The following is a 57671-nucleotide window of genomic DNA, read 5'->3' on the forward strand; positions in this document are numbered from 1 at the left end:
TCGAAGATATAGGTGTGCCGCTGACAGAAGTCCGTCAGGTGTTTGGGAAGATCAATCCGCCCATAGCGGGACAGATCGTCGACAAGATCGACACCGCAGAATGCCTGGTAGGGACAGTGGACGCAGTCAGGATGAAAATTGTTCAGCGCTTCGGAATTCAGCATGTCGATCTTGTCGCGGTCTATTCCGCTGAATACGTCACCCATTGAAAGATCGAACTGGCCGACGCGGCTTACCATACGGGCTTCGTCAGTCGGGTAAAACTTGCCATCATGATCGATCACCACATAGCTGTAACCGATGATGTTCGGGTTGCGCAGGTCGGCATGATGATTGTGGCCCGAGCGCAGGACACGCCGCAGACAGTGCGTAAAATAATACTCCTCGAGAGGTGCATCTGCGTCCCAGTTGAAGTCGATCAGGGCGTCGATAAACGAGGAATGATATCGGTTCCAGGAAGAAGCACTCGATCGGGCATCGAACCGCTTGCGTGCGAATCCCTGGTGGTTCACCGGGCGCAAGTAGATCGACCTGATCCCGTAGCCGACGAAGGTGTCGATCACCGCGGTGGCAGGAGGCGGATTGGTAGGATTGATTGTGGGGAGTGCTGAGATTTTGTTCGGGCCTAACCGGTTCACGGCCGCATCAAAGTTATCGAAGAATGATGATGTCTTCTGTGCGTTCTTGGTCCGTTGGGCCTGGTGGGTAGCCCGGTCGGCATCGAGTGATGTGCTGGTGAACACATGGGGTTCTTCCAGAACCGCCCATGCTTCGGGGCTGACCTCCTGCAGGTTTGTGCAGATCACGAATTCGCAATGGTCGAACTTCGATCGGCAGAAAGCCTGTACATGCCTGATGACATCAAGTCGAAGCAGTGGTTCTCCGCCCTGGAACTCGATCTTGATCCTCTTCGTCGACAAGCCACCCAGAAATCGCAGGACCGCCTGCAGCGTCTCGCCGTTCCAGTCAAATCCAGGGGTGGTTTCGTTGACGCGGGAGACCTGGCAATAGCCGCATGAGAGATTGCATCTCAGCGTCGGGACAAGGATCACATAGTCCAGCTCCGCGGGAGAGTAGAGCCGGCTCGCAAATCGGTACTCGAAACCGGAATAGGCGAGGTCACCGACACCGTCGAAAGCGTGTCCGTTGACGTCTAGGAAGCGGTGGTCGGACTGGGTGAGGCTGTCGTCCACGTACCGTTCCAGGAAATCTTGGTCGGCCTTGAAATACCCGCCGGCATCGTCCGCGAACAGCAGGGCCCCGTCATCGGTCGGGCGGAATTTAAGGGGTACGATCTGCAAAACCCGTGACGCCTTCAATCAGCATTTTCCGCAAGGGCAGCGTTTCGGCGAATATCTTCTGACGGTAGATGCAAAACAGAAAATCTCTCGTAACGCCAGGATCGTCGGCTGCTTCACCCCGGAAGCTGACGGTGTTTCCGTCTATGTGCAGCGCGATCTGGGGATATAGGTATCGAAAGCGGAGAGCGGCGTCGGATAGCCAAGGCCGAAGGTGCTCATCGATTGATATCGGGGTACGAGGGTCTGTTACTTCCATTTTAAGGTACTCTGCCGGCTGCCACGTCGTGCAACGGAAACATAGATATCGCTGATCAACGAACGGCACAACGAAAAGAAGTCATCGGTACCTTCTTGCTATCTCAGATTTTCAGCAAGAGAGGCCAGGCAGCGATCTGACGATCCGATGTCGCGCCTTAAGAGTTCAACCCATTCGCCGTCATCGAAGCTGAAAAACTCAACAAAGCACTTGCCGGTTTCCGCCTCGGACCACTGGGCGGTCATCAGCCGGCTGGAAAGCTCGTATTTAAGAGTGAGGTTCAGATTGTCCTTGCCGCCTTTCGGCAGCTTGAACACTTCGCCGGTGCGTACATTGCCGACAAAAGCATTCGAGCAACTTGATCCGCAACCGATCTGAATAACTGCAAACTCGCCGGCGAAGGATGGCCCGGACGCCATTCCGTCAGCGATCTTGGCCTGGTGGGTCCTGAACGATGAGCTTTGACCGGTGAGGTCGGGAAGGTTGTTCGGGCCAGAATAGACACGAGGAACCGGCAATTGCGATGGCTTAATCCGCGCGAGCGAGATTTCCCGCTTTGCATCCATCGTCAGCGCGGCCGCTGGTTCCCAGGCAATCGAGCGGTATCCAACATCGAAAATAGATGTCGTCCCGCGAAGGCTCTTGAAATAAGCAGCGTCTGAAATCACCACTGACTGAAGGGTGGCAACTTTTGCGACATGCGCATAGGTCTCAGCTCCATATCGGCGCTGGAGATCGACAAGTGCGTCACGGCTGACTTTCGTGATGAAAGATGCGATGATCTGGGAGTTGGCAACTTCATAGAAGCTTGAGATTTCGACGCCACCGTCCGAGCTGCTGAGGACGGGTGCGCCACTGCCCGGAAGCGCGCCCGAACTGCCGAGCCGTTGCCTGATGGTGGCCAGATCAGTCAGTCCAAATTTGAAGTCCGAGAAATATGCCGGCTGCGGCTTACCTCGGCCGCTCCAACTGGCTTCCAGGCGGACGACCTTACCCGTCGATTTTTCGACAGCGCTCGATATGCTGATAGCAGGGCCGACATTGAACGTGGCGCTTGTATACTCGCCGTAGTCGTATTGCCACTCGGCGTTGCCGAGTTCATTTAGTTTCAGATGGTTTTCACCGATAGCGTAGCCCGCAATTGTCTGAGCCGAAACATTGACAGCGGCGCCAATCGCGAGCAAGGCAGCCAGCGGCACCAGTCGGGCCAAGTGCCAAATAAAATTTGGGCGCTCAGAAAGCATCACACATAGCCAATCCCGAAGCGTACTAATGCCCACTTCATTGAACGTCTGTAAATCTTTGGAGCCATACTAACAGATCTTCTTGTTCGAAAATGAGCGAATATTGCTATGAGGGCTCGTCTTGAGCACCTCGACTTTGGTCGGCGGCGCTAAGGGGATTCCTGGAACAAGAATTCCCATTCAGCGGCTTAAAATCTTTCGAGCATAGCCGGGTTAAAGCCTTGCCTATCAACTTGGCAGCTCGCCCTCTGGATCATGGAGGTCGTCATGGTCGGGAAAGAGCTTCTCTTGCTTCAGCTTTTCGGCGACCGCTTCCCTCGTTTGCAGGCTCTCAAGATGAGCGAGCCGATCCTTCGCCCATAAAAGCATTCGGTCATATTCGGTATTGGTACCAGGCGCCGCCGTTTGGGAGATAGTCATCCTCAGATCCGAGGCTTCACGCTGAAACTCGGCTAACTGCTTCAGAAACGAAACTCGCTTCGCTTCTCGCTCTACTCTGCCTTTCTGGAGTTTCCTGCGATGCTGGTGGTGTTCCCATTCTCGGTGGCGCCGCTCTCTCTCAAGTCGCTCCTCCCGCTCGTATGCGATCCGTGCCAAGATCCCGACTTTGATGCTGTCAAACACCCGTTCCAACGTTTGGTGTTTGCCATCTGACCATTTCCCGCGAAGATTCCCGCCCCAGCCGCTTATTTCCAGCGTCAGCTTACCCGAATGTTCGTAGTCATAATCGGGGATGGATGGCCATTGGCCCCACTCACGTGACCGCCTGGCATTCTCGAGCGCGCGAAGCTCGGCCGCTGTAGGCTCGTGTTTAGTTCGCGTTCTTTGCTCCTTGCAATAGATCCTCGTACTATCCGGGCCATCGAAGAATACCAACCGCTGGTCTTCTCGGCGGAGATCGATGCCCTCGTTTTGAAGGTCGGTGGCCAGATAGTGAAGAAATATTGCTAGCCTTTGCCGACTGCGGGGGTGAATTGCAGTTTCGCCGAGATTAAGCTCACCTGCGTGGTTCAGGGAGCTGCTTCGAAGGTCTCGATCGAACTCCTTGATTACTGGATGCATCTTCGCGACTGGCGCTAGAAAACGCTCGGGAGGCGGACTTGGCTCGGTCTTTGATACCTCGTGTTTCGCAGGGGCTGGACTGGGAGGCTTTCGGGGGAGTGGAGGGCCATTTCCATTTGACGCCGCCGCTGCTGTTGCAATGATTTTTGCTGCGTAAGCGCTTCTATTGGTTTGAGGACCGTCCAGATTGACTACCTGTAGCTCCTCGTTGTCAACAGGCAGTAAAGGCGTTACCTTCGGCGGCTTCCCCTCAGCCACTCCTGACCAATACCTCGGGGACGGAAAAGGGATGAGATGGTGTTGGCAAAGCCGGCTGAGGGCTTTCGAGCTAAGTCCCAGTTTTTCCGCGAGTTCATCGCCGGGGGCAGACCACACAAGCTCGTGAAACTCGCTGCGGATGTATAACCGCTTCATCTGAAATCACCTGAATATAGCCCGGAGAGATCGGGCATGACCGACGTAATCACTGAAACGGACCTAAGCGCCCCCACGGGCGGTGACCGTATTCGTCACCTTGCTGAGGGTTTCAGATCTATATGATTCGCATTCGCGACATGTGCAGCCATTCATCAGTCGGAAGTGACAGCCGACGTGATAACTCGGCATCCTCGAACCACGTGCGCAGTTCGAGAAGATCGTTCCTCACAAGGGCCCTAAAAATGATCTGCATCGGAACGGTCCCAGGATTTCTGCACCGGCATTGCTGTTTCGACCAAACGTGTCCAGTAGCCGACACCGTAGGGAATCGCCGCATCGTTGAAATCATAACCAGGGTCATGCAGCCCCGCCGTGCTGCCGTTTCCAAGGAGCGCAATATTTCCTGGCCGTTGTTCGAGCATGAAAGCGAAATCCTCAGAGCCCATGAGCTGCGAGTGGTCGGGATCGACGGAATCCTCTCCCATGACGGTACGGGCAACCTCCACAGCCAACGCTGTTTCTGCCGGATGATTGACGACTGCGGGATACAGGTTTCTGAATGTCACTGTCGCAGTCGCCCGGTAGGACGCTGCAATTCCCTCCGAAATATCGATGATACGTCGATGCATGGTGTCTCGCACCTCCGGCTCAAACCAGCGGGCCAAGCCACGCAGCTCGCTCGACCCGACAAACGTTCCTCCAGGCTTTCCGCCCTGCAACGATCCGAAGGAGATCACGCCGCTTTTGAGCGGGTGAACGTTGCGCGCAATGATGGTTTGCAGGGCAATGAGGATGTTGGCGGCGGGAAGCAGCGCGTCAATGCCGGCCTGAGGGCTGGCAGCATGGGCGCTCTTGCCATCGACCGTTATCTTGAAGCTCGCCACGGCAGCCCCAAACGGGCCGGTGCGGGTGGCAAAACGACCAACGTCCAGGCCCGGTTCGTTGTGAAGGGCGAATACCCTCTCGATCCCCCAGCGCGTCATCAAGCCATCGTCGCACATTGCTTTCGCGCCCGCCTGTCCTTCCTCCGCTGGCTGGAAGATCAGAACGGCGGTGCCATCGAAGTTGCGTGCTTCTGCCAGCGCCTTTGCAGCACCCAGCAACATCGCCGTGTGCCCGTCGTGCCCGCAAGCATGCATCCGGCCTTCCGTCGTGGACGCGTAGGAAAGTCCTGTCGTTTCGTGAATAGGAAGCGCATCCATGTCGGCGCGGAGGCCGATTACCCTGCCAGATGACGTGCTCTGGCCATGGACAACGCCGACAACGCCGCTTCTGCCAATACCCTCGGCTACTTCGTCACAGCCAAACGCACGGAGTTTTTCGGCCACGAAGGACGCCGTGCGGGGAAGCTCGTAACCCAATTCCGGGTGGGCGTGCAGATCGCGACGCCAAGCTATGATTTCGTTGTCATGTTGACCTGCGTTCACATCATTTGACATCGAACACCTCCGGCCTCAACTGCCCGACCTTCATAAGGTGTTGCAGCGTATATGAAACAGAAAGCGCATCATCGAGCGCGTCATGGCCCTGCAAAGGCGGATGCTGGACACTGTAGTAGTCTGCGAGCTTGTTGCTCGGCGTCTTCGCCAGATCCTCAACTGGCATCCCGGCCGCGAGCAGTAGCTTGACAGCATTGTCGAAACGATGGGCCGGGATTGGGGTCTGAATGCCGGCCACATAACAACTGATCGCCACCATGTTCAGCTCGTCCTTGCCCCATGACCAGAACTGCGCTCCGCCCGAAAAGCTATCTACCTGCGTTAGCGCATCCGGCAGTGCCACACCTTCGGCCTCGATATTCTCTTCGGTGATGCCTGTCAGCTTTGTGAAGAAGGGATCTAGCGCGTACCTATTGCCATATCGATCAGTCGGCTGGACATAGGCCTTGAAGGTATCGACAATTGGAAAATCGGCTTCGAGCCCAAGCTTTACAGCACCGATCTGAGCGATAACGGGATCAGGGTCATGGGCTGCACACCAGAACCTGCGTTGCGAGCCCTCAAGGCAAAGAAACTCGCAGTCAAATACGATCGCAGTTTTCATAAGCTCCTTCCTTCTCAGGCTTCAACGTTAGCCGCAACAGCTCGATCACCGCGCTGACCGAAGGCCCCCGGATTGCCGGCGGCTCCGCACGTTCACAAAACTCTCGCCAGACAGAAAAGGTCAGTTCAGCGCCATCTGTCGGCGTTTCTCCTGCTCCCTCTGCGAAGGTTTCAAGCAAACGATATCGCTCGTCCTTCCAGAACAGGGCCTCAACCCAATCATAGATTGGGATCACATGAAAATGAATTGGATAGCCGGGAGAGTGTCCATAGCGGCCGATATAGACCCGTTCGGCATGCAATTTCTGCTTCAACGCCTTCTGAGCTGCCGCCAGCAATGGTCCGAGTTCGCCAAGTGCCCTTTCCGACAGCTCCGACAGATCATTCGTGTCCGTCTTCGAGCTGATCATCAGATAGCCGGGAAGGGCAGAGTTCATCCTGTGGCTCACCAGCCATCCACCGGTTTCGGTGATATGAAAACGCTCTGGGATATCCAAGGTCCGCCTTCTCCGTCGCTTTCGCGATAGTGCCAAGTTTACTTCCGGTTTTGCGTTTGACTTCTTCGATGTCGCAGAAATCTGATTTTAGCAACACGTTAGCGAACTGTAGCTCGATGGCCAACGCTAAAGGCCCGTAGCTTTGGTCAGATGGTCCGGCCGCGGTCCGCCTCCGTTGCCGAAGCGAGTCCGGTACATAACGAGCCGCTCGAGAGCTCTAAGGCGCACCCGATTTCGCTCATCGCATGCTTGCATTCCAAAATACTCGGCACCAATGCAGACGGCGAGCGGAAATAGGAGTTGATTTTTAACAAAGGTTTATCGGGCGGCCAGCAGCATCGAGCAGACATGAGGACCACCGTACATCTGTCCCGAAGAACCACTGGCCTGCTTAGATCCGATCGGCTGGCACGTCTGCGTGCAGCCCGGAATTGACGTTGCTGGTCGTGCAACGCCGATCCGATGAATGATGCCTATGGCCGGCACAGCAAGTAAAAATACCATATCACCGCAAGATCAAAATATAGCGATGAAAGGCACAAGTAAAAAAGATCTGACATTTAGGCTTATACCATCGATAAGGGGTATTTATCGATGGCCAGCGGTGCGCTGGTGCAATCTATCCAGTGGCGAACCCGAACTCCGACATAGATTTCCTTTAGCAAATCATTTACCATAATTTCAATGGCTTACGATCTCGCGAAAATCAGCATGAGTGACTTGATGCGACCGGCTTTCGACGCCGCTACCGCACTCACGCGCCTCGACGAGCGCATCGCCCGCGCGCCGGTCGGGCAGGGCTTCCTCGAGCGGCAAAATTTTGCCGACGCCTGTGCCTCGCTTTGGATCGACGGCGAACTCGTGCATCTCGAGGATCTCGTCCTCCACGATGCCACCCGCGACATCCGCACGCCGACCCACGAACTCACCATCGCTTCCGATGAAGCCAACGATGTCGGAGAGCTGTTCCGGTGACGGCAGTCCTGTCGCAAGATTGAACGCGAGACCACCAGTACGCTTAGCAACCTTCAGCCAGTCTATACGCTTCAGTATATTCCGAACCTGTTCGGTGGCCTTGGTGGCGAGCGAACGGTTCTCGATCAAGTCGTGCACAATGCCCTCGATCAGTGCGATCTTGGCATCCTCGAATCCCTGAAACTGCCACCCGTTGTACCGGATCACCAACGTGTCTTTCCCCTGATCGGGGAACCGGGCGGCGATCATTTCCAGGACTGAGGATTTGCCAGCGCCCCAGTAGCCGTGGACACCGATTGTGATCGGGCGATCATCACTGCGGGTGATGAGATTTTTTATTACAGTCTTTGCGATCGCCTCATTGCGGAGTAGGTCGACTTTCGTTTCATGATCAGGAATGTATCCCAGATGTCTTTCATGCGCTGCTTCGCTCATGCAACCTTAGTCCACCACTTGGTTAAGTGCCGATCGTATAGGTTGATGATGTCATCAGTTCTTGAGCGGAACAAGATCCTAAGCGGTTTTGGTCAAAGTTATGCTATTCTTTAATCGTTGCCAGAGTTTAAGCTGCTGAGGTTATTTAAGATAGCCGTCAAATTTCGGGACAGATATGCGGGTCGTAAGTTCACATCCTTTCAAGAGCGCGATGCCAACTCGCCAAGATCGGCAAGACCGCGATGTAGGGACATGGCAGTGTCCAATTCCTGCCTGGTGTCATGTCCCTCGCGATACAGGTTTATGATGATCGCAGCGGCAAGCTCAGCCTCTGCGCTGTTCTTGGTCACATGGTGAGTTTCCAGCCAGTCTTTGAATGATTGGTCGATAACCGACAATTCGTTCGGACCGAATGACGTTTCTAAAAAAGCGCGCATACCCGTTCCCTTCTCGCGGCGCACATATGGGAAATCAGCCAGAAAGGGTCAAGTCTGCTGCTTTGGTGAGCTGAAATCGGTAGCGGTCTGTCGGATTAGAAGCTGATTTCATTGCGAAAAGACCTTGCTGCGACCATCTCACGCTATACATTGAGCACTGGGACGAACGTTTGCGACGTCGCAACGATTTAGAGTGGGCGCCGATGCAGAACGAAACGGGGACAACTTTCTCAGGGCAGGACGAAATTTCTCGAATGCTTGAGCGGGGGCTCTGGGACCAGTCCATGCTTGGCCCGCCTTCGGTTTGGCCTCCGTGCCTGAGATCCACTGTCGACATTATGCTGCCTTCCATGGCGCAGATCGTTTTGTTCTGGGGGCCGGACTTCGTCGCCCTGTACAACGCACCCTATGCACCGTCGATCGGACAACGGCACCCGAAGGCTTTCGGTCGCCCGGCACGAGAAAACTGGAGCGAGCTATGGGACGACCTCGAACCGCTCCTGCGTCAAGTCCTGGACAAAGGCGAGACGGTCGCCGCCAAGGACCGCCCATTTTATATCGAGCGGCACGGCTACCCGGAAACTGTCTATTTTGACATTTCTTATTCCCCGGTCCGCGATGAAAACGGGACGGTTTGCGGCGTCTTCTGCATTGTCAACGAGACCACGGATCGCGTCCGCGGCGATCGGGCGCTCCAGGCAAGCGAAGAACGGCTGCGGGCGGTAATATCGCAGTCGGCGGCCGGGATTGGCCAAGGGAGCCTCAATGGTGACATCCTGCACGTCAACAAGCGATTTTGCGAGATTGTTGGCTACGACGAACAGGAGCTGCTCGGCAAGAACATCCGCGACATCACCTATGCCGACGATATGCCCGAGCAAACCCGATTGTATCAGCGGCTTGCACAGACCGGCGAGAGCTTCGATCTCGAAAAGCGCTACGTCCGAAAAGATGGCAGTCTCGTCTGGGTGAACAACACCGTCTCACCGCTTCGAGACGATAGCGGTAGGATTCGCCAGGTTGCGGTCGTCTCGATCGATATAAGCGAACGCAAAAAAGGGCAGGAGGTCGAGCGCCAGCTGGCGTCCATCATTGCATCTTCCAATGATGCCATCCTAGGCATCGATCTCGATATGACTATCACGTCCTGGAACGCCTCGGCGGAGAGGCTCTACGGTTACAAGGCGGACGAGATCATCGGTCAGTCTGTACTGATCCTTGTGCCTGCTGATCGGATCGACGAGGAGCCGACGCTGTTGAACTGTGTCAGGGTCGGATCGACGGTGGAGCCCTACGAAACCAGACGCCGTCACAAAGATGGCCATCTCGTCGATGTTCTCCTCAGCGTGTCGCCAATCTACGACAGCGCCGGCAGGATTATCGGCGCATCCAAGATCGCTCACGATATTTCTGCGAAAAAGGAAGCGGATCGGCTTCAGGCAGTGCTAATTGGCGAGTTGCACCACCGGGTGAAGAATGTCTTTGCGACGGTCATGGCGATTGCCCGTCAGACCCTGGCAAAAGATGCTGAGGCCAGCGGTGCGGTTACCGCTTTCGAGGCGCGCCTTTCGGCCATGGCACATGCCCACGACCTTCTTGCAGAGGGGCATTGGCAGAGTGCCGATCTCAAGGCTGTGGTAGAGCAGGCTATCGCTCCATATCCTTCGGAGCGGTTTGATGTTTCTGGTGATCCCGTCTTGCTGCCGCAAAAGGTCGTTGCGTCACTCTCGCTTGCTCTCCATGAACTCGGCACAAATGCTGCCAAATATGGTGCACTCTCCAATGCGACAGGCAGAATTGCCATCAGCTGGAGCTACGCTGAAGAAACCGGAGATCTTCGCCTCGTTTGGAGGGAGATGGACGGACCGGAGGTTCTCCCTCCGACCCGCAAGGGCTTCGGGTCCCGCCTCGTCGAACGCTTGTTGGCCGCGGAGCTGAACGGCAAATCGACAATCGCCTATGATCCGTCCGGTGTGATTTGCGAGATCGAGGCGACGATAACGTCTTTGCCCTGACAAAAACCGGAACCAATTCCCCAACCGCGGCATTTGTTGCGGACATTACGATTAGGACCGCCATGCAAGAAAAGGATCAATATCGGACCGATGCCCGCAACGCTGGCGACCGTCTCGTCGCCGGACATGTAAGCGAGGATCCATTTGCGGCCGCGTTCAAGGCGACCCGGATGCCAATGATCGTCACCGATCCGAACCAGTCCGACAATCCGATCATCTTCTGCAACGAAGCCTTCCGAAGGCTCACGGGCTACAGAGATGACGAGATAATCGGGCGCAATTGCCGTTTTCTGCAGGGTCCAGAGACTGACAAAGCAACGATCGCGAGGATTCGGGAGGGCATCGCGGCCGGCCACGATGTTGCTGTCGATATTCTTAATTACCGAAAAGACGGCACTACGTTTTGGAATGCGGTATTCATCAGCCCCGTCCGGGACGAGGCAGGGACAATCATCTATTTCTTTGCGTCCCAGCTCGATTTCACAACGGTCAAAAGCCGGGAAGCAGACCTGGCGGCTGCGCGCCATGAGGCGGAGGCGGAGGTGGCAAAAAACACCGCCACCCTTAAGGCGGCACTGGAGGCGCGCACGCTGCTGGTCCACGAGGTGGACCATCGGGTGAAAAATAACCTGCTGACTATGGCTTCCATCGTAAAAATGCAGGCACGCATCACCACCGATTATCGGCAAAGGCAGACACTCATGTCGGTCCTCAACCGAATAGAGGCCCTCAGTACAGTTCAGCGAAAGCTGTTCACGCTTGACGACGTGTCGAAGTTCGATATCTCAGAGTTCACAAAGGAATTGGTGACAGATCTTGTCGATGCCACTGGCCGCAACGACATCCGTCTGTCTTTGGATCTTTCGCCGCTGCTCGTGCCCGCTGTCAAAGCCACGCCTTTGTCGCTGATCGTCAATGAGTTGGTCGGCGATGCAGTTCGACGCGGCCTCATGGACGGCGGCGGCGACATCCATGTGGTGGTCAAACGCCTCAACGGTCACTTTCTGATCCGTGTCGAGGACACATCCGAACCAGTTGAGCCTGATATTGAAAGCACCGAGCTCGGACGCATGTTGATCGAGGCGTCTGCTTTGCAGCTCGGCGCCGAAATCGAACGGAAACAGGATGGCCGCAAGACGGTTGTCGACGTGGTGCTACTTGTCGGCGACAAACAGGAGAATACGCATTGAAAGTGATGATCGTCGAAGACGAAATGCTGCTCGCCATGGAGCTTGAAAGTGAGGTGGAGATGGCGGGCCATCAGGTCACAGGACTTGCCATGAGCAGCAGCCAGGCGCGTGAGCAGATCTGCACTTCGAAGCCGGATTTCGCATTCGTCGATATCCACCTCATGGATGGCCCGACCGGGATCGACGTGGGTCGCGAACTAGCAGCTGCGGGCATCCCCTATGTCTTCGTGAGCGGCAATATCAAGAAGATCCCGGAAGGGTTTGCCGGCGCACTCGGTGCAATCGAAAAGCCCTACACGATGAACGGAATGAAAAATGCCCTGACTTACATTTCCGCAATCGTCGGAGGCGACGAGAGTGGGTCGCCGCCCGCAAGTCTGGTTCTGGCGGATGACGCGAATGCAGGGCGGTTTGGCTAAGACCCAAGGAGGAGCGTCGGCCAACACGGAGCGAAAATGGGAGGAATTGATGAGTGACAACCAGAACATTTTGAAAGAGGTCAAACCGAGTCTGCACGCGTTGATCGATGAGCTCGTCGCTAAAGGTGCCGAGAGATCCGCGGTGATCTACATGATCGAGAAGGAATCTGCCCAGCTTCGTGATACGATGAAAGAGATCCCAGATCACCAGATCGCCGAGCCCTCAAACGATTGGCCGTCGGCGATCAAAGCCCAGTAAGTCTTGTCTTGCTTGCCTTCAAGGTAATGATCGCATCGGGCATCATGGTGGGCGGTTGCGATTGCAGAGTTGCTAGCATCGGCATCCTCGGCTTGACGGTCTCGCTCAGCGTAGGACGTCATCGTGTTAGATCATTTCGCGTATCGCGTGAATCACGCGTGACGGATCATAGGGCTTAGTGAAAAAGCGGCCGACGAACGGAAGGGTATCATCGCTCATGTGGCGATGACCCGATGACCCGATGATCTTGACTGGTGGCCATCGATCTCGAACCGCGGCCGCAAGTTTCAAGCCATCCATGCTGCCAGGCATATCGATATCGGTGAACATCAGACGAACCTCCGGATGTGCGTCGAGCAGGCTGATGGCGTCGTCAGCGTTCGATGCTTCCAGCACCTGAAAACCTTCGTCCTCTAGCAATAGCGCAATATCCATCCGAACGAGAGCCTCGTCCTCCACGACAAGGACCGTTATACCGTTGCCGCCCATCCCCAACGCTCCATCATGATTTACAGGCAGATAAATTGGTCCAAGAGCATGATAACGTCTCTCGTACGAATATGATCCGCCAGGTTCGGGAATGTCTTCAGTAAGTGTTTAAACCTTCCGATAACGGATACCGTATCAAACAGCTTCCGCCGACTGCCGCACAAGTCTTGCTAGCGGACCCGCGGCGTGGCATCGAAACCCATTGCGATCGAACGTGATCGTCGGCGCTGCCCCCAAGAGCGAGGCGAGAGCCGAGCGAACATATTTTGTGCCGTAGCCCTGCCGCGTCGGTTGAACGACTTTGGGGCCGCCCGATTCGATCCAGTTCATTGAAAACACGGGCGGATCTTCCTCCGAAACGGACCAGGCAATGTTGACGCTGCCGTCGCCTTGAGACAGTGCGCCGTACTTGATGGCATTCGTCGTCAGTTCGTGGAGGCAAAGGGCGATGGTTGTCGCAGTGATCCGTCCGACAAGGAGGTCCGGGCCGGCAATATTGATCCGAGTCAAGCTCTCACCGTTATAGGGTGCGACGGTTACCGCGATCACGGATAACAGTGAGATTTCGTCTCCGCCTGCTTCGAACACTGCGGTGTGGACGTCGGACAGAGCACGAAGCCGGCCTGTGAAATCTGCCGCAAGCTCATCAACCGTAGACGCGCCGCGTCGCGTCATTTGAAAGATCGAGGTGACGCTGGCAAGAATGTTCTTAATCCGATGATTGAGCTCCAGCCGCAGCTCGACCTCGCGCTCAATGGCATCGCGCACCTGTTTCTGGCGCAATCGGACGAGCAGATTGGTCTGGATGCTATTGGCCAACTCCAGTCGCGCGACTGGGCGTGTATAGAATTGGAGGCGGGCGCTGGGCCAGGCGTTTTGAAGCTGAGTGCGGATCTGTGCAACGGGAGCCGCGCGCTCAAGCAGGACCAGGATTGGCACTTCGGACCAATCAGGCTGGCCGGCGAGATGATCGCCAATGGTTGCGACGACGGGCGGGCTCAGCGCCTCATGGGTGATGAGGATGACGCCCGGCAAAAGCGCTAAATTTTCAGCTAGGTCCTCGCCAGCCTGGCCACGGCGGACTGCGATGTTCTGCTCCAGCAAGGACGCCTCGATGTAGTCGGCGTCTTTGCGAAACGGGGCAAGTATGAGCACCCAATCAAGTTCACTCGGTGTTTCATTCATTTCGGGTCAGGAAGAGGGTTATAGGAAACGACGCTGACGCTGCCGCTTTCTATCAGCAGTTCCTGAATGTTGAGGTCATGGGGACCGTGGCGCTTTTTGACGACGGTGATGTTACGGCGCAGCCGACCCTCATGCTCCATGATCCGCAGCAGGAGCACGGTGTCGCCCAGAAAGCTGACATCTACGTCGATGCCGACATTCTGACCGATCAGGCCGTGCTGAGCGACAATCAGCATCGTCAGCACGCCCGAACGAGCCAGGAATTTGAGAAGGGATTGGATGTCGCGGACCGCCTTTTCCCGATGCGGTAGCGAGTTCAGATAGCCGGTCAGGCTATCGATGACGACGACGCGGACTTTGTTTTGCGTCACCGCGTCCTGGACGATTTGACCAAATTCACCCGGTGAGATTTCGTTCGGATTGAAATCCCGCAGGATGAGCTTTCCATCCTTATGGAACTGCCGAAGCTGCATTCCCAGGCCTTCCGACCGGCGGAAGAACGTTTCCAGCCTCTCTTCGAACAAGAATAGCGCAACGTTCTCGCCGCGGTCGAGTGCTGCGGTCGCATAGAGTGACGACATAGTCGACTTGCCAGTGCCCGACTGTCCGATGACCAGCGTCGTAGTTCCAGCCTCCTGGCCGCCGCCAAACATGTCGTCGAGCGCTGCAACACCTGATTTGATCAGTTCCGGCTTGGTGGCCTCAGATGCAGTGTTGGGCATAATACGAGGAAAAACGATGACCCCTTCACCTTCCCGGATTGCCATGTCGTGATAACCATCGGCAACGGGGACACCGCGCATCTTGGAAACTTCCACACGACGCCGCACAGCGCCGTACTCCTCCAGTGACTTGTCGAAACGGATGACCCCATGAGCAAGCCCCTCTACTTCCTCGCCACTGCGGTCATAGCCGGTTGTCTGGGTGTCAAGAAGAAGTGCGACGACGTTGCGCTTGGCAAGAAAGGACTTGAAACCGATCAGTTCGCGACGAAACCTTGGGGAGTCACCGGTGATCAGGCGGATTTCGAGGAGGGAGTCGTAAACAAGGCGCCGCGGCTTGTGTTCTTCGATCGCTGCCTCGATCGCCTTTCGCGTCTCGTCGAGCCTGAGGTCTGCGGTCAGAAATATGCTCTGGTCATCGGCTTCGCTGACCGAGCCGGATGTCGATAGTTCTTCGACCCGAATGCCGTCGAGTGTCCAGCCGTGTGAGACAGCAATGGCTTCAAGCTCTGCCGCCGTCTGCGACAGTGTCACGTAAATGCAGCTCTCTCCCGCTTCCACCCCGGCGCGAAGGAACTGTAGCGCTGCTGTCGTCTTTCCGGAGCCCGGAGCGCCTTGCAGCATATAGAGATTGGATGCCGGCAGACCACCACGCAGAATTTCGTTCAATCCGGAGATGCCTGTGCTGACAACCGCTGGCGCTTTTCGTTTCGGCATAACTCATCTTTCAAAACTGTTAGCGTGATCCGGGCCGGAGCGCGCGCATCATCGTCGTTGAAAGATGCCTTCTCGTTATATTTAGGTTTCTCGAAACATCAATGACAGGCTGGTAGTGGTGAAGCCGCAGACCTGCCTAAAGGGAGTGTTACAGCTTTACAGCAGGCTCGCTCTCATCGCGGCGGACGAACCTCGTCCTCGCGCTCATCGTTCTTGTCCAACGTCTTCAGCGCCTCAATGATGTCGTCATAGGAACATCCGCCACGAGATTGCTTTCTTACCTGCCGCGAATCCTCTCACATTCGCCAAATGGTGTGGAGCTTGTCCAGAGCTGCTACCAAACGTTGTTGGACTGCAACATCCTCTCCGCTGACGACCGTTATGATGTCGCGCATCGCGCCGCGCATGCCGTGAAGCTGGTCGACAAGATCCATGACAATATCAACTCCGGCTTCGTTGACGCCCATGCCGTGCGTCAGATCTAAGATCAGCCGGGCGCGAGCTAGATCTGCATCCCGGAAGCGGCGTTGGTGCTCGGCGATCTGCGGCGCCAGCCAACCTTCCCGGATCCACAGTTCGAGCTCGGTTACTTCGATTTTGAGGCGAAGACAGAATTCATGATCGTCCATGGTCAGCCCTCCATGCCCTTTCTCGGATTTTGTGTCGTTCCAGAAGCCCAGCGTTTGATGAAGCTGGTCAGATCTTCGTCCGGACGGTCGGGCAACACGACCTTCACAGTCACATAGACGTCACCGGCGCTGCCATTTCCGCGCGGCACACCCTTGCCCTTGATACGCAAGACCTTGCCGCTGCTGGAATTGGAGGGGAGGGCTAGGTCGATTGGGCCGGAGGGAGTGGGCACGCGCACCTTGCCGCCAAGCACGGCCTCGCTCAGCGTGATTGGCAGTTCGAGGCGGATGTCGTCACCGTCGCGCGTGAAAAAGCGGTGAGGCCGCACCCTGATAACGATCAGCGCGTCGCCGGCGGCACCGCCCCCGAACCCGGGTTCGCCTTTGCCCCGCAGCCGCAGCGTTTGGCCATCACGTGTCCCGGGGGGAACCTGCACTTCGATAGCCGGACCCTCGGGTAGCTTGACCTGGGTTTTTGTGCCCTTCACCGCATCGAGAAGATCGATCTCCATCGAGAAATGACGGTCTCGTCCCGGCGCGCGGAAAGCGGATCTGCCGCCGGCGCTGGCGCGGCGCGAGAAAAAGCTTGCAAACAGATCGTCCGCATCGCCAAAATCGGCAAAGCCGCCAGAATTGTGATAAGGCTCACCTGGTCCGCTTGCTGAGGCGTAGTCACGATAGAAGTTACGGGGCGCCTGTTCGGCACCCGTCATATCGATCTCACCGTGGTCGAAGCGGGCGCGCTTCTCTTCATCGCTCAAAAGCTCGTAGGCGGCGGAAATCTCCTTGAACTTGGCCTCGGCATTTTTATCGCCGGGGTTCAAGTCGGGATGCAGCTTCTTGGCCAGCTTGCGGAACGCGCTCTGGATTTCCTTTTGCGGCGCATCCCGTTTCACGCCCAGAATCTCGTATGGATCTCGGCTCATACATATCTCCTGTCACAGGTAACATACACTGCGATCAATTCCGCTCTAATATAGGCGGCCCGGTCTCCGGTTTGGAGGGCAAGGGGAGAGGTCGATTGGGTCCCACTTCGCATGAGCGGGACCATTTGATCACCGCTCCGCTATCGGACCACGAGGAGGAGAGGGCCCCCATCGCGGATCAGTTCGAGCGCGAGGATTGCCGGCTTGTCGGCAAGCGCCTTGCGCAAATCCGCGACGGAAGAGACCGGCGAGCGATTGGCCGCCACGATTATGTCACCGGCCTGCAATCCGCTGCGGGCCGCCATGCTGCCCGAGGTGACGCCTTCGATCACAACGCCGGGGGCACCGGCCTGGCGAGCCTCCTCGGCAGATGCTTCCCGCATTTTGGTGCCATCGAGGGGCGTGCCGGAGAGGTCGGCGGACGACCGGTCTTCCGACGTGATCTTGACAGCGATCACCCGCTCGCCATCGCCGCGCTTTACCGTCATGTTGATCCTGGTTTCGACCGGGGTGAGGCCGATCCGGTTCCTGAGATCTGTTGCGCTGTGGACGGGGCGATTGTCGATCGCAGTAACCACGTCGCCGGTCCTCAATCCGGCCCGCGCAGCCGGCGAACCGGCTTCGACGCTGGCTATCAGGGCGCCGCGCAGCTTACCGAGCTTCAGCGCCTCGGCCACGTCGGGCGTCAGGTCCTGGATGCCGATGCCGAGCCTGCCGCGGCGGACCTCGCCATGGGCTGCCAGCTGGTTCATCACCGATAGGGCCATATCGCTCGGGACTGCGAAGCCGATGCCGACATTGGCGCCGGCGGGGCTGAGGATCGCCGTGTTGATCCCGATCAGCTTGCCATCGAGCGTCACGAGTGCGCCGCCGGAATTGCCGGGGTTGATCGAGGCATCGGTCTGGATGAAGTCCTCATAACCTTCAATATTGAGCCCGCTGCGGCCGAGCGCGCTGACGATGCCGGAGGTGACCGTCTGACCAAGTCCGAAGGGATTGCCGATCGCAACGACATAGTCACCGACCTTCAGGGCATCGGAATCACCGAGCCGGATGGCCGTGAGGTTCCTGGCATCGATCTGGAGCAGCGCGATGTCGGTCTCCTTGTCGCTGCCGATCAGTCTTGCCGAGAGCTGCCGGCCATCCTTCAGCGTGACAGAGATCTGCGTGCCGCCGTCGACGACGTGATGGTTGGTGAGCACATAACCCTTGGCGGCGTCGACGATGACGCCCGAGCCGGCGCTCATCCTGGCCTGCTGCTGTTGCTCCGGCAGGTTGAAGAACCGTCGGAAGTTGGGATCGCTGTAGAGCGGATTGTCTTGCGCAGGCGCTCGCGAGACGACCGCGATATTGACGACGGCGGGTGTGACCTGTTCCAGCATCGGCGCCAATGTCGGCAGGCCGGTGGACGAAGAAACCGGTCCTGCCATCTGCGCAGGAAGCGGGTTCATGGTGAAAAGAATGGCTCCGGCTGCGACGGCTGCGGAAATGGCGATCGTGCGAAGCCTCGGGGCGAGATCGAACATCGGTTGCTCCTTGAATCTAATGATTGGCCTCCCTTCGGGCACGACGCACGAAGGACTTGGAAAAAGAAGCGGGTCCGAAGATCCGGACCCGCTTCCATAGGATCAGGCGGTCGAGAGCGGGCGGTTATGGCTGAGCCAGATGTTGCCGACGGCGAGCACCGCGACGACAATACCGGCCACGACATGGACCCACGTTGCAGCCGTCACGCCCGCGAAGCCGAAAACCCATGGAGCAACCACGGCCCAGACGCCGAGCACAAGGTTGACCCATTCCTCCGCCTCGTAGAAGGCATAGAGGGCAGCGGCGGCGATCACGGCGATGGCCGCGCCGACGATCCAGGCATTCCAGGCGGCATAGGTCTCTGCGGTGAAGCCAAGCAGCCACGGCGAGACCAGAAGACCAAGACCGGCAACGATATTGACGATATCGAAAGCGGTCCGGTTGTTCGAAGACAGGGTTTTCAGCATCGTTCATTTCTCCTCATCGGTTGGTTGCATCATCAATGAACCGTCTCCTGCGTAGAGGAGACGGATGCGGCGGCAGCGCTTGCCGCGCCGTCGCCGCAAAGCTCGGTTGTTGTTGGATCAGGAGTCGGAAGAAGTGTTGTTGCTGCCGATCCGGGCAGGAATGGCGCCAGCTCGTCTTGAGTGAACGCGCCATCGGCGATTTCATGCAGCGCAAGATCGCTAACGCTTGCATGCGGCAGATCACGCCTCGGCTGCGCACCGCGGTTGAGGGCACGGGCGCGGGCAGCTGCGGCCATCGTCAGCGTAAACCTGTTCGGCACAATCTCCTGGCAATCGAAAACGACATGCGGGTCCATGGGCGCACCTCATGCAGCTTTCCGATCGGCAGTGGTACGGTCCTCAACGTCTCGTTCGAGCGCAAGCAGCGCCTGCTCGACCTCGTGAAGGCGCGACGGACGTTTGTTCTCCGGGATGCCTTCGTTGGCCGCCTGGTCGACCAGATATTCGGTCCATGCCCGGTTCATCAGGATCGAGCGCTTTGCTTCGAGGGGCAGCGTCGGATCACAGGCGACATCCATGGGTAAGGACAATGTCGCGGGCCCGGAAGCATCGTTCCGTTCCGCCGCCTCGTCCATTGCCTGACCGTAGCTCTCCTGAAGCGCGGCGAGGCCGAGCCGCTCCAATGTCGCATCGGAGAAGGCGTGAAATGGCTGGTTCGCTCGGCGGCGAATTCTTTGCTTTGCCGGAGCCGCAGCCTTGCTTACCGGACGCTGCACGACATAGGTCAGACCCTGCCGCTCGGTATAGCGGATGGCGGATCGCAGCGTTGGAAATTCCAGCTCCACCTGCGTCAGCGTGTCGGTACTGGCGGTATAGCCCATTAAAGGCTCGATGAACGGCGGGCTGCGGCGCTCGAAGACAAGCCACCAGCCTTTCGTCCGCGCGTTGCTTGATGTCATCGCCGAGCGGGACGGCCTGAAGATGCGGGCGACGGCGTCCTCGGGAAATATAGAACGGCCGACAGACAGAGCTTTCCGCCGGTTATCATTCGAAGGCCGGATATCGAAAACCGGCCCCTTGCCTGGGTGATGCGTCTCTCTGAAAATCTCCATCACTTTTTTATCCCTCCCTGTTGGCGAAGGATGCCGGCGGCCCCCTTAAGGCCGGCCGCCGGACGGTTGCACTGGTTAGCTCTTGATGGCGATCCGCTTGACCTGCGTCTGCGCCTTTTCGGTCTTCGGCAAGGTCACGGTCAAAACGCCGTTCCTGAAGCTGGCATCGACCTTGTCTTCGTCGACTTCGACGCCAAGCGGAATACGGCGCTCGAAACGGCCGTAGTAGCGCTCGGAGAACTGACGATCCTTGTCTTCGCTCTCGGAGCGCTTCTCGCCCTTCAGCGTCAGGATGCCGTCGTTGAGCAGGACTTCGATGTCCTTTTCTTCGAGGCCCGGCACTTCGGCCGTCACCTTGATCTCCTTGTCGGTGTCGGAGATCTCGACACTCGGCCAGCCGGCACTGAACGCAGAGCCGTTTCCGAGGGACGGCATGCCGGAGCCGAAGCCGCGGAAGACATCGTCGAACAGGCGATTCACCTCGCGGTGAAGCGACAGGAACGGATCACGGTCGTCATCGCGCAGGACAGTCGGAACCTGGTTGCCATTGTTGCGGCCCCAGGGGATCAGGTCACGAACACTCATGGTTTTCTCCTTTCGGTTGGTTCGATTGGCAAGCTTCTCTGATGGTGCCGGACGATGTGCCCGGCGCCGTCTTTGCCAACTGTGCTGTTGCTGGAGCTTAAGCCGCCTGCTTCTCGGCGTCGATTTGCTTGATCTCGGCCTTCGGCAGAGCCGTCTCGGTCGCGATCTCGATTCGTCGCGGCTTCATCGCTTCCGGGATTTCGCGCTTGAGATCGATGGTCAGCAGACCGTTGACGAGACCGGCGCCGACGACCTTGACGTGATCGGCGAGCTCGAACCGGCGCTGGAACGAGCGGCCGGCGATACCGCGATGCAGATACTGCACATCGTCGGCATTCGCCTTCTGACCCGATACGAAGAGCATGTTCTGCTCTTGCGTGATCGTCAGTTCGTCCTGCGAGAAGCCGGCTACCGCCATTGCAATGCGGTACTCATCCTCACCGGTCTTGACGATGTCGTAAGGCGGCCAATTGTCGATCGTCTCGATGCGGCTTGCAGCCTCGAGCGCGTTCAGCATTCGGTCGAAGCCGATGCTCGACCGGAACAGGGGAGAAAAATCGAGGTTTGTCCTCATAACCATATCCTCCTTGTAAGCAACATGGATACAAGGAGACGCCAAGAGCACATGGCGCCTCCTGGACTTGTCGATCCCCATTGGGCAATCGAACAATATTGATATAATTCAGTAGTTTGCAGTTTCAAGAGCTGTGGAATTGCCTGGTGTAAAAAATTGATTTTTTCGTCTCCGTCACCAGATTCCGGTGAACTCAGATGTGAACAGATCCAGAAAGGAGTACCGAATATGACAATGACTTCCGACGACGTAACCGCCATCCTTGGGCCTGTCGACGAAACGCTGGTGGCGGAGGTCGTTGCGACGGGTGCGACGCAGGCTGAACTCTCCGAAGCGTTTGCCTGGGCCAACAACGACGAAGCCTTGATAGGTGAAGGGCGGCGTCTGCCGAGCGGCATGGTTGCCACCCTGGTCGATCTGCTGGTTTCAGACGAAGAGGACCCGGAATAGGCAAGGCGGGAGTCAGGCCGCCTTGCAAAAGCTGCCTGGTCTATGCCGTCGTGAGTACCCGAATGTCGCCGCGGCGATCGACGACGTCTACCACGACACTGCGTCCTGAGCGGCGAACTGCGACGTCGGCCGAGCCGTTTCCGACCCGTAGGTGTTGCAGCATTACCTCATCCATGAACGAGGGCAGTTGCGGCTCGTTGAAGCTGATGATCCGAGCATCCGGCTCGAAGTCGAGGCCGAGACAGGATTGCAGCAGAAGGAGGGGTGCTGCAGCCGCCCACGCCTGTGGAGAGCAGGCGACAGGGTAGAAGGTTGGCCCCTGAGCCCGCTGGCGTGGCAAGCCACAGAAGAGTTCGGGAAGACGGCGCAGGTCGATATATGTCGAAGATGCAAAGAGCCCTTCGAAAATTCTTGCCGTTTCAGCTCGGTAGCCATAGCGGGCGAGGCCGCTAGCGATCATTGCATTGTCATGCGGCCAGACAGAGCCATTGTGATAGCTCATCGGATTGTAGCGTGCCTCGGTGGAGGCGATGGTTCGGATGCCCCAACCGCAGAAGGACGAGGCGCTCATCAGTGTCCTGGCAACCTGGACGGCTCGCTCGGGATAGGCGATACCGGTGAACAGGGCATGACCGGCATTTGAAGAGCGGACCCTGCAAGGCTGCTTGTTCCCATCGAGCGCTAGCACGAAAGTGCCGAGTTCCTCGTCGAAGAAACTCGTATCGAAGGCACGACGCAGGCCTTCGGCCCGTGCCAGGAACTTTGCCGCGCGTTCAGGTCTGCCGAGCCGGCGGAAGATCTCGGCTGCGGACTGCCAGGCACCGTAGACGTAGGCCTGAACCTCGGCAATGGCGATCGGGCCTTTGGCGAGCGTACCATCGGCGTGGAATACCGAGTCGTGGCTGTCTTTCCAGGCCTGATTGATTAAGCCTTCTTGCGTTAACCGCCCGTATTCCACGAAACCATCGCCGTCGCGATCGCCGTGCGCGTCGATCCAGGTGAGCGCTGCCTCGATATTTGGCAGAAGATGGTTGATCGTGGCAAGGTCGCCTGTTCGCTTCAGGTACTCCCCTGCCAGCAGGACGAACAATGGCGTGGAATCGATGCTGCCGTAATAGCGGCGGAAGGGCACTTCACCCAGTTCAGCCATTTCGCCATAGCGCACTTCGTGGAGGATCTTTCCAGGTTCGGCGTCTGCAGCCGGATCGACTTCCGTGGCCTGGTTTGCGGCCAAATGGCCAAGGACACCGCGGGCAATGTGCGGATCAAGCCACAGCGTTTCGAGCGCGGTAATCAGCGCATCACGTCCGAAAACAGTGCTAAACCAGGGGATGCCGGCATAGGGGTAGGGACCTTCGGGCTTATCGGTCGTTAGCATATATAGATCGGAGACACTGCGCCGCGCCACCTCGTTGAATATTTCGTTGGACGTGACGATCGATGCCGCGCGGGAGGAAGAGGAGCGCAATGCACGGCGCGCATCCCGCAGGCCCAGAAAGAAAGACTGGTAGCCGAGAGGCCGGTCTTTGTCTTGGTCGCAGCAGATCCGGATGAACAGCGACCGCGTTTCATGTGGCGCCAGATCAAGATCATAAATGACATGATCACTCCCAAGTTCGTCTGGGCGGGGATCGAACGACAACTGCGTGACGCGCTTCAGATCGTCGAGGCCGATATAGGAGAGAAGAACGCGATCCTGTTCCATCACGGACGGAAGATGGCGGCCCCTCCTCGCCCTGACGGTTCCGCGAACCTCGAACAGATCGGCGAAGTCCGCCCCGAACGAAATTTCGATACGCACTTGTTGTCGTCGCTCGTCGTAGTTCCTTACGGCCAAGCGCTCGTAACAACCGGCATTCCACAGAAAGCGTGTCCTGCGCATATGAATGAGATCATGCTCAAGTGTGAGCTTCCCCGTCTCATCAAAGAGGTCGGGATTGGTGAGATCGCAGGTCAGCGTCGCATTGTCGTCGCGCAGCGTCGACGAGAGAAGCATCGGGCGCTTGCCGTTGATCGTCAGATGGAGATGGGAGAGGTACCGCGTGTCCCGATGGAAAACGCCTTCCGGGCTGCCGGGCCCAGAAAGCGCGTCACCATTGTGGTCGAAGACGGCGAATGTATCGCCGTGCTTCAGGGTGCGCGGCCGTCGCTCTTGCAGTGATGCTGTGGCCGGAATGAAAAATTGCGCCATCGGTGCCTGCCCCCCTGCTGGCGCGGAAGCGTCGTGTACAGAAGCGATCGACATGCTACTGGCCTCCGGATTATGCAACGACCTGCAGATCGAGGTCCTGCCCGTTGGCACGGCGCAGTGGGGCCGCCTTGGTGCGGAGTGAACCCCTCGGGCTGGACCATCGAAACAATGCAAACTAAGCCGCCTGCTGGGCGAGTTGGGTTTCAAATTCTGCTGGCGACAAATAGCCAAGGGCTGAATGCAGCCGTTTGGCATTGTAAATCTGCTCGATGAACTTAGGCAACTGTTCGGCTACGTCAGCGAAAGTCTCGTAGCCTGCTGGGTAGATATCCTCCACTTTCAGGGTCTTCATGAAGCTCTCTGCCTGCGCATTGTGATAAGGGTTGCCGACGGCGCTCATAGACCCCTGTAAGCCTGCCGCATCGAGCGCTCTTCGGTAGGTCTCACTTGCGTACTGGCATCCGCGGTCCGTGTGGTGAATGCAGCCGCGTGGGGGCTTTCTGTTCTCGATCGCCGAACGCAATGCTGCCAAAGCGAGCGGCGTATCCAGGCGTTTCGACAGGCCATAGCCGACGACTTTCCGGCTGCAGGCGTCGAGAATGACAGCAAGATAGCAGAAGCCAGCGGCGATGCGGATGTACGTGAAGTCCGCCACCCAGACCATGTCAGGCCGCGACGGGATCACATTGCGATAAAGGTTCGGGTAAATCGGCGAATCGTGGTTGCTATCCGTCGTGCGAACATACCGCTTGCGAGGCTTGATACCGAGGCCATTGGCCCGCATGACGCGGGCGACACGCTTGTGATTAACGAGGTGGCCTCTTCGCCGAAGCTCGTGCGTCACGCGCCGGTATCCGTAGCAGGGCAGCTCGTCCTGGATGTCTTCTATGATTGCAACCAGCTCGCTGTCGCCGAGATTTAAAGCTTTTGCCGTTGATTGGTAATAATAGGTGCTCCTCGGGAGATCGATCATTTTGCACCCCCGTCTGACAGAGCAGGCCGGGGGCCGCTGATGATGGAGGAGCTCGCGCTGTCGGCGGCGATCGGCTGGCGCGGTGTTTTTTTCACCAGGTCCAGCTCCATTGTAAGCTGGCCGACCTTGCGTTCGAGCGCCGCGATATGTGCTTCGTACTCCGCAATGACGCTGGCCTCAGCTTCTTCATCGTTCAGCTCGCCACGATCGAACTGCGTTAGCCATAGCTGTATGAGATTGGCCGAAACGCCGTAGGTGCGCTGCGCGTCGCGCCGCCCGATGACACCGTTTCGGATATCCTGGCAAAGCTGTAGTTTAAACGGTGTCGAATGCCGTCGATATGGACCTCGGGACTTCATGAGCCTTCTCCGATTGAGGCCCGCAGAGTGTATCAGTTTTTCCCTGCCCCGTTGTCCAGCCCGAGGGGTTCACTCCATAACCGGCTCAGTTCCGCGTGGAAACCAACATTCGAGTCCTTTCACATCAATAGATCCGGTCTTGTTGGTCATGGGAGTGATCAGTCGTGTTGGAAAGACAGCGTCGCACCGAAGCGTAAAACGACTTCTTTGCGCCTTCATTCGAGCCATTCACGCGGCCCACAAGATTTTCCTGAGTAGCCGCTCGGCTTATTGGGGCTGTATGTCCAGCTTATGTTGAAGAGCGGACTATCTCAGTTCGGACCACAAAAGCAGCCATTCATTACTGACAGGCTCGGTTTCCAACCATTGAACGGCTCTAAGTGATATGCCTCGTGGTAGCTCTACTGGGACTACCTGTTGCCGCGCGCTCTTCTTGAAGAACCGCTTCGCTGGTTGAGCTAAAGCGCGTCCACAACAGCGCTGCCACAGGCCACGGTATCCGCGTTTCCACCGAGGTCCCTAGTCCGCAGGTTCTTTTCCGACAGAACCCGCTCGATCGCCTTGACGATAGCTGCTGCCGCTTCGGGATGACCCACATGCTCCAGCATCATCGCACCTGCCCAGATCTGCCCGATCGGATTGGCGATGCCTTTTCCTGCAATATCCGGTGCCGATCCATGGACGGGTTCGAAGAGTGACGGAAACCGCCGTTCCGGGTTGATGTTGCCGGATGGAGCTATACCGATCGTGCCGGTGCAGGCGGGGCCGAGGTCGGAGAGAATGTCACCGAAGAGATTGGAAGCGACGACGACGTCGAAACGATCCGGGTTCAGCACGAAATGCGCGGCGAGAATGTCGATATGATATTTGTCGTAGCGGATATCCGGAAAGTCTGCTGCGACGGCTTCTACCCGCTCGTCCCAATAGGGCATGGTGATCGAGATGCCGTTCGACTTCGTCGCCGACGTCAGGTGTTTGGCATCCCGTTTGCGTGCGAGTTCAAAAGCGAAACGTGCGACGCGGTCGATACCTGTTCGGGTCATGATCGTTTCCTGCACCGCGAATTCCCGGTCGGTTCCGGCGAACATGATGCCGCCAACCGAGGAATATTCCCCTTCGGTATTTTCGCGCACGACGACGAAATCGATATCGCCGGGCGTCCGGTTGGCCAGCGGCGAAGGCACGCCCGGCATCAGCCGGCAGGGGCGCAGGTTGACATATTGGTCGAACTCGCGGCGAAACCGGATCAGCGAACCCCAGAGCGAGATATGATCCGGCACACGGTCGGGCATGCCGACGGCGCCGAAATAGATTGCATCATGTCCGCCGATCCTGTCCTTCCAGTCATCTGGCAGCATCTGGCCGTGTTTTGCGTAATAGTCGCACGAGGCAAAATCGAAACTGTCGAAGGATAAGCCGATATCGAATTTGCGCGCCACGGCTTCAAGCACACGCACGCCTTGCGGCACAACTTCCTTACCGATCCCGTCTCCCTCGATCAGCGCAATCCTCATCCTATTGGCGGTCATGATCTTCCCCTTCTGATCTCAATTGGCGACGATGCCGCTGTCGAGCAGGTCGGTCCTCTGCCCGCGCTGCATCGCGATGCAATTTACCGGAAATCGCTGTTCGAACATCGCGCCGCGATCTTGCAGCCGCCCGAGAAAGCGGTCGAGATGCTGCATGGCGCGGGCATGCACGTCATGCAGCACGACAAGCGGCCAGCCGATGGTGGCGACCTGCGTTAAGGCGGTTTCCACCCAGCCTTCATGATTGGCAAAATCGCCCGGCACGGCGTTCCACAAGATACAGGTGTAGTGCCTCTCGGCGAGATGATCGACGGCCTTGGTATTAAGCGCCCCGTCCAGCCGGCCCATGCCGCCATAGGGGCGGAAAAGCCGGTCGGGATGTGACAATGCACCGATTTCATCTTGGGTGCGGTCGATTTCCGACCGGATGAAATCGCTGTCGCCCCGATCCCGAAACGGAATCGAGTGGCTCCAGGTATGATTGCCGATCCAATGCCCTTCCGCATGCGCCCGTTCCGTCGATGCGCGATGGGCGGCGAGCCGGCTCCCCACAACGAAAAAGGTCGACTTGATGCTTCTACGGGCGAGGATGTCCAGCACAAGCGGAGTGACGTTGGCGTCTGGGCCGTTGTCGAAGGTTAATGTCACCTGATGCATGGAAATCCTCTCTGGCCGCCATCGGCCCGGTCCTCAATCATCGGCATGGGCAAACACGGTCTTGCGGGCGCTAAGCAGCGACGGCACGAAGGTGAGGAGCGCGATGACAACAGTGATGACGATCAATACGGCGCTGATCGGCCGCTCGACGAAGACGGCGAGATTGCCCTCCGAGATCAGCATGGCGCGGCGGAAATGTTCCTCCACCATCGGGCCGAGCACGAAACCGAGCAGGAAGGGTGCCGGATCACAGCCGATGCGGGTCAGGAGGTATCCGCCGAGACCGGATGCCGCGAGCACGTAGAGATTGATCTCGATGCCATTGGCGCTGAACGTGCCGATGCAGGCGAAGGCCAGGATGCCGGGGAACAGCACCGAATAGGGAATGCGCAGCATCCGGACCCAAAGACCGACCAGCGGCAGGTTCAGCAGGATGAGCATCACATTGCCGATCCACATTGAGGCGATCAGGCCCCAGAACAATTCCGGCTGCGAGACGATCACCCGCGGGCCGGGCTGGATGCCTTGCACGACCATGGCCCCGACCATTAGCGCCATGACGGCGTTGGAGGGAATGCCGAGCGTCAGCATCGGGATGAAGGAGGTCTGTGCGCCGGCATTATTGGCGCTTTCCGGTCCCGCAACGCCTTCGATTGCGCCCTTGCCGAACTGTTCCGGATGTTTCGAAAGCCGCTTCTCCACGGCGTAGGACGCGAAGGAGGACAGGAAGGCACCGCCGCCCGGCAAGACGCCGAGGAAGGAGCCAAGCACGGTACCGCGGAAGATCGGCCCGGCGCTGCGGCGGAAATCCTCTCGGTTGGGCATTAGCTGGGTGATTTTGTGGACGGCACGGCTGATCCCGTCACTAGCTTCGAGATTGCGAAGGATCTCGGCAACCCCGAATATGCCGACCGATACGGCAATGAAGTCGATGCCGCTGCGCAGCTCATCGAGGCCGAAGGTGAAGCGCGTCGCCGAGGTGAAGACGTCGGTTCCCACCTGGCCCATCAGCAGACCGAATGTCGCCATGGCGAGACCCTTCAGCAGGGAGCCCTGCGAAAGGACGACGACGAGGATGATACCGAGCAGGGTGAGCGAGAAATATTCCGGCGCCCCGAATTTCAGCGCGATCTGGCTGAGCATTGGCGATGCCACCGCCAGCACCAGCGTTGCAGCCGTGCCGGCCACGAAGGAGCCGATCGCCGAGATGGAGAGCGCCGGGCCGGCGCGGCCCTGTTTCGCCATCGCATAACCGTCAATCGCCGTCACGGCGGTGGACGGTTCGCCCGGCACGTTGACGAGGATCGCGGTGATCGAGCCGCCATATTGGGCGCCGTAATAGATGCCGGCGAGCATGATGAGCGCGATCAGTGGGTTCAAGCCCAGCGTGATCGGCAGGAGCATGGCGATGGTGGCGCTCGGGCCGATACCGGGGAGGACGCCGACGAGTGTACCGAGGATGCAGCCGATCAGGCAGAAGAGCAGCGCCATCGGAGTGGCGGCCTGGCTGAAGCCAAGCAGGATGCCGTTGAAAATATCCATGATGATGAGACCTCCCGCGGCTAGAAGAGAGCGGGGTTGAAGAGATCGACCGGAACCTGCAGGCCGTAATAGAAGACGACGACACAGAAGGCGGTCATGCCGATGACGATGGCGAGGCCGCGCTTGATGCCGATCGTGTGGCTGGCTGCTACCGCAAGCGCGATGGTGACCGTAAGCGCCGGCACCAGGCCAAAACTCCGCAGCATCAGGCCAAAAGCGACCGGAGCTGCAATCACGAAGAAGATCGCGCGCCAATTGAGCGGCGGGCGTTCGACCTGCTGCTCTTCCTCGCCCTGTGCAGGCTTGCGGGCATTCATCAGGATGCCGATGCCGAGTAGCGTAAGGATGATGCAAAGCGCGAGCGGGAAGAAGCCCGGTCCCATCGCCGCCGCCGTGCCGATATCCAGTGACGACAGCGTGTTGGCTGCGAAAAACAGGCCTATTCCCAGAAAAAACAGACCTGAAGTCAGGTCATCTCGATCCCAAATCATGGCAATTCCTCCTCAGTGCCGTCGATGAAGTCCGGCCAGCTTACACCGGATTGTGGCCGGCGGATCTGGCCGAATATCCCGGGCCATAAAGCTCTTCGAGGACTTCCTGCGTGTGCTGGCCGAGGCCGGGAGGATCTCGCCTGACGCGCGGGGCGGCGACATCCTTCCAGGGCATGCCCGGAATGGTGACCTTGTCTCCGGAGCCCGGCGGATATTCGATTTCCATTAGCGAACCGCGCTCGAGGATATGCGGCATGGTCACCACTTCCGGCAGGGTGAGGATAGGTTCGGAAGGAATGCCACGCTTGTCGAGTTCGGCGAGCCAATGGTCGGCCGGCTTCGTCTTGAAGACGGCGTAGATCATCTCCAGCATCTTCACGCGGTTGATGTTGCGGTCGACCTGTTTCTTGAATTCCGGGACATCGTCGAGGAAGGCGAATTCCGGGATAGAGATGAAGGCCTTCCAGGCCTTTTCGTTGGTGACCGCCATGACGAATTCGCGGTCGGAGCCCGGGAAGCTTTCGTAGGGAGCCATCAGCGGATGGGCGTTGCCGACGCGTGCATAGGGTTTTCCGGTCGCGGTATAGGTGACGATCTGCTGGTTCAGCACCATCATCAGCGCGTCCAGCATCGCGATGTCGATATAGCGACCCTTGCCGGTTTCACGGCGTTCCATCAGCGTCGCCATGATCGATACGACGGCGGAAAAGCCTCCGACTATATCGGCGATCGGCCCGCCGGCCTTCATCGCCCGGCCGTCCTTCTCGCCGGTCTGAGACATCAGGCCGCTGACGGCCTGCACCATCAGATCGATGCCTGGGCGATGCGCCATCGGCCCGGTCTGGCCATAGGCGCTGATCGAGCAGTAAATGATATCCGGCTTGATCTTCGCCACGGTCTCATAATCGAGGCCGAAGCGCTTCATCGTGCCGGGACGGAAGTTTTCCACCACGATATCGGCGGTCTTGACGAGGTCGAAGAAGATCTGCCGGCCTTCCGCGGTGTGCAGGTCCACCTCGACGGAGCGCTTGTTTCGGTTCGACGACATATAGGTCGCAAAGGGAGGGCCCCAGTAGCGGGATTCGTCGCCGGTGCCCGGCATTTCGAGCTTGATAATGTCGGCTCCGAGATCGCCCATCAGCATGGTCGAATAGGGACCGGCGAGTGCGCGCGACACGTCGATCACGCGAATGCCGGAGAGTGCGCCCTTGTGTTCGGTACGGGCGTCGTTCTGGGAGTTGATGGTGTCCATTTATAAAAGTCTCCTTGTCGTGAGAGATGGCCTGCGGGTCAGACCGCTCTCACGGTGTTCCTGATGCTGCCGATACCCTCGATGCCGGCTTCAACGACGTCTCCGTCCTTCAGCCAGATCTGCGGGTTGAGGCCGAGGCCGACGCCGGAAGGCGTGCCGGTGGTGATGATGTCACCCGCTTCCACCGTCATGCCGGCCGACAGGCTTGAGAGGATCGCGGCGCAGTCGAACACCATGTCCGAGATGAAGGCGTCCTGGCGGATCTCGCCGTTGACGGTGAGCCAGAGCCGGTGCTCCTGTGTCACATCGAACTCGTCGGCGGTGACGATCCAGGGGCCGATCGGGCAGGTGGTGTCGAGCGCCTTGCCCTTGAACCATTGCCCATGCGCGCGCTGCAGGTCGCGGGCGGTGACGTCGTTCAGTACCGTGAAGCCGAAGATGTGGCCGAGCGCATCCTCCACCGAAATGTCGCGCCCGGTGCGGCCGACGACGAAGGCGAGTTCGACTTCGTAGTCGAGCTTCTGAGTATTGCCGGGAAGGCGGATTTCCGCTTCGGGGCCGATAACGGTGGTCGGAGGCTTGGTGAAGAACTCCGGCAGCGGTGGATATTCGGCCGGCACGCCCCGCGCTCTCGCACCTTCCTCGATATGGAGTTTGTAGTTGCGGCCGACACAGAAGACGTTCTTTGCCGGGCGAGGGATGGGCGCGAGCAGCTTTGCGCCGGCGAGTGGTGACCAGAGATCGGAGCCTGCAGCCTCGACGACCTGTCGGAGGGCGGCGAGCATCGGCGAGTTTCGGACGATATCGAGCACGGAGTTCGGCGCCGGGCCGCTTTCACCCGACTTCCAGGCGGAGGCAATATCGAGGATGCGATCTTCTACGACCACGACCGGACGCGATCCGGATTCGGTTTCAACAGTGGCAACTTTCATGAATATATCTCCTGCGAACCGGTCAGGCGGGTTCGAACATCGGCAAGGTGATCTCGTCTGAGACTTCCTCGTAAGTAAGCCGTACCGGAGAGCCGATCGATAGCGCCTCGGGCGTGGCGGTCTTGATGTTGGAAACCATCATCGCGCCTTCCTCCAGTTCGACGAGCGCAACGACCAGCGGTCCCTGTATTTCGAAGCTGGATTTCGCAGCGACGGTGAAGGTGTGGATCGTTCCTTTACCGCTGACGGGCATCCAGGCGAGCTTTCGCGAGGCGCATTCCGGGCAGATGTAGACGGGGTAGAAGGCATAAACGCCGCAGTCTTCGCAGCGCTGGATCTGCATGTGTTCTGCCTTGCAGCTATCCCAGAAAGGCTGGGAGATCTTGGAAGGCGTGGGAAGGGAACGGGACATGTGCAGGCTCCTCAGTCGCGGCCGAGAATGGCGATGGAATGGTTGGAGGCAACGGCGCTGACATTCGTCACCAGGCTGAGTTGCGCATCCGGCACCTGCCGATCGCCGCATTCGCCGCGGATTTGCCGTGCCGCCTCGATGATGTGATTGATGCCACCTGACGAACCGAAGGAGAGCAGGCCGCCGTTTGTGTTGATCGGCAGTTCGCCGCCAAGCTCGATGCGCCCGCCTTCCGCAAACGCCCCGCCTTCTCCCTCGGCGCAATAACCGAGCGCTTCGAACTGCATCAGTACGGTGATGGTGAAACTGTCGTAAAGCTGCGCGACGTCGATATCGCTCGGCTTCACTCCCGCGCGGCCGAAAGCTTCCTTCGCGGCGACGGACTGGACGGAGCGGGTAAGGCTGTACCGCGACTTGTCCTCTGGCCGGGCGCCGGTCGCCCGGGCCAAGTGGGCGAGGTGATAATAGGATTGCGCTTGGCCTGTGCCGAGAATGCGGACCGGCTTCGCCTTCAGGTCGCGCGCCCGTTCGAGCGAGGTGATCAGGATCGCGCCGGCGCCGTCGCAGATCGGGCTGCAGTCGAGCAGGCGCAGCGGTGTGCTGACCATCGGCGAAGCTATGACGTCGTCGATCGTGATCGGATCGCGCTTGAATGCCTTGGGGTTCATCGAGGCGTGCTTGCGGCAGGCTACCGCGATCGCCGCCAGCTGTTCCGATGTGGTGCCAAATTCATGCATGTGACGCTGCGCCATCATCGCATAGACGCCCGGCACGGTGATGCCGAAAGGCACTTCGAATTCGAGCGGATGGGCGCCGTAATCTATATAGGCTTTGAGACCGGTGCCCTTAGGCACGCCGCTCAATGTTGTGTCGCCGCGCAGCAGCAGCACCGCCTTGCATAGCCCGCTTTCCACGGCCCATTTGGCGACTTGCACGCCGTTTAGATAGGATTGGCCGCCCGTGCGCAGCGTATCGCAGAACGTCTTGCAATGAAGACCGAGATGCTCGCCGATGATCATGTGGTGGCGAATATTGTCGTTCAGGAACGTGCCAGAGGTCATCAGGCCATCGATATCGTGCTTGTCGATGCCAGCATCCTCGATCGCAAGCATTGCCGCTTCAATATGGAGTTCGGTGGGATTGGTGCCGACGAGACGACCGACGGGCGGTTCGCCAATGCCGGCTATGACGGCTTCGGAGCCTGGATGAGGCATGGTCTACTCCGGGATGTGAGATATCGTCGCCGGCGCGCGGCCAGCGGAAAGTCATGTATCGTGAGGTTGGAAGGGGCCGTGTCAGCCGGCCCCCGATTTCGTTTCAGCTCTTCGGAATGCCCGCGGCTTCGATGATCTCGCCGTAGCGCTTGCGTTCGGTATCGGTGAAGGTCTGGTATTCGGCCGGCGTAGCGGTCGCGTAGACCTCGCTACCGGTCTTATCCAGCGCGGCGATGACGCCCGGATCCTTCAGCGCCCTGTTGATGGCGTCCGCAACCTTGTCGACGATGGCCGATGGCGTGCCGCTGCGGGCATAGACGCCGTACCAGGAGTTCAACACCACGTCGAACCCCTGTTCCTTCAAAGTCGGCAGATCCGGGGTGAACTTCGAGCGCTGGTCACCGGCAATGCCGATCAGCTTCAGTTCACCCGACTGCAGGCCCGGCTGGAATTGCGCGAGCGAATAGAACATCATGCTGGTCTCGCCGCGTATCAGGTCGAGAACCGACTGGGTGCCCCCCTGATAGGGAATATGGCGCAGCTTGACGCCGGTCTTCAGTTTCAGAAGTTCGGCGCAAAGATGCGCCGATGTGCCAATGCCGGCTGAGGCGTAACTCAGATTGCCAGCCTCTTTCGCCTTCGCGACGAACTTGGCGACATTGTCGATCTTGCTAGAGGTCGGCACAGCGAGGATCATGCTCTGGCCTGCAACGCGCGCCACGGCGGTGAAATCCTTGGCCGGATCATAAGGCAGGGCCTTGAACATGTTCGGGTTGGATACCTGCGTCGCAACCGTGCCCCAGAGCAGCGTATAACCATCCGGTGCGGCCTTGGCTGCGCGTGCCGTTCCGGGGATCGAAGCGGCACCACCTTCGTTCTCGACGATGAACGGCTGTCCAAGATATTTTTCAGCGACCGGAAGCACGATGCGCGCCACGCCGTCTGCGGCAGAACCGGCAGGCAGCGGCACGATCATATGGATTGGACGGTTGGGATAATCCTGCTGGGCAAAGGCAGAATTTCCCAAAGCGAGCACGAAGCTCAGCGACAGGCCCATCAATTTCACGGACATTCACTCCTCCCAAAGTTTCCGCATATCGGAAATATTTCCGTATTTCGTAAGGATGCGCTCCGCATATGGGCTTGTCAACAGGACGCCGACACGTTTTAGCGCGGAACGGCCCAATCTTCCATTTGACATATGTCCCCTCGCCACGCATTTTATTTTCGAATAGTGGAGATTTCTCCGCAATGCGGAAAATGGAGATGCAATGAGCTATTTGGCGAAAGAGGCATTGGCGGATTTATTGGCACGGATCGGCATGTCTTCCGACGCGTCGCCAGGATCGAGCTACGCCTCAGTCGAGTTCACCGGCGCTGACCCCGTCGTGCCGAGTCGTTATCGCCCAGGCCTTGCCTCGGCAGTAGCACTGGCGGCGAACGCGGTCGGTATATCGGAGATCTGGCGGATGCGCGGGGGGCGAACGCAGTCGATCGGCGTCGATTTGCGACGTGCAGCAGTACCCGGTCTCAGAACGGTTTCCTATCTGCGTCGCGACGGCCATCCGTTGCAGTTGCTGAGACCCGCTTCAGAGGACAAAGTCTTCTTCGAAACGGCTGACGGGCGGCGGATGTACCTGCTGCGGCACGCCTTCTACCATGAGCATTTCAGCCGCCTCCTGGCTTTCCTCGACTGCTCGTCCACGACGGAATCGATCGAGAGGGCTGTCAGCCGCTGGAGATCCGACGATCTGGAGGAGGCGTTGGCCGAAGCAAAGGCGATCGGCGCGATTGCCCGTACGCAGGATGAGTGGCTAGGAAGTCCGCAAGGCCGGCATCTTGCGAGCCGTACGCCTGTCGAGATTGAAAAGATCGGCGACGGGCCGGCCATGCCTTTTGAGGCCGGCGACCGGCCGCTTTCCGGCATCCGTGTTGTGGATATGGGCCATGTGCTTGCCGGACCGGTCGTCTCCCGCCAGCTCGCGGAGCAAGGTGCCGATGTGCTGCATATCTCGGCGCCGCACCAGCCAGACCCGACCCATATCGTCGTCGATACCGGGCTCGGTAAACGCTCCGCTTTTGTCAATCTCGACAGTCCCGGCGAACTCGAGCGGTTCCGCGAGCTGGTCGCAGGATCGGATGTCTTCGCCCATTCCTGGCGGCCGGGTTCGCTTGATTCACGTGGGCTTAGCCCACAGGCGCTGGCGAAGCTTCGTCCGGGCATCATCTATGTCTCGGTCAGCTGCTATGGATACGATGGCCCCTGGGCCAGCCGCGCCGGCTATGATCCTCTGGGCCAGGTCGTGAGTGGACTTGCCGTAGGGGAGGGAAGCATTGATAGACCGCAGCTCGCATCCACCTTCACGCTGAACGACTACCTTGCCGGTTATCTCGGTGCCGCAGGCGTCACCAGCGCGCTTCTGCGCCGGGCGCGAGAGGGCGGCAGCTATCACGTCAAGGTATCGCTCACGTCCTGCTCCATGTGGCTGCAGGAACTTGGCCAGCTTCCCCGCGAGGAGTGGCCGGATGGATTGCACGGCATCAGAGCATTGCCCCGGCCGGCTGACGACGAGCTTACCATCAGCAATACGGCGTTCGGTGCGATCGAGCATCCGCTGCCGATCGTCCGTTATTCGGAGACGCCCGCGCGCTGGGATATTCCGCCGGAACCCGCCGGTGCCTCCCAGCTTACATGGGGTTAAGGTTTTGCGTTTGCTCTTGACGGCTCAGCCGGCATGGGGCGAATGAGAGAAAAGTGAATATCAGCGAGGCAATCGGTGAGCAGCAGTCTTCCTGAAGACGACGATCCGGACTTCATCAAGTCCTTGGCAAAGGGGTTGGCGGTCATTGAATCGTTCGGACCCAACTCGCCGTCGATGACCTTGAGTGCGGTTGCGCAGAAAGTGGGCCTGAGTCCCGGTTCCACACGCCGCGTGCTCGTGACGTTGTCGAAGCTCGGTTATGTCATCTATGACGAGAGCGACCGCCGCTTCCATCTCTCCGCCCGCACGTTGCAGCTCGGCTATTCATACCTCGCCTCGCTGCCGGCCTTCAGCCTCATCCAACCGCGGCTCGTCGAACTTTCCGACAAGCTCGACGAGTCCTGTTCCGTCATGACACTCGATGGCCGCGAGGTCGTTTGCATCGCCCGCGCCACCGCAAAGCGCCTGCAGCGCGACTACATGTCCGTCGGCACGCGATTTCCGGCCAACGCCTCGTCCTCCGGCAAGATCATGTTGAGCGACATGTCAGAGGCCGAATTCGCTCAGCTTTACAGCAATGATGATGTCCTGCCGGCGGTAACACCGTTTACGATCAACGAATTGCCCAAACTGCGAGAGCAGATGGAGCAGGCGCGTCAGCAGGGCTGGATCTACACGAACCAGGAAACGGCCCTCGGCATGGCCTCGTTGGCGGTGCCGATCCGAGTCGGTGGACGAGTACGCTACGGCCTGTCGACCAGCGCCACGATCACATACGACGGGCCAACCATAGTCGACAAGTATTTGCCGGAATTGCTCAAGGCCGCCAAAGCCATGCAAGGCTTTTTTGCAACCCGTTCATGATGCGGCTCTGGCAGATTTCTCTGCTTCGGATCAGGTCCTTATCGGCAGCTCATCTATGCCACGCCTTGATGGTATCATGGTGTGTTTCGGCCGTTTCATTGCAGGACTTAGTCAAGCCTGTTTTATAAGTGCCGGGGTCATGGTCGTTTTCGACGTCTCGTGATGATGCTCGGGTCGGATGCCACAACGTGTGGAGCGCTGTGCGATCGTAAGCGCCATCAACCGAGACAACAAGGTCACCACAACCACCGTCTCGGCTGGACATCAAAGGCCTAATTCGACCCTGCGATTCTCGGGTCAATGTTAGACGAGGATCAAGCCGTTTCCTTGCTCCACTGGAATGAGGTGCCATCCAAGCCCATTTGAGCAGCCGGATTACCACTTATCAGTCCTGGGCCGCCTGTGCCTTTTTGGAACTGCAGGTCGACGGTTCCAATCTCATCCAATCCTCCACCAAAATGTCTCGCAGAACGGACGATCGAACCCGGCATTATGGGCGATGATCAGATCGGCTGGATCGATCAGGGACCGAAGCGCCACCTTGTCGATAACCTCACCCGCCACCATGTCGTCGGTGATGCCGGTGAGCCTGGTAATCTCGGCAGGGAGAGGCCCGCTCGGTTTCTGTAGGCCGCCGTAAATTCCCGTGATGTCGCTGATGGCGCCTTGCTCGTCGAATGTGAAGGCGATGACGCCGATTTGCATCGAAACCGTTCCCAACGTTCGATGTGACGACTGCCCGGTCTGTGATGGCCGGGCATTTTTTTGGTCAGCGATCTTTCTATCGCAAGCCCAACCCGTATCTTACCCGTGGTTACTGATAACCGACGCTGGCCACAGATGCGGGAACCAATGGCGGCCGATCATCACGGTAAGGATAAGCCCCACTCCACCGTACAGTGTTGCCGCCCACGAGAACCCGACGCTGTCGATCAACGGTCCGGACACCAGGAGGCCGATTGGCAGACCGTAAACGGCCTGCATCCTGATCCCCATGATCCGACCGAGAAGGTCGGGATGCACCCCACGTAGCAAAAGAACAGATAACGGCAGGAGACATAGGATCGAGGCTGCGCCAATCATCGCAAGGACAGTCAATCCCATAAGCATGCTTTCAGTCTGACCGAGCAATAATATCAGGCAATGCCATACGGCGCCGAAGACCAACATCATCCGGGCCGGTCGCACGGAATGGCCCAAGTGGCCAAGCAGCAACGAGGCCGCCAATGCTCCGATGCCGGTTGCGGCTGTCAGATAGCCCAAGCCGGCCTGGCCAGCCTGATACACTTCACGTGCGATGTAGGGCAGAAGGCCCAAGGTGAACGGGAAGGCCATCAGGTTCACCAGAAAAGCCAGTAGCATCGCCGCAAGGTGGGGCGGAGAGTTTCCCAGCGCTCTCAAGGCATCGATGAAATCCTTTACGGGCGTGAATGGCAGCACAACCCCGCCAGCCGGGGGTTTGGAAGATGGTTGATGGATGCCAACCATCAAGGCTGCGCTGGCAAGATAAAACACGACAATGAATGGGTAAGCCCATTGGATGCCGAGGAGCGCAACCACACTCGCGCCGGTCAATGCTCCGACAATCCGGGCGGAATCGGTGGTAATCCGCGACAGGCTGATCGCACTCATGAGACGGTCACCTGCCACCATCCGGCTTGTCAGCACGTTTCGCATGCCCATGTCGGAAGGCCGTAGAAGGCCAGCGAGTCCGGCTATGACAAGAGCTGACAGAGGCGAAAGGGTACCAGTTAATGCCAAAACGGCAATCACTACAGCGAGCAGTGCATAAGTGGTTCGCATGTAAAGAATCACGTTGCGATGCCCAAGTCGATCGCCGGCCAGGCCAAAGGCAGGGGCGATCAGCGTTCCGAAATACTGCAGCGAGGCGAAGAGTGTGAGCAACGGAACTGAGTTCGTTTCAATGAAAATGAACCACCCCAAAATGATGGTTTCCATCTCCGTCGCGCAGGACGTCATCAGATCAGAGGACCATTGGAAACGGTAATTACGAACCCCAAACGGGGAAAGCATGGAGGGCCGTTCAGTCATCTTCATCTATTCGCAAACTTCCCGCCTGGTTAATTGCCGCTTGCCGTCGTTCAGCTTCCGAGTGTCGCCTGGAACTGAATTGGGGTTTGGCGGCCCCGACCAGCCGCCAATAGATGAGCAAGCTGCTCTATACTCGTGCAGCGAAAGCGGGACGACGGGATCCCATCTTGAGCAGAAAGTAGATCGCCCCGCCGATCGCCACTCCGAAGAACCATCCGTAGGTGCCCCACCACGATGGCAGGATCGACGTGAAGGTCGGCAGGATTGAGGAGAACAACGCGCCGATCGCCAAGGCGATGAAGGCTGCGCCGTGCCAACCGTTCTGATAGCGGAACTCTCCGCCCTCATTGTAGAGCGCGCCCACATCCAGCTGGCTGCGGCGGATCAGATAATAATCCACCATCATGATCCCGAAAATCGGCCCCATCGTCGAGCCGATGAAGTTCACGAAATGGGCAGCACCCGTTTCCCACGGCGCGAATGGATAAAGGAGCAGCGCAATCAGCGCGGCGATATATCCGCCTCGCTTGAAGCTGATATGCCGTGGGAAGACATTCGCAAAATCGAAAGCCGGAGATACGAAATTGGCGACGACGTTGATGCCAAGCGTTGCTACCGCGAATGTCAGAGCGGCGAGAAGGGCAAGGAACCAGCTGTCGAACTTTGCGGATATCTGCTCGGGGTGCAGGAGAACCTCGCCGTAAACGGCAAAGGCTGCCGTTGTCGTGACGCCAGCAACGAGGCAAAAGGCGAGTAGATTGATCGGCAGGCCCCAGAGATTACCCTTGCGAAGCGCCTTCTCACTCGTCGCATAGCGTGAGAAATCACAGAAATTGAGATAGAGCGCTGCGAAATAGGTGATCCAGGTTGCAGCGACCGCCGCCAGCGCCGCAAACGAGCCGGGCTCGCCCGGAACGCCGGCGTCCTGGGTCCTCTCGATCAGTACTTCGCGTGGTATTTCTGATCCGAAAGAGAACGTGCCCGATTTCACCACCAGGTAGACTGCAAGGATCGGCATCATGACCCACACGGCTGGACCGGCCCAGTCCTGGAATTTGCGGACCGTTTCCATGCCGCGCTGGATGATCAACAACTGCAACGACCACACAATCACGAAGCAGATAAGTTCCAGCGTCGAGTGACCGAGCATGTGGCTGTTCTGATGGAAGGCAAGCAGACCGTCGTTGCGGATCAATAGCGCAACAATTGCACCCGAGGCCGCAGCGGTTTGCGCTCCATACCAGAAGCAGGCGACGATGGCGCGCACAAGCGCTGGCACGTTGGCCCCGAATGTGCCGAACGACGCTCGGGCAAGGACGGGAAACGGCACGCCGGTGCGGACGCCCGCATTGCCGACCATGCTCATGAGGACGAAGATCACCAGCGACCCGATACCGATCGCGATGACGAAGTTGATGAAGCTGCCGCAAAGAAGAAACAGGCTGGCGGCGAGATAGTACCCCCACAAGCTATGCACGTCGGACGTCCAGACGTTGAAGATACTGAATGCGCCCCACTTGCGTTCCTCGGCAGGCGCTAGATCCTCGTTGTACAATGATGGTGACGGATTGCTGACTTTCACGACTATCCCTCCTGTGCCTCCTCCAGGCAGGACATAATTGCTCGATTTCCGTTGCTGACCGAGGTACAATAAGGGTTTTAGGTGCTCCTCTCGATATCCGCGTTAGCGGTTCTTCCAGACAGGTTTGCGCTTTTCGGCAAAGGCACGCGGCCCCTCGATGAAATCCTCGGTGCCGGTCAGGTTGGAATGTATCGGGTAGACGGTCCTGATGGCCTCCTCCAGTGTCGGCTTGTCCATCGAGGCATACACGGCCTCCTTGGCGGCACGCACGGCAATGGGCGCCTGTTCCAAAATCTGGTCGGCCCAGGAGAGGGCCGCATCCAGCGCCTTTGACGTCGGGACCACCTCGTTGACGAAGCCGAGCCTGCGCCCCTCTTCCGCCGTGACCCTTCGTCCGGTCAGGATAATTCCCAAGGCTTCCTTTTGCGGGATGATGCGCGGCAGCCGCTGAACGCCGCCACCTGAGGCAATCATGCCCACCTTGCCTTCCGGCAGGCCGAAGTAGGCGTTCTCCGTCGCGATAATCAGGTCGCAGGCCAGCGCCAGTTCGAACCCGCCGCCCAGCGCCAGGCCGTTGACGGCCGCGATTACCGGTTTTGCAAGATCGAAACGCATGGCGAGCCCACCGAAACCGGTTTGAGGCCGCGGCCCTCGTTTGCCGGCGGCCTGGGCCTTCAGGTCATTACCGGCCGAAAAGGCCCGGTCGCCCGCTCCGGTTATGATGCCGATCCACAGATCGTCATTCTCGGCGAAATCATTCCAAACAGCCTCCAGCTCGTGGCTCGCCTCGCGGTTCAATGCATTGGCCACTTCCGGCCGGTTGATGGTGACGATGCGGATATGTCCGCGATCTTCGACCTTGCTGTAAACCAACTCCATCCCATTTACTCCCATTGTCTTGCCCCGAATTCAGGTCGTCGGCGGCGCCCAGTGAATGAGGGTCATTTCCCCACTCGGCCCCGCCGGCACGAAGCGGCCTTCCAGCGCCATGCCGATCGCCAGTTGAGACGGCTCGACGTCGACGACATTGCCGATGACGCGTACATTGGAAGGTTCATCCAAGGTGACGAACCCGACCGTATAGGGCGTGTTGGAAAAGCCCTTCGCGGTCGCGCGTCCGACCGTCGTATGAGTATAGAGTGTTCCCCGTGGCACCACCTCCACCCATTCCAGGCCTGTGGACCGGCAGCTTTGACAGGTAACGCGGGGCGGCCAGCGATGCGTCCCACAATCGCCGCATTTCTGGATTTTCAGCTTTCGTTCGCGCGTAGCTTCCCAGAACGGCGCGAAGTTGGGATCGGTCAGGTCTGGCACCGGAATTTGGTCGAAATCAAACATGTTTTCCTCCAAGAACTGCGAAACTGCCGTCGCCCAGTTGGCCCCAGCCGGTCACGGCAACAAGCCGGGCGTTTTGCACCTGGCGGGCGCCGCATTCGCCGCGCAACTGCCGAACCGCCTCGACGACATGATTGAGGCCCGCCTGATGCGCCTCGGAAAGCATGCCACCATGGGTATTGATCGGGAGCTTTCCGCCCAGGCGGATACCGCCATCGGCGATCAGCGTGGCAGCTTCGCCGTGTCTGGCAAAACCGGCCTCTTCGATCTGATGCAGCACCTCGAAGGTGAAGCAGTCGTAGATCATGGCGGCGTCCATGTCCTCAGGGCCGACGCCCAGGTCCGCCCACACATCGTTGGCTGCCTGGGTAAGTCCTATTTCCAGGAATGGCTCCCGGTTGGATGTGTCGTCGGGAGAGTTTCCTTGCGCCTCGGCAACCGAGAGAATGCGGATATCGCGGCCGTCATTGCGGGCCGAAACGATCACGGCGCTCGCGCCATCCGTTTCAAGGCAGCAATCGAACAGCGTATAGGGATCGGCGATCAGCCGGCCGGCGAGATAATCCTCCATGGTTAGCTCACGGCCATACATCTGGGCCCCGGGGTTCAGATTGGCATGCGCCCGCGCGGCAATGGCGATTTCGCCAAGGGTGCGTCGGTCGAGCCCGTATTCGTGCTTGTAGCGCTGGCACAGCACTGCATAACGCTGAGCCGGGGTGTTAATCCCATAGACATGCTCGAGATGGCGCCGGAACGGTTGACCGGGGAGAAACGAAGGTCGATCCGCCTTGCGTGCTCCGGAGCTTCCCTTCAGCCCGCGAAACAGCAGCACATGCCTGGCCGCCCCGCTCATTACCGCCATGGAGGCGATGCGCAGGGCTGAAACGGCGCTGCAGCCGCCCATGTCGACCGTCGTGCGAAAGCGCGGACTTAGCCCCAGCTCGGCCTGGATGACGTCATCGCCAACATGGCCAGGATAGGGAATGATGCCGTCGATCTGCCTGGGGTCGATCCCGGCGTCGGCGGCTGCGGCTAGCACGGCCTCAATTGCCAGCAGTTCGGCTGACCCATCCGCCTTCCTGCTGTATCGTGTATTGCCGACCCCGATGATCGAGGCTCCGTTGTCTCCACCCGGCACTTGTTTTCCTCCCTTTACCGCTTCAATTCCAGACGACCCGTGCGTCGACGATGGATATGTGGTCCCCCGACACCATCACCGGGTTCAGATCGACCTCTTGCAATGCCTCGCCCTTCTCCTCTGCCCACCGGGCGAAGGCCTCCAGAAACGACAGCAGCGCCTCCCGATTGGCGCCGAGCTGTCCGCGATAGCCGTCCAACAGCGCATTCACCCTATTATTTCTTGACAAAAGATCGCTCAGCATCGCTCGTGTCGTCGGCAGCACCGTTGCGGCGACTTCGCTATGAAGTTCGGCAAGGGTTCCGCCCAGCCCGGTGACGAGAACCAGCCCAAAGGATGGGTCGCGCTTGATGCCGACAAGCAGTTCGATGCCGCGCTCCATCTTCTGAACCAGCACGCGGACATGATTTAACCGCAGGCGATGGGCGATATCCTCGAACGCCGCGGCGGCGGCCTCCACCGCCTTCATATCCTTCAGGCCGACAGCGACACCACCTTCATCGGATTTGTGGTTGAGGTCTGGCGAACTGAGCTTGAGCACCACCGGGAAACCGATCCGTGACGCAGCTGCACCGATCTCCCCAGAATCCAGCGAAGCGACCACGTCGAAAGCGGCACAGGGCAGGCCCGCCTCCTTAAGGTCGCTCAAGGCTTCTGTAACCGTCCAGTGGCCCGAACCGCCAGCCGTGCGCGGGGCAGCGGCGGGTGCCTGTGCCAGGACGTCGATCAACTCCGCTGCCTGTGCCACGTCCCTCTGGTTCTGGCTGAATTTGGCGCAGGCCTCCGCGGCCGCCACGGCGAGGGGGAGGTCATGAAAAGCCGGGACGGAGGCCCGGTCAAAAGTCTTGTGCACGACATCCGTCATCCCGACCCAGGCGACGAAAACGTCCTGGGTGACGGCATCGGCACCCCTGACAATAGCCTCCGCGACCGCCTGCGCGAACACACCACCGGCACCCATCGAGATGAAGATCGTGTCGGTGCCCTCGTCCTTTGCGATTGTGGTGATTGCCTTGGTCATCTTGTCGGGGTTGCGCCACACACCGCCGAGGTCGGCGGGATTATGGACGCCCGGCTGCCCGGTCGCCTCCATCAGCGCCGCGGTCGTCACCGCGGAGAAGCCCGGCAGTTCCCAGCCCATTGAGTATATCTGGTCCGCCCCAAGCGAAGCGGCGCCGCCCGACACCGAAAGCAATGCAGCCCTGCGGTTGCGGGGAAGGTTGTTCCGGCGCGTTGGCCTTTGGGACAGCGTCCGCGCCGTGGCGAAGAATTCGACAAAGCCCTCGGTCTCGATGATGCCGGTTTCACGAGCGAGACCGGAAAACACCTCCCGTGTTCCGGCAACGCGTCCGGTGTGGGAGGCGACGGCCTCACGGCCCTTGCCCGATTTGCCGACCTGCAGCATTGTCACAGGCTTGCCGGCTATTCTTGCGCCTAGTGCGGCACGGCGGAAGGCGGCGCCGTCACTAACCCCTTCCAGAAACAACATGATCGATCGGACTTCCGGGTCATCGACCATGGCTTCCATCAACGGCTCGATGCCGGTCGCGCTTTCGTCTCCCGTGCTGATCATCCAGGAGAAGCCGACGCTCGAATCGCCGAACCATTGCAACATGGCCGAGAGGGTGGCGCCGCTTTGTGAAAGGCAGGCAATGCTGCCGGGAGGAACCCGGCCGTTAGCCGTGCCGGATGCGAAACTTCCATTCAGACTAAGCATGCCGTTCATCACGCCCATGGAGTTTGGCCCGATAATCCTCATGCCGGAGGATCTTGCGATCTGCGCAACCCGCTCGCGAAAAATGCGCCGTTCGTCTTCGTTGCCGCTCTCGGCGGTCACGACCACCGCCGTCGCAACGCCCATTCCGGCAGCCTCCTCGAGGGTCGGGATCACGAACTTTGTCGGCGTTACCACGAAGACGAGATCCGGCGTGGTCGGCAGATCCGAGAGAGAGCTGTAGACCGGCAGTTCATGGAGCCTGGTCCCGGCAAGGCGTGGGTTGACGGGGTAGATCTGCGCCCTTGCGCCACCCTGCACCAGGTTTGCCAGCACGCGAGCGCCATAATAGTTGCCGCCCTCCAGTTCCGATGCGCCGGCGACCGCAATAGCCCTTGGGCTCGATAGGGCTGTCCGGATCTTGGACGAATTCGAGATCATGGGATATCACCAGTTCTGTTCAGACAACGTTGTCTTGCCTTACGGGCGCTTCGCTCCGGTGTCAAGAACGCCTGCTTCATGATTGTGCGTTTTCGCGGGCTCCGAAAGGCGCCATGTCTTGTGGCACAACGCCGTCAAGTCGGGAGAAGGACTCTCTCAGGACCAGCGAATGGGGGATGACTTCGCCCGGGGCGTGAGCGGCCGAGGGGTCGTGGGAGGCAATGAAATCCAAGGCTGCCCGCCCCGCCTGATCGAAATTCATTTCCACGGTGGTCAGTGCCGGGGTGCAGAGCGTGGCAAGCCTTGTATTGCCGAGTCCCATGACGGAAATCCGTCCCGGAATGTCGATGCCTTCCGCACGCAGATGGTTGATTGCGCCGAAGGCAATGGCATCGGACCCGCAGATCAGGGCCGTGAAATCGGGGTTGCGCGTCAGCATTTCGGCGGCACCCAGCGCACCCGCCTCGGGCGTGGATTCGATGTTGGCAATGGCGTAATCCACCGAGCAGCCGGAGAGGTGGCTCGTCATAGCCTGCATGCGAAGCTTGGTCATCTGGTTGCGGGCAGGACCCAGCAAAATGCCGATCTTTGTATGGCCGTTTTCCACGATAAACTGGGCCTTTGTCAGGCCTATGGCTTCGTTATCCGCTGAGAAAACAGGGACTTCGATGTTCCGGGGCATGAGCGACGTGATTATCGTGCCGGCACGCTTCAACTCCTCGACGGTCTCCGCCAGTGCCTCATGATGCGTCCACTGATCAAAGCCGCCGCCGGCTAAAATTATGCCGTCGACCCGGTATTCCAGCAATTTCCGCAGGTATTTGATTTCCAACAGGGGATCGCGCTGCATGTTGCAGACCATGGCGAATGTGGAGTGGGCGGTTTCGGCGCGCTGGGTAACCGTTTCCGCTATCATGCCGTAATGGGCGTCGAGCATGTCGCCGATGACAAGGCCCACGACCCCTTGCTTGCCGCCACGTAGGCGTCGCGCCACAAGATTGGGGACATAACCGAGGGATTTTGCCGCAGCGTCCACCTTTTCCTTGAGCTTGATGTCCACCGGGTAGCCGGATTTGCGCAACACGCGCGCGGCCGTGCTCACGGAAACGTCTGCCGCTTTGGCCACGTCGACCAATGTCGGGTTTCTCGGTTCTCTTTCATCCGCCATCTCGTTGCTTTTCCATCCCCTTGTGCAGCCGTCGTCACGTAACGCCGCAGATTACACATAATAGCATCTAAAACATCATAGACAACGTTGTCCTGCTTCGCTAGTGTTCTCTCCTGGCAAGCTACTGACGGAGGGAGCGTCGGGAGATTTCCAAGGGTTCGGTGCTTCGTGGCGTAGCGATGCTACCCGGATGCACGGCGACACATGCTCAAATCGGGAGGAGGAGCCAATGAAACAGATTATCCGCGCTTTGGGGCTGAAGGCGGCTTTCGTAGTTGCATTAGGGGTATCGGGCGGTACCGCCATGGCCCAGGAATATCCGACGCAACCCATCAAATTCATCATTCCCTATGCTCCGGGCGGCGGCACGGATGCGGCGGCTGCGGTATTTTCCGACAAGCTCTCGCAGATGCTGGGTCAACCGATCGTCAAGGAAAACCATCCCGGCAGCAATTCCGTGATCGGCACCGCCTTGCTGTCGCAGGCCAAGCCGGACGGCCACACCCTGATGGTGGTGACGGGGGCGATCGCCAACAACCCATTCTTGTACGCCAATCTTCCCTACGACACCAACAAGCTGGTCCCGGTGTCTATCCTGACCTCGTATCCTTTTGTTCTCGGCGTCCGAAGCGACTTGCCTTTCAAGGACATGAGGGAACTGATCGCCTATGCCAAGGCCAATCCCGGCAAGTTGACGGCGGGTTCTTCAGGCCGTGGCTCCGGCGCCCAGCTGGCCCTGGGGCTGCTGAACAGCACCGCCGGCATCGAGATCCGTGAGATCCCCTTCAAGGGGGCTGGCGAAAGTCTCAACAACGTCGCCGGTGGGTTTGTCGACATGGTGCTTTCCGGTTACGAGACAGTGCGCCCCTTTGCCGAAGGCGGCAAGATGAAGTTCTTCGCCCATACCGGCACCGGCGAGATGGGCACGGAGAAGATCCCGCCCATCGCCGACTCCGTTCCGGGCTACGAGTACCAGAATTGGCTGGCACTGATCGCCCCTCCGGAAACGCCATCTCAGATCACCGACAAGCTGAATAGCGCGCTGACGAAGATCTTTGCGGAAAAAGAGGTGAAGGATCGACTGGCCGGCCAGAACATCCAGGGCATCGCAAGCACGGCCGCCGAGGCAAAATCCTATCTCGAAACGGAGATGGCGAAGAGCAAGACCATCATCGAGAATATCGGCCTGAAGCCCGAGTAAATCGTGACCGGAAGAGGCCGGGCCGCGTGCTCAAGGCATTTGGCCCGGCCTCGAAGCTTGCTCCACATATGCCAGTGAGGTTCTCAAGGTGATCTTCAAGACGAACGGGCGGGCCGATATCGAGGCCGGATTATTCTTCACTTTTTTCGGCGCCGCTACAGCAGCGCTGTCGCTGCAATACCGGATGGGCACGATAGCCGCGATGGGACCCGGGATGTTCCCCTTCATTTTGGGGTCGATTCTGGCCGTTCTGGGAGCCATCATCCTGGCAAAAGGGATACTGGGTGGAGGCGAGAAGGCCAGGCCGCTGCCGCTCCGGCCGACGATCCTGATCAGCCTGTCGATCCTGGTATTCGCATTTCTGCTGCTTACGGTGGGTCTGCTTGTCGCTCTTCCGGTCCAGGTCGCAATCGCCATGTGGGCGTCGGAGCATTTTACCTGGAAACGGGTAATCGCGCTCAGCCTCGGGTTGCTCGCCTTCTGCTACGGCGTGTTTGTCTATTTCCTCGGCATGTCTGTGCCCTTGCTCGCGGTTTGACCCATGGAATTCTTCAATAACCTCGATATAGGCTTCCACGCGGCGCTCTCGCTCAACAACCTCCTCTTTTGCTTCATCGGTGTCCTGGTTGGCACCGCGATCGGCATGCTTCCAGGGCTTGGCCCGCTGGCGACCATCGCCATGCTGCTGCCATTGACCTATACGCTCGAGCCAGTTTCCGGCCTGATCATGATCGCCGGCATCTATTACGGCGCGCAGTATGGTGGCTCCACCACCGCGATCCTGGTCAACTTGCCCGGTGAGTCCTCCTCCGTGGTATCTTGCCTCGACGGGCACCAGATGGCGCGCAGGGGCCGGGCCGGCGCCGCTCTGGCCATTGCCGCGTTAGGGTCGTTCTTCGCCGGAACGGTCGCCACGCTGCTGATCGCCGCGTTTTCGCCCGTGTTGGCGGAAGTAGCCTTTCTGTTCGGACCGGTCGAATATTTCGCGATGATGGTGTTGGGGCTCACCGCCGCCACGCTGCTGGCCCACGGTTCCTTCATCAAGGGCGTCGCCATGGTCTTGACCGGGCTGATCCTCGGTCTAGTTGGCGCCGATGTGAACAGCGGAACCTATCGCTTCACCTTCGGATCCTTCTCGCTCACGGAGGGAATCGAATTCGTTGCCGTGGCCATGGGGCTTTTCGCCTTCACCGATATCGTCGCCAATATTCGCAGCAATCAGACCCGAGAGGTCACGGCCCCCTCTCTGCGCAGCCTGACGATGACGGCCAAGGAATTCAAACAATCCGTGTTTCCGGTCCTGCGGGGCACCGCCATCGGCTCGCTGCTCGGCCTGTTGCCGGGGGGCGGCGCCATGATCTCGTCGTTTGCATCCTATGCCGTCGAGAAGCGTGTCTCCAAGAAACCCGAGGAATTCGGCCATGGTGCCGTGGCCGGGCTTGCCGGTCCGGAAGCCGCCAACAATGCCGGCGCTCAGACCTCGTTCATCCCCATGCTCACCCTCGGTATTCCCAGCAACGGCGTCATGGCGCTGATGATCGGCGCGCTCATGGTGCACAATATCGCACCCGGCCCCTATGTGATGGTGTCCAATCCGGAAATCTTCTGGGGCCTGATTGCCTCGATGTGGATTGGCAATGCCATGCTGGTAGTGCTGAATCTGCCTCTCATTCCGTTGTGGGTGCGGCTTATCCAGGTCCACTACTGGGTGCTCTTCCCGATCATTCTCGCCGTCTGCTGCGTCGGATTGTTCAGCATCGAGAACCGGGTCCTGCCGATCTACATTGCCGCCGGCTTCACCGTGCTGGGCTGCCTGTTCTGGCGCATGCGGGCGGAAGCGGCGCCGTTGCTGCTCGGTTTCATCCTCGGTCCCCTGATGGAGGAGCACTTTCGCCGATCGCTGCTCCTGTCGAACGGTGATCTGGCGATATTCTATCGCAGCCCGCTGTCCGTGGTGATGTTGTCCGTGGCGGCCGTCATGTGCCTGATCATCGTGCTGCCGCAGATACGCCAAGGGCGCAAGGTCGCCTTCGAGGAAGAGGCTTGAGCGGCACGACATCCTAACCAAGGGTTTCGTCCATTTCGGACGCTGCCCCGCCCGGAGAGCTGCCCCGCGAACATCCAGAGGGTTTTTTAATGAGATTTGTGAGTTTCAGTCACCACGATCGGCAAGGTTTCGGTCTATTGAGGGGGGATCGCATTGTCGATCTCACCGGCAAGCTTTCGCCTGACGTGGTCACTTTGAAGCAGGCGATCGCGGCTGGACTACTTGCGCAGGCCGGCACATGGCAAGAGTCATTGGACGACATACCTGTGGAGCAGGTCCGGTTGCTACCGGTCGTTCCCGACCCGGGAAAGATATTGTGCATCGGGCTCAACTACGAGGATCACCGTGCCGAAACCGCGCGTCCGACTTCAGGATTTCCGACGGTCTTCACGCGCTTTGCCGAATCACAGGTCGGCCACCGGCAGGCTCTGCACAAGCCCGCCATTTCAGACCGTTTCGACTACGAGGCTGAACTCGCCATCGTCATCCGCGCCGCCGGCTATCAGGTGCGCGAGGAACACGCACTTGATCTGGTCGCCGGTTATGCCTGCTACAACGACGGCTCCGTGCGCGACTGGCAGCGCCACACCAGCCAGTTCACGCCGGGCAAGAACTTCCCTGCCACCGGCGGATTCGGGCCGGCGCTCGTGACGCCGGACGAAGTCGGCGACTACCGGCAACTGCCGATCCAGTTGCGCCTCAACGGCCAGGTCATGCAGGATGCGAAGCTATCGGATCTGATTTTCCCGATCGAGAAATTGATCGCCTATTGCTCGACATTCACCCCGCTTGCGCCCGGCGACGTCATCGTTACGGGAACGCCGGGAGGCGTCGGCGATCGGCGGCAACCTCCAGTCTATCTTAGGGACGGAGACTGGATCGAGGTCGATATCGGTGTCGTGGGCTGCCTCGTCAATCCGGTCATCACACCAAAGGCAGGCGCGGGCACCTGACGCCACCTGCGGCCCGAGGCGAACCAGCTCATCTTCTTGCGCGGCGGAACGGAACAACATGCAAAAGGTAAATCTCGGACGTACCGGCCTGGATGTCAGCGTGGTTGCCCTTGGTGCCGGCGGACCTAGCCGCCTTGGTCTAAAAACAGGCTCTTCTGAGCAGCACGCGATTGATCTGGTACGCGCCGCCGTAGATCGGGGCGTGACGATCCTGGATACCGCCCCTGTTTATGGCACGGAGCCCGTCGTGGGGGCGGCACTTGCCGAATTGCGCGACCGTGTCGTCCTGTCGAGCAAGCTTCGCCCGACCCTGCCGGGCTCGTCCTATGAGAGCACTGATTTCATCGAGCCGTCGATGGTGTTGCAAAGCGTCGAGGCAAGCCTTCGTGCGCTTGGCACGGAAAAGATCGACATTCTGCATCTTCACGGTGTGAGGCCCCACCAATATGCCTATTGCCGGGACCATCTGGTGCCCGAGATGCAGCTCTTGCAGGAAGCAGGGAAAATAGGATTCCTCGGCATAACAGAGGCCTTCGGCGTCGATACCAAGCGGGAGGTGATGAGGCAGGCGGTTGATGACGACGCCTGGGATGTGCTGATGCTGGGGCACAACTATGTGAATCCCTCTGCCGCGCAACTGATCCTGCCTCAGGCCAAGGAGAAGGGCAAAGGCGTGATGTGCATGTATGCCGTCCGGGGCGCCCTGGCCCATGCAGAGGGTTTGCGCAATCTGGTTCAACATTTGGTGGCACAAGGCGAGGTGGAGGCCGGGGTCCTGGACGCGGCCGAGCCGCTCGACTTCCTGCTGGCGCCAGGCATCGCTCGATCCTATACCGAGGCGGCTTATCGCTTCTGCCGGCATACCCCCGGCATCGATGTGGTGATGACAGGTACCGGAAGTATAGCTCATCTCGATGAGAATATCGAAGCGATACACGGCGCCCCGCTTCCGTTGGAGATTCTAAAATGCCTGTCGGACGCATTTGGCCGCGTTCGTACGGCCACCGGTGACCCCGTGTGAACGCCCCCTGCCACAGCAAACGGCCTGGAGCCTGCGATGACGTGCGCGAGCTGTAACCGGAGGCGGGTTTGACAAGAAGATTCACGCCCAAATGGCAATTGCCGAGCTTCGCCGTCAGCACCTTCGTGCTCCATGTCATGCTCCACCAGGTGGTGATCATGGTCGCGCGGGTGACGACGTCATACAGGATCGTCGAGATGGGTCTGTCGGACCTCTATATCGGCGCCGTGGGGGCCGTATTTTCGCTGCTGCCGTTACTCCTCGCCACGCGCGTGGGCTCCAGGATCGATACGAATGGCGCGCGCGGCGCATTCCTGCTGGGTGCCGGCTGCGTGCTGATATCGGTCTTTGGGCTGTTGGTTGCCGGAAACTCGGCCCTTGCTCTCCTTGGCTTGACTGCGTTTCTCGGCACCGGGCATCTGCTCTGCCTGCTGTCGCAGCACGCCACGGCGGCCGATCAGCCCACCGATGCCCTTCGCGAACGTATGTTCGGTCACTACACCGCGTTCATTTCGTTTTCCCATATTGTCGCGCCTCTGGTGGTTGCCCTGTTTGCCGGCGCGGGAACAGTGCCTCATACGGGGCGCCTGTTCGCGGCGGCGACGGTGGTGGGCGTAATAAGCCTTGGCTGCGTCCTGCTGATGCGGCCCGCCGCCAGGACGGCCGTCGACAGCAAACCCGAAATCCAGCTTCCGGTTCGCCAGTTGCTTGGCCAGAAAGGTGTGGTCTCCGCCATACTGGCCGGAGTCGGGGTCATATGCGCGGTCGACCTGCTAGTGATCTACCTGCCCGTGCTTGGTGCACAGGCGCTGATCCCGGCCACCACCATCGCCACTCTGCTGATGGTGCGGGCGCTGGCTTCGCTGCTTTCGCGTCTGTGCTTCGGCTGGCTGCTTTCCCGGCTTGGCCGCCGTGTCCTGCTGGTGGGGGCACTGCTGGCGACGGGCCTGGGGCTGACGCTGCTTGGTCTGCCGCCATCGGAATGGGTGTTTGGATTGGCCTTGGTGCTGATCGGGATTGGCATCGGGCTGGCCACGCCGATCTCGATGTCCTGGGTCACCAGCATTGTGCCCCCGACGAGCCGCGGACTGGTATTGTCGCTGCGCCTCACCGGCAATCGCCTGGCGCAGTTCCTGTTGCCCATGTCGGTCGGCGTGGTTGCCGCCGGGGCAGGTGTCTCGTCGGTGTTCCTGCTCCTGTCGGTAGGATTGTATGGTCTTGCCTATTGCAGCCACTCGGCCCTGCGAACCGATACGAGCCAGCCCTGACGCTGGCCCAACGGGCCATCTGGCAGTGGTTGTGACTATTTAAAGGACGACGTGGTTAAAGGTCAGGCGGTGATGGCCCCGGTTGTTAGGAGAAGATGGAGATACCGCATATGCGCGACCGGTCGTAATAAGTTGGGGAGCTGCATCCCTGGCGGCTCGAAAGTCAGGATAGTGTTCCACGAGTGCGCTCTAAGGATCTGCGAACTAACGGTTTAGGACCAGTTAGCGATTTTGGGCACCGGTCACCGGTTCGGATCCATTCAAGGCCTCCCAACTTAGTTGCCGCCTTTGAGGTTTCGGCTGCCAGGATCAGTTGGTATTTCACTGTTTTTTAATCAAAGCCCCTCTAAATTAAGGGGTCCGTATGAAGATGGACTCACCTGTTCCCTATTGCAATGAATCTGCATGAAGCGGGAGCCCCCCGCCCTGGAGAATATGGTGTTTGTCCTTATTGCTAACCTTCGGACCATGATCAAGCTTGTCGCATCGTTCAGCTTAATCCTCCTTGTTGGTCTTACCGTCAATCTCGTCACAGTCAATTCGTCTACCACTCAGCAGGAGGCGACCGTCTGGACCGAGCATACGTATCAAGTTCTTAGAGCAGTTGACGGTATGATCGCTGGAATGGTCAATCAGGAGACCGGCTTGCGGGGTTATTTGCTGGCGGGGGACGAAAAGTTTCTCGATCCTCAAAAAGCTGGCGAAGCTCAGTTCAGGGCAGCCTTCGAACAGACCAAAAGCCTGACCTCTGACAATGCTCTTCAGCAGAAGAGGCTGACGGACCTTGAAGGCCAGGTGAAAGGTTGGAGCCGGGAGGTTATGAGCAAAGAAATCGCGCTGATGCGCGATGCCAAAACCGTTGATCAGGCTCGGGCGATGGAGGTCTCAGGCGCAGGCAAGACTTACATGGACTCCATCCGCGCGATCGCGAAAGAGATATCCGACGAAGAAGCCTCGCTGCTTGACGAGCGCGCCGCGGCCTCTGCAAACGCAGCCAACCACACGTTCTGGAGCATTGTCGTTGGCCTCGCGGCCACTATCATTGTCATTGCCGCTTCACTGTTGCTATTGTCGGCGACAATGATCCGCCCCATTCAGGCGATAACCGCCTCAATGAAAAGGCTCGCAAGCGGTGATGCCGAAACGGCCATTCCGTTCGCCGGTCGGGTCGATGAGATCGGCGAGATGGCGGCCGCCGTCGAGGTGTTCCGAACCAACGCGCTAGAAAACCGCCGGTTAGAGCAGGAAGCGAACACCCAGCGGTCGCAATCGGAAGAGCAGCGTCGCCGAACAGCGGAGCAGGAACGTCTTCGGGCCGAAGCCATGGCACAGGCAACCTCGGGCCTGGCCGAAGGGCTCAAGCAGCTTGCCGCTGGCAACCTGTCTTTTGAGCTGTCGCATTCTTTCGCCCAAGAGTTCGAGAGCCTGCGAGCCGACTTCAATCAAGCGGTCGGGCAGTTGAAGGACACGATGTCGTCCGTCGCGGAAACGACGAATTCGATCGACTCCGGTTCGCGCGAGATCAGCCAGAGTGCTGATGATCTCTCAAAGCGCACCGAACAGCAGGCAGCCTCACTGGAAGAAACCGCCGCAGCGCTCGACGAGATCACCGCCAATGTCGCCAGTTCTTCCAGGCGTGCTGAAGAGGCCCGCACGGTGGCGATCCAGGCAAACGACAGCGCCCGCCTGTCGGGTGCTGTGGTCGCGAATGCGGTCGATGCCATGGGCAAGATCGAGCAGTCATCGAACCAGATCTCCAGCATCATCGGCGTGATCGACGATATTGCCTTTCAGACCAACCTTCTGGCGTTGAACGCTGGTGTGGAAGCTGCACGCGCCGGCGAAGCCGGCAAGGGCTTTGCGGTTGTTGCGCAGGAAGTGCGCGAGCTCGCGCAGCGGTCAGCCACGGCTGCCAAAGAGATCAAGGATCTCATTCGCAACTCGTCCGTGCAAGTCGGCAACGGCGTGCATCTTGTCAGGCAGACGGGCGAAGCGCTCAAGACGATTGAGGCCTATATCGTCACCATCAACCAGCATATGGATGCGATTGCGACCTCATCGCGCGAGCAATCGGTGGGTCTGTCGGAGGTCAACACTGCGGTCAATCAGATGGACCAGGTGACCCAGCAGAACGCCGCCATGGTGGAAGAGGCCAATGCGGCCGGTGCAACACTCGCCACCGAGGCGGGCCGCCTGCGCGAGCTCGTCTCGCGATTCCATGTGGGCGCTGCACCTTCCGACCATGCGCCGCCCCGCAGCAGGCCCTTAACGACGAGCAGCGAATCGGCGCCCGTCACTTCGCCTGCCCGCGGGATGGTGAACAAGATCGCCCGGGCATTTACCGGCAAAGGCTCTGCAGCCGTTGCCGCCAATAACGAAAGTTGGGAAGAGTTCTGATCAGGCAGTGGGAACGGGAGCTATAACAGCTCCCGTTTTTGCGATCGCCAGAACAGTGGTCATTTGGAAAGAAAGCCTTTTTTCCACGTCCTCCCGTCAGCGTCCCACCTTGGCCGCCTTTACGATTTAAGCCGAAATGGTCCGATCGAAACAAGCTACGATGAGCTCCACGACCGACTTCATTCCGAATTGGTGCGAGCCGCCAACGAGATTGAGAGCCTGGGCAGATCTGAACGACAGCGTCTATTGGCGCTCGCAGTGACGGCAATCCGAGCTTTGAGGGACACGATCGCGATACCGTCTTCCCAAATTCAGGCCTACAAGATCGGTGCGCAGAAGGCCATTGCTGACCTGATCGTGGGCGGTGAGACCGGTGGTGCTAGTGCATTCGACGCCAGCGGATGGCGTGACAATCCCCGGCGGCTGGCGCGATCTCAATTGACAGGAGCGCCGCTACCTCGCGACAAAGCTCAGCGATAAACCAATCAGCAATGGCGAGGAAGCTAATGCTGCAATCGAGGCAGAGTTGAAGCGTCGGGGATAAGGCAGGCGCTCGTCACGCTGAGTTCGAAGCGCATCGTGACCGCCCTTGAGGCGGTCACCCGTCACTGTGGGCTATGTGAATTTAGAACTCGATCTCAAGTCCATCTTCGCAGAAATCGAACTTGGCGGGTTCAGACTCGCTGCCGTCTGCAAAGTTTGCCTTGACCCATTGAGTGCAGCTTTCGCTATTTGTGCTTTTGTCCCATACGAGATCTACGGTGGTACCTGGTTTGATGCCGCTGCCAATGTCGAAGTATCCCCAGTCCTTCTTGTTTTCCGACACGAGTACTTTGGTAACGGGAGATTTGGTTCCGTTGGTAGCTGTGAAAGAGTACTCTGCTGCATGCGCGCCATTAGGCACAAGCGCAGTCGACGCGATAGTATAAGCAGCGGTAGCAAGAGCCAGACGTATGCCATTGAATTTCATATTCGGTCCTCGGGGGTTGTGAGATGGGTGCTGATCCTTCTTGCACTCTATTTTCACTGAGTCCACGGGAATAAATACAACTGCGCCCAGCGACTGTCGCGTTAGGCAGATTACCAATATCTTCGATGCCAAGGACGACGACTCAGACAATGCCGCTGGTGCCGTATCCGTTGTCGTGAAGCTGGCTGATGACGAATGTCCTGAATATCCCGAAGGCCTTTGTAAGATGTCTGCCGCAGGTTGCCGTCGTCCGTCCAGTCGCGGAATTCCATCTCCGCGATCAATGTCGGCTGCGGAAACGCGTAGTTCTTGCCTTTCACCGGAACCACCGGCGTCCTCGTCTTTAGCTGATCCAGCGTCTTCTTCAGATACGCCGCAGCCCTCTTTTTTCGAACGCAACCGGCATTGCCTACCTTCATGTCCCGGGTTTCAGTTCGAGCAAAGTACTGAATACCGAAGCTCGTCGATCGACGGGATGGAATGCGCCCAGAGGGTTCTTGCGTCGCTAGCCATCACATAAGCCGAGCCAGGTTCAGCGATGATCGTGCGACGCGGCCACTGTCGCCGTGGCGTCGCCTTAGTCTGAAGGTGCAGGGAGGAGCGACCTTGATCGGCGCCCAGGCGGATGTCTCCTTCTGGCGCTGAGCGGCGACCAAGCTATTCGAGATAAGGCCGGGCACCTCTTCGATCCATCCCATGAACGCTCGGACACGGCGTGACAGGTTTTGGCGATGAGGGACCACAAGTGACGCTTCCAACGGCTCTGGGCGGAAATCCGGTGTCGTTTGGCACTTAAACGTAAGAATGCGGCCGTTTATTTCTTTGTTTCGCATTTAATTTGAGGTTCTATGGGCAAGGAATCTCAAATTAAGTGCAACTGCGAAACGTCCGTGACTGAGACCGGTAACTTTTCTGGGGTGTGGACGAACTATTAGCGTCGGCCGGGCCACCTTGGTTGCTTCGATGAAGGGCGACGATGGCAGTGGAATGGACGATCACGATCGAGGGCAAGAATGAGTTCGGTGATACTTTCCGAAAGGAGGTTCGCATCGGCAAGACCTGGGAGCGGCTTTTTGACGGTGACCTCGGCCTGTCGATCGAGGACGGCAAGAAAATCATGGAAGCGCTGCAGAACGCCGTTGTGAACCATGAGGCCGAGACCTATTCCCTTTATTGCCGAGTCTGCCCGGACTGCCATACGTTCCGGGCCGTCAAGGATTGCACGACGCGTCGCATCAGAACCGTCTTTGGCACAGTGAAGGTTCGCAATCCCCGCTGGATGATGTGCAGCAATTGCTATCCAGGCATGGTGGGTGCGTTCGCGCCGCTGAAGG

General features: G+C 58.9%; 54 protein-coding genes and 3 pseudogenes (2 of these 57 running past the window's edge). 16 read left to right on the forward strand and 41 right to left on the reverse strand.

From position 1 onward, the window contains the following. The 6 genes from hxsB to J2857_RS24940 all read right to left on the reverse strand — a co-directional run. On the reverse strand, window positions 1-1301 hold the 5' portion of the coding sequence (gene hxsB, locus J2857_RS24915) for a His-Xaa-Ser system radical SAM maturase HxsB (RefSeq protein ID WP_210012778.1). It extends 109 nt beyond the left edge of the window; only the first 1301 of its 1410 coding nucleotides appear in the window; the start codon lies at window positions 1299-1301; its stop codon lies off the left edge, out of view. 354 nt (window positions 1302-1655) lie between these two features. Further along, complete coding sequence (locus tag J2857_RS24920; protein WP_210012779.1) at window positions 1656-2801, reverse strand: hypothetical protein; 1146 nt, start codon at window positions 2799-2801, stop codon at window positions 1656-1658. 228 nt (window positions 2802-3029) lie between these two features. Continuing rightward, entirely contained in the window at window positions 3030-3677 is a 648-nt protein-coding gene (locus tag J2857_RS24925) for a hypothetical protein (protein WP_210012780.1), read from the reverse strand. An 839-nt stretch (window positions 3678-4516) separates the two neighbouring features. Further along, complete coding sequence (locus J2857_RS24930; RefSeq protein ID WP_210012781.1) at window positions 4517-5719, reverse strand: M20 aminoacylase family protein; 1203 nt, start codon at window positions 5717-5719, stop codon at window positions 4517-4519. After that, window positions 5709-6323 carry a 3'-5' exonuclease gene (locus J2857_RS24935; RefSeq protein WP_210012782.1) on the reverse strand — a complete coding sequence of 205 codons (615 nt, stop codon included), beginning with the start codon at window positions 6321-6323 and terminating at the stop codon, window positions 5709-5711. Before J2857_RS24935 ends, J2857_RS24930 begins: the two co-directional genes overlap by 11 nt. Continuing rightward, window positions 6301-6819 (reverse strand): HIT family protein, encoded by a 519-nt coding sequence (locus J2857_RS24940; protein ID WP_210012783.1) that lies wholly within the window; start codon window positions 6817-6819, stop codon window positions 6301-6303. Before J2857_RS24940 ends, J2857_RS24935 begins: the two co-directional genes overlap by 23 nt. Before the next feature lie 675 nt (window positions 6820-7494). Here J2857_RS24940 and J2857_RS31055 point away from each other — a divergent pair. Then, window positions 7495-7761: pseudogene (locus J2857_RS31055) on the forward strand (RHE_PE00001 family protein); the annotation flags it as partial. A 45-nt stretch (window positions 7762-7806) separates the two neighbouring features. Here J2857_RS31055 and J2857_RS24945 read toward each other — a convergent pair. Both J2857_RS24945 and J2857_RS24950 read right to left on the reverse strand, forming a co-directional pair. Continuing rightward, window positions 7807-8229 (reverse strand): annotated as a pseudogene (locus J2857_RS24945) (KAP family P-loop NTPase fold protein); the annotation flags it as partial. A gap of 200 nt (window positions 8230-8429) precedes the next feature. Next, entirely contained in the window at window positions 8430-8666 is a 237-nt protein-coding gene (locus J2857_RS24950; protein WP_112445734.1) for a hypothetical protein, read from the reverse strand. 254 nt (window positions 8667-8920) lie between these two features. On the opposite strand from J2857_RS24950, the gene J2857_RS24955 reads away from it, so the two are divergent. The 4 genes from J2857_RS24955 to J2857_RS24970 all read left to right on the forward strand — a co-directional run bounded on the left by J2857_RS24955 (window position 8921) and on the right by J2857_RS24970 (window position 12549). Continuing rightward, window positions 8921-10681, forward strand: a complete 1761-nt coding sequence (locus tag J2857_RS24955; protein WP_210013042.1) for a PAS domain-containing sensor histidine kinase — start codon at window positions 8921-8923, stop codon at window positions 10679-10681. Between the two features lie 62 nt (window positions 10682-10743). Then, a complete protein-coding gene (locus J2857_RS24960) occupies window positions 10744-11871 on the forward strand; it encodes a PAS domain-containing protein (RefSeq protein WP_210012784.1) in 1128 nt (375 codons plus the stop codon). After that, window positions 11868-12290, forward strand: coding sequence for a response regulator (locus tag J2857_RS24965; RefSeq protein ID WP_210012785.1), 423 nt, complete (start codon window positions 11868-11870; stop codon window positions 12288-12290). Before J2857_RS24960 ends, J2857_RS24965 begins: the two co-directional genes overlap by 4 nt. Window positions 12291-12339: 49 nt before the next feature. Then, window positions 12340-12549: a hypothetical protein gene (locus J2857_RS24970; protein WP_210012786.1), complete on the forward strand. Its 210-nt coding sequence runs from the start codon at window positions 12340-12342 to the stop codon at window positions 12547-12549. Window positions 12550-12675: 126 nt separating this feature from the next. Here the strand turns inward: J2857_RS24970 and J2857_RS24975 are convergent, their stop codons facing one another. The 11 genes from J2857_RS24975 to J2857_RS25025 form a co-directional block, all read right to left on the reverse strand. Then, window positions 12676-13038 carry a response regulator gene (locus tag J2857_RS24975; protein ID WP_210012787.1) on the reverse strand — a complete coding sequence of 121 codons (363 nt, stop codon included), beginning with the start codon at window positions 13036-13038 and terminating at the stop codon, window positions 12676-12678. 135 nt (window positions 13039-13173) lie between these two features. Beyond that, the gene (locus J2857_RS24980; protein ID WP_210012788.1) at window positions 13174-14223 is read right to left on the reverse strand and encodes a sensor histidine kinase; all 1050 of its coding nucleotides are present in this window, start codon (window positions 14221-14223) and stop codon (window positions 13174-13176) included. Further along, complete coding sequence (locus tag J2857_RS24985; protein WP_210012789.1) at window positions 14220-15662, reverse strand: ATPase domain-containing protein; 1443 nt, start codon at window positions 15660-15662, stop codon at window positions 14220-14222. The genes J2857_RS24980 and J2857_RS24985 overlap by 4 nt, the downstream gene beginning before the upstream one ends. Window positions 15663-15958: 296 nt before the next feature. Then, a complete protein-coding gene (locus J2857_RS24990) occupies window positions 15959-16291 on the reverse strand; it encodes a chaperone modulator CbpM (protein ID WP_210012790.1) in 333 nt (110 codons plus the stop codon). Between the two features lie 2 nt (window positions 16292-16293). Next, complete coding sequence (locus J2857_RS24995; protein ID WP_210012791.1) at window positions 16294-17217, reverse strand: DnaJ C-terminal domain-containing protein; 924 nt, start codon at window positions 17215-17217, stop codon at window positions 16294-16296. A gap of 140 nt (window positions 17218-17357) precedes the next feature. Next, a complete protein-coding gene (locus J2857_RS25000) occupies window positions 17358-18743 on the reverse strand; it encodes a DegQ family serine endoprotease (RefSeq protein ID WP_210012792.1) in 1386 nt (461 codons plus the stop codon). A gap of 102 nt (window positions 18744-18845) precedes the next feature. Further along, window positions 18846-19211: an SPW repeat protein gene (locus tag J2857_RS25005; RefSeq protein ID WP_210012793.1), complete on the reverse strand. Its 366-nt coding sequence runs from the start codon at window positions 19209-19211 to the stop codon at window positions 18846-18848. 32 nt (window positions 19212-19243) lie between these two features. Further along, window positions 19244-19567 carry a DNA-directed RNA polymerase subunit omega gene (gene rpoZ, locus J2857_RS25010; RefSeq protein WP_210012794.1) on the reverse strand — a complete coding sequence of 108 codons (324 nt, stop codon included), beginning with the start codon at window positions 19565-19567 and terminating at the stop codon, window positions 19244-19246. Window positions 19568-19576: 9 nt separating this feature from the next. Beyond that, entirely contained in the window at window positions 19577-20323 is a 747-nt protein-coding gene (locus tag J2857_RS25015) for an NADH dehydrogenase ubiquinone Fe-S protein 4 (RefSeq protein ID WP_210012795.1), read from the reverse strand. 75 nt (window positions 20324-20398) lie between these two features. After that, complete coding sequence (locus J2857_RS25020; protein WP_210012796.1) at window positions 20399-20908, reverse strand: Hsp20/alpha crystallin family protein; 510 nt, start codon at window positions 20906-20908, stop codon at window positions 20399-20401. A gap of 97 nt (window positions 20909-21005) precedes the next feature. Then, window positions 21006-21482: an Hsp20 family protein gene (locus J2857_RS25025; protein ID WP_210012797.1), complete on the reverse strand. Its 477-nt coding sequence runs from the start codon at window positions 21480-21482 to the stop codon at window positions 21006-21008. Window positions 21483-21710: 228 nt separating this feature from the next. Here J2857_RS25025 and J2857_RS25030 point away from each other — a divergent pair, with 228 nt between their 5' ends. Then, on the forward strand, window positions 21711-21932 hold the full coding sequence (locus tag J2857_RS25030) for a hypothetical protein (protein WP_210012798.1): 222 nt from the start codon (window positions 21711-21713) through the stop codon (window positions 21930-21932). Between the two features lie 40 nt (window positions 21933-21972). On the opposite strand, the gene J2857_RS25035 is transcribed toward J2857_RS25030, so the two are convergent. The 12 genes from J2857_RS25035 to J2857_RS25090 form a co-directional block, all read right to left on the reverse strand. Beyond that, the gene (locus tag J2857_RS25035) at window positions 21973-24177 is read right to left on the reverse strand and encodes an amylo-alpha-1,6-glucosidase (protein WP_210012799.1); all 2205 of its coding nucleotides are present in this window, start codon (window positions 24175-24177) and stop codon (window positions 21973-21975) included. Between the two features lie 121 nt (window positions 24178-24298). After that, complete coding sequence (locus tag J2857_RS25040) at window positions 24299-25096, reverse strand: IS3 family transposase (protein WP_210012800.1); 798 nt, start codon at window positions 25094-25096, stop codon at window positions 24299-24301. Further along, entirely contained in the window at window positions 25093-25455 is a 363-nt protein-coding gene (locus tag J2857_RS25045) for a transposase (protein WP_037082618.1), read from the reverse strand. Before J2857_RS25045 ends, J2857_RS25040 begins: the two co-directional genes overlap by 4 nt. Before the next feature lie 458 nt (window positions 25456-25913). Continuing rightward, a complete protein-coding gene (locus J2857_RS25050) occupies window positions 25914-26984 on the reverse strand; it encodes a tartrate dehydrogenase (protein ID WP_210012801.1) in 1071 nt (356 codons plus the stop codon). A gap of 18 nt (window positions 26985-27002) precedes the next feature. Further along, entirely contained in the window at window positions 27003-27641 is a 639-nt protein-coding gene (locus J2857_RS25055; protein WP_210012802.1) for a polysaccharide deacetylase family protein, read from the reverse strand. A 33-nt stretch (window positions 27642-27674) separates the two neighbouring features. Continuing rightward, window positions 27675-29183: a tripartite tricarboxylate transporter permease gene (locus tag J2857_RS25060; protein ID WP_210012803.1), complete on the reverse strand. Its 1509-nt coding sequence runs from the start codon at window positions 29181-29183 to the stop codon at window positions 27675-27677. Window positions 29184-29203: 20 nt separating this feature from the next. Continuing rightward, entirely contained in the window at window positions 29204-29674 is a 471-nt protein-coding gene (locus tag J2857_RS25065) for a tripartite tricarboxylate transporter TctB family protein (protein WP_210012804.1), read from the reverse strand. 40 nt (window positions 29675-29714) lie between these two features. After that, the gene (locus tag J2857_RS25070) at window positions 29715-30926 is read right to left on the reverse strand and encodes a CaiB/BaiF CoA transferase family protein (protein ID WP_210012805.1); all 1212 of its coding nucleotides are present in this window, start codon (window positions 30924-30926) and stop codon (window positions 29715-29717) included. A gap of 38 nt (window positions 30927-30964) precedes the next feature. Next, window positions 30965-31858 carry a fumarylacetoacetate hydrolase family protein gene (locus tag J2857_RS25075; RefSeq protein ID WP_210012806.1) on the reverse strand — a complete coding sequence of 298 codons (894 nt, stop codon included), beginning with the start codon at window positions 31856-31858 and terminating at the stop codon, window positions 30965-30967. Window positions 31859-31880: 22 nt separating this feature from the next. Continuing rightward, window positions 31881-32270 (reverse strand): Zn-ribbon domain-containing OB-fold protein, encoded by a 390-nt coding sequence (locus J2857_RS25080; RefSeq protein ID WP_210012807.1) that lies wholly within the window; start codon window positions 32268-32270, stop codon window positions 31881-31883. Between the two features lie 11 nt (window positions 32271-32281). Beyond that, window positions 32282-33484 (reverse strand): thiolase family protein, encoded by a 1203-nt coding sequence (locus J2857_RS25085; RefSeq protein WP_210012808.1) that lies wholly within the window; start codon window positions 33482-33484, stop codon window positions 32282-32284. 103 nt (window positions 33485-33587) lie between these two features. Further along, complete coding sequence (locus J2857_RS25090; protein WP_210012809.1) at window positions 33588-34556, reverse strand: Bug family tripartite tricarboxylate transporter substrate binding protein; 969 nt, start codon at window positions 34554-34556, stop codon at window positions 33588-33590. A 199-nt stretch (window positions 34557-34755) separates the two neighbouring features. On the opposite strand from J2857_RS25090, the gene J2857_RS25095 reads away from it, so the two are divergent. Beyond that, window positions 34756-36186, forward strand: a complete 1431-nt coding sequence (locus J2857_RS25095) for a CoA transferase (RefSeq protein WP_210012810.1) — start codon at window positions 34756-34758, stop codon at window positions 36184-36186. A 75-nt stretch (window positions 36187-36261) separates the two neighbouring features. Next, a complete protein-coding gene (locus J2857_RS25100; protein WP_210012811.1) occupies window positions 36262-37050 on the forward strand; it encodes an IclR family transcriptional regulator in 789 nt (262 codons plus the stop codon). A 456-nt stretch (window positions 37051-37506) separates the two neighbouring features. Here J2857_RS25100 and J2857_RS25105 read toward each other — a convergent pair. The 8 genes and pseudogenes from J2857_RS25105 to J2857_RS25140 form a co-directional block, all read right to left on the reverse strand. Beyond that, window positions 37507-37755, reverse strand: a pseudogene (locus tag J2857_RS25105) (3'-5' exonuclease); the annotation flags it as partial. 99 nt (window positions 37756-37854) lie between these two features. After that, entirely contained in the window at window positions 37855-39108 is a 1254-nt protein-coding gene (locus J2857_RS25110; protein ID WP_210012813.1) for an MFS transporter, read from the reverse strand. A gap of 121 nt (window positions 39109-39229) precedes the next feature. After that, window positions 39230-40684 carry an NCS1 family nucleobase:cation symporter-1 gene (locus J2857_RS25115; protein WP_210012814.1) on the reverse strand — a complete coding sequence of 485 codons (1455 nt, stop codon included), beginning with the start codon at window positions 40682-40684 and terminating at the stop codon, window positions 39230-39232. 102 nt (window positions 40685-40786) lie between these two features. Continuing rightward, window positions 40787-41563, reverse strand: coding sequence for an enoyl-CoA hydratase-related protein (locus J2857_RS25120; RefSeq protein WP_152564419.1), 777 nt, complete (start codon window positions 41561-41563; stop codon window positions 40787-40789). A 30-nt stretch (window positions 41564-41593) separates the two neighbouring features. Beyond that, window positions 41594-42022 (reverse strand): Zn-ribbon domain-containing OB-fold protein, encoded by a 429-nt coding sequence (locus J2857_RS25125; protein WP_051904132.1) that lies wholly within the window; start codon window positions 42020-42022, stop codon window positions 41594-41596. Next, window positions 42015-43157: a thiolase family protein gene (locus tag J2857_RS25130; RefSeq protein ID WP_037085049.1), complete on the reverse strand. Its 1143-nt coding sequence runs from the start codon at window positions 43155-43157 to the stop codon at window positions 42015-42017. Before J2857_RS25130 ends, J2857_RS25125 begins: the two co-directional genes overlap by 8 nt. A gap of 22 nt (window positions 43158-43179) precedes the next feature. Beyond that, window positions 43180-45312, reverse strand: a complete 2133-nt coding sequence (locus J2857_RS25135) for an acetate--CoA ligase family protein (protein ID WP_037085048.1) — start codon at window positions 45310-45312, stop codon at window positions 43180-43182. A 76-nt stretch (window positions 45313-45388) separates the two neighbouring features. Then, complete coding sequence (locus tag J2857_RS25140; RefSeq protein WP_306875983.1) at window positions 45389-46438, reverse strand: LacI family DNA-binding transcriptional regulator; 1050 nt, start codon at window positions 46436-46438, stop codon at window positions 45389-45391. A gap of 271 nt (window positions 46439-46709) precedes the next feature. On the opposite strand from J2857_RS25140, the gene J2857_RS25145 reads away from it, so the two are divergent. From J2857_RS25145 to J2857_RS25175, 7 genes are all read left to right on the forward strand, one after another. Beyond that, window positions 46710-47681, forward strand: a complete 972-nt coding sequence (locus tag J2857_RS25145) for a Bug family tripartite tricarboxylate transporter substrate binding protein (protein ID WP_210012816.1) — start codon at window positions 46710-46712, stop codon at window positions 47679-47681. 88 nt (window positions 47682-47769) lie between these two features. Further along, complete coding sequence (locus tag J2857_RS25150; RefSeq protein WP_051904130.1) at window positions 47770-48219, forward strand: tripartite tricarboxylate transporter TctB family protein; 450 nt, start codon at window positions 47770-47772, stop codon at window positions 48217-48219. 3 nt (window positions 48220-48222) lie between these two features. Continuing rightward, window positions 48223-49728 (forward strand): tripartite tricarboxylate transporter permease, encoded by a 1506-nt coding sequence (locus tag J2857_RS25155; RefSeq protein WP_037085043.1) that lies wholly within the window; start codon window positions 48223-48225, stop codon window positions 49726-49728. 89 nt (window positions 49729-49817) lie between these two features. Beyond that, window positions 49818-50681, forward strand: a complete 864-nt coding sequence (locus tag J2857_RS25160) for a fumarylacetoacetate hydrolase family protein (protein WP_210012817.1) — start codon at window positions 49818-49820, stop codon at window positions 50679-50681. A 58-nt stretch (window positions 50682-50739) separates the two neighbouring features. Then, a complete protein-coding gene (locus J2857_RS25165; protein ID WP_037085039.1) occupies window positions 50740-51702 on the forward strand; it encodes an aldo/keto reductase in 963 nt (320 codons plus the stop codon). A gap of 68 nt (window positions 51703-51770) precedes the next feature. Next, window positions 51771-52970: an MFS transporter gene (locus J2857_RS25170; protein ID WP_152564418.1), complete on the forward strand. Its 1200-nt coding sequence runs from the start codon at window positions 51771-51773 to the stop codon at window positions 52968-52970. A 405-nt stretch (window positions 52971-53375) separates the two neighbouring features. Beyond that, window positions 53376-55367, forward strand: a complete 1992-nt coding sequence (locus tag J2857_RS25175) for a methyl-accepting chemotaxis protein (RefSeq protein WP_245363808.1) — start codon at window positions 53376-53378, stop codon at window positions 55365-55367. Between the two features lie 625 nt (window positions 55368-55992). On the opposite strand, the gene J2857_RS25180 is transcribed toward J2857_RS25175, so the two are convergent. Together J2857_RS25180 and J2857_RS25185 are read right to left on the reverse strand one after the other, a co-directional pair. After that, the gene (locus tag J2857_RS25180; protein WP_037085036.1) at window positions 55993-56337 is read right to left on the reverse strand and encodes a hypothetical protein; all 345 of its coding nucleotides are present in this window, start codon (window positions 56335-56337) and stop codon (window positions 55993-55995) included. A gap of 110 nt (window positions 56338-56447) precedes the next feature. Beyond that, complete coding sequence (locus J2857_RS25185; RefSeq protein WP_373426867.1) at window positions 56448-56756, reverse strand: hypothetical protein; 309 nt, start codon at window positions 56754-56756, stop codon at window positions 56448-56450. Between the two features lie 557 nt (window positions 56757-57313). Here J2857_RS25185 and J2857_RS25190 point away from each other — a divergent pair. Beyond that, window positions 57314-57671, forward strand: the 5' portion of a protein-coding gene (locus J2857_RS25190; RefSeq protein WP_373426868.1) for a hypothetical protein. The gene runs 428 nt beyond the window's last position; 358 of the gene's 786 nt are visible here — the first part of the coding sequence; the start codon lies at window positions 57314-57316; its stop codon lies beyond the right edge, outside the window.

The sequence above is a fragment of the Neorhizobium galegae genome, from assembly GCF_017877055.1.
Lineage (GTDB): Bacteria > Pseudomonadota > Alphaproteobacteria > Rhizobiales > Rhizobiaceae > Neorhizobium > Neorhizobium galegae_D.

What these genes read in the sequence shown, in the direction of transcription:
- J2857_RS24920 (WP_210012779.1), bottom strand. Translation starts at nt 2,801, where the DNA reads ATGCTTTCTGAGCGCCCAAATTTTATTTGGCACTTGGCCCGACTGGTG.
- J2857_RS24930 (WP_210012781.1), bottom strand. Translation starts at nt 5,719, where the DNA reads ATGTCAAATGATGTGAACGCAGGTCAACATGACAACGAAATCATAGCT.
- J2857_RS24935 (WP_210012782.1), bottom strand. Translation starts at nt 6,323, where the DNA reads ATGAAAACTGCGATCGTATTTGACTGCGAGTTTCTTTGCCTTGAGGGC.
- J2857_RS24950 (WP_112445734.1), bottom strand. Translation starts at nt 8,666, where the DNA reads ATGCGCGCTTTTTTAGAAACGTCATTCGGTCCGAACGAATTGTCGGTT.
- J2857_RS24955 (WP_210013042.1), top strand. Translation starts at nt 8,921, where the DNA reads ATGCTTGAGCGGGGGCTCTGGGACCAGTCCATGCTTGGCCCGCCTTCG.
- J2857_RS24960 (WP_210012784.1), top strand. Translation starts at nt 10,744, where the DNA reads ATGCAAGAAAAGGATCAATATCGGACCGATGCCCGCAACGCTGGCGAC.
- J2857_RS24970 (WP_210012786.1), top strand. Translation starts at nt 12,340, where the DNA reads ATGAGTGACAACCAGAACATTTTGAAAGAGGTCAAACCGAGTCTGCAC.
- J2857_RS24975 (WP_210012787.1), bottom strand. Translation starts at nt 13,038, where the DNA reads ATGGGCGGCAACGGTATAACGGTCCTTGTCGTGGAGGACGAGGCTCTC.
- J2857_RS24980 (WP_210012788.1), bottom strand. Translation starts at nt 14,223, where the DNA reads ATGAATGAAACACCGAGTGAACTTGATTGGGTGCTCATACTTGCCCCG.
- J2857_RS24985 (WP_210012789.1), bottom strand. Translation starts at nt 15,662, where the DNA reads ATGCCGAAACGAAAAGCGCCAGCGGTTGTCAGCACAGGCATCTCCGGA.
- J2857_RS24990 (WP_210012790.1), bottom strand. Translation starts at nt 16,291, where the DNA reads ATGGACGATCATGAATTCTGTCTTCGCCTCAAAATCGAAGTAACCGAG.
- J2857_RS24995 (WP_210012791.1), bottom strand. Translation starts at nt 17,217, where the DNA reads ATGAGCCGAGATCCATACGAGATTCTGGGCGTGAAACGGGATGCGCCG.
- J2857_RS25000 (WP_210012792.1), bottom strand. Translation starts at nt 18,743, where the DNA reads ATGTTCGATCTCGCCCCGAGGCTTCGCACGATCGCCATTTCCGCAGCC.
- J2857_RS25005 (WP_210012793.1), bottom strand. Translation starts at nt 19,211, where the DNA reads ATGCTGAAAACCCTGTCTTCGAACAACCGGACCGCTTTCGATATCGTC.
- rpoZ (WP_210012794.1), bottom strand. Translation starts at nt 19,567, where the DNA reads ATGGACCCGCATGTCGTTTTCGATTGCCAGGAGATTGTGCCGAACAGG.
- J2857_RS25015 (WP_210012795.1), bottom strand. Translation starts at nt 20,323, where the DNA reads ATGGAGATTTTCAGAGAGACGCATCACCCAGGCAAGGGGCCGGTTTTC.
- J2857_RS25020 (WP_210012796.1), bottom strand. Translation starts at nt 20,908, where the DNA reads ATGAGTGTTCGTGACCTGATCCCCTGGGGCCGCAACAATGGCAACCAG.
- J2857_RS25025 (WP_210012797.1), bottom strand. Translation starts at nt 21,482, where the DNA reads ATGAGGACAAACCTCGATTTTTCTCCCCTGTTCCGGTCGAGCATCGGC.
- J2857_RS25030 (WP_210012798.1), top strand. Translation starts at nt 21,711, where the DNA reads ATGACAATGACTTCCGACGACGTAACCGCCATCCTTGGGCCTGTCGAC.
- J2857_RS25035 (WP_210012799.1), bottom strand. Translation starts at nt 24,177, where the DNA reads ATGTCGATCGCTTCTGTACACGACGCTTCCGCGCCAGCAGGGGGGCAG.
- J2857_RS25040 (WP_210012800.1), bottom strand. Translation starts at nt 25,096, where the DNA reads ATGATCGATCTCCCGAGGAGCACCTATTATTACCAATCAACGGCAAAA.
- J2857_RS25045 (WP_037082618.1), bottom strand. Translation starts at nt 25,455, where the DNA reads ATGAAGTCCCGAGGTCCATATCGACGGCATTCGACACCGTTTAAACTA.
- J2857_RS25050 (WP_210012801.1), bottom strand. Translation starts at nt 26,984, where the DNA reads ATGACCGCCAATAGGATGAGGATTGCGCTGATCGAGGGAGACGGGATC.
- J2857_RS25055 (WP_210012802.1), bottom strand. Translation starts at nt 27,641, where the DNA reads ATGCATCAGGTGACATTAACCTTCGACAACGGCCCAGACGCCAACGTC.
- J2857_RS25060 (WP_210012803.1), bottom strand. Translation starts at nt 29,183, where the DNA reads ATGGATATTTTCAACGGCATCCTGCTTGGCTTCAGCCAGGCCGCCACT.
- J2857_RS25065 (WP_210012804.1), bottom strand. Translation starts at nt 29,674, where the DNA reads ATGATTTGGGATCGAGATGACCTGACTTCAGGTCTGTTTTTTCTGGGA.
- J2857_RS25070 (WP_210012805.1), bottom strand. Translation starts at nt 30,926, where the DNA reads ATGGACACCATCAACTCCCAGAACGACGCCCGTACCGAACACAAGGGC.
- J2857_RS25075 (WP_210012806.1), bottom strand. Translation starts at nt 31,858, where the DNA reads ATGAAAGTTGCCACTGTTGAAACCGAATCCGGATCGCGTCCGGTCGTG.
- J2857_RS25080 (WP_210012807.1), bottom strand. Translation starts at nt 32,270, where the DNA reads ATGTCCCGTTCCCTTCCCACGCCTTCCAAGATCTCCCAGCCTTTCTGG.
- J2857_RS25085 (WP_210012808.1), bottom strand. Translation starts at nt 33,484, where the DNA reads ATGCCTCATCCAGGCTCCGAAGCCGTCATAGCCGGCATTGGCGAACCG.
- J2857_RS25090 (WP_210012809.1), bottom strand. Translation starts at nt 34,556, where the DNA reads ATGTCCGTGAAATTGATGGGCCTGTCGCTGAGCTTCGTGCTCGCTTTG.
- J2857_RS25095 (WP_210012810.1), top strand. Translation starts at nt 34,756, where the DNA reads ATGAGCTATTTGGCGAAAGAGGCATTGGCGGATTTATTGGCACGGATC.
- J2857_RS25110 (WP_210012813.1), bottom strand. Translation starts at nt 39,108, where the DNA reads ATGAAGATGACTGAACGGCCCTCCATGCTTTCCCCGTTTGGGGTTCGT.
- J2857_RS25120 (WP_152564419.1), bottom strand. Translation starts at nt 41,563, where the DNA reads ATGGAGTTGGTTTACAGCAAGGTCGAAGATCGCGGACATATCCGCATC.
- J2857_RS25125 (WP_051904132.1), bottom strand. Translation starts at nt 42,022, where the DNA reads ATGTTTGATTTCGACCAAATTCCGGTGCCAGACCTGACCGATCCCAAC.
- J2857_RS25135 (WP_037085048.1), bottom strand. Translation starts at nt 45,312, where the DNA reads ATGATCTCGAATTCGTCCAAGATCCGGACAGCCCTATCGAGCCCAAGG.
- J2857_RS25145 (WP_210012816.1), top strand. Translation starts at nt 46,710, where the DNA reads ATGAAACAGATTATCCGCGCTTTGGGGCTGAAGGCGGCTTTCGTAGTT.
- J2857_RS25155 (WP_037085043.1), top strand. Translation starts at nt 48,223, where the DNA reads ATGGAATTCTTCAATAACCTCGATATAGGCTTCCACGCGGCGCTCTCG.
- J2857_RS25160 (WP_210012817.1), top strand. Translation starts at nt 49,818, where the DNA reads ATGAGATTTGTGAGTTTCAGTCACCACGATCGGCAAGGTTTCGGTCTA.
- J2857_RS25165 (WP_037085039.1), top strand. Translation starts at nt 50,740, where the DNA reads ATGCAAAAGGTAAATCTCGGACGTACCGGCCTGGATGTCAGCGTGGTT.
- J2857_RS25175 (WP_245363808.1), top strand. Translation starts at nt 53,376, where the DNA reads ATGAAGCGGGAGCCCCCCGCCCTGGAGAATATGGTGTTTGTCCTTATT.
- J2857_RS25180 (WP_037085036.1), bottom strand. Translation starts at nt 56,337, where the DNA reads ATGAAATTCAATGGCATACGTCTGGCTCTTGCTACCGCTGCTTATACT.
- J2857_RS25185 (WP_373426867.1), bottom strand. Translation starts at nt 56,756, where the DNA reads ATGAAGGTAGGCAATGCCGGTTGCGTTCGAAAAAAGAGGGCTGCGGCG.